Source organism: Flavimaribacter sediminis (assembly GCF_019492055.1).
GTDB classification, from domain to species: domain Bacteria; phylum Pseudomonadota; class Alphaproteobacteria; order Rhizobiales; family Rhizobiaceae; genus Flavimaribacter; species Flavimaribacter sediminis.
In genome coordinates this window covers 455,102-509,900 of sequence record NZ_JAICBX010000004.1, presented here as the reverse complement: position 1 = coordinate 509,900, position 54,799 = coordinate 455,102, and the positions used below count along the sequence as shown (strand labels likewise).

Annotated in this window: 63 protein-coding genes and 1 tRNA gene (2 of these 64 cut by a window edge); 32 read left to right on the top strand and 32 right to left on the bottom strand. The window is 59.4% G+C overall.

All coding sequences use genetic code 11. From position 1 onward, the window contains the following. Window positions 1-803, top strand: the 3' portion of a protein-coding gene (locus K1W69_RS21470) for an EF-hand domain-containing protein (RefSeq protein WP_220230484.1). Its footprint begins 256 nt before the window's first position; the window shows 803 of its 1,059 coding nt (coding positions 257-1,059); the start codon falls outside the window, past its left edge; it ends in the stop codon at window positions 801-803. Between the two features lie 52 nt (window positions 804-855). Here the strand turns inward: K1W69_RS21470 and K1W69_RS21465 are convergent, their stop codons facing one another. Further along, window positions 856-1,575: an SDR family NAD(P)-dependent oxidoreductase gene (locus tag K1W69_RS21465; protein WP_220230483.1), complete on the bottom strand. Its 720-nt coding sequence runs from the start codon at window positions 1,573-1,575 to the stop codon at window positions 856-858. A 103-nt stretch (window positions 1,576-1,678) separates the two neighbouring features. Between K1W69_RS21465 and K1W69_RS21460 the strand changes: the two genes are divergently transcribed. Continuing rightward, window positions 1,679-2,260: a Crp/Fnr family transcriptional regulator gene (locus K1W69_RS21460; protein ID WP_220230482.1), complete on the top strand. Its 582-nt coding sequence runs from the start codon at window positions 1,679-1,681 to the stop codon at window positions 2,258-2,260. 42 nt (window positions 2,261-2,302) lie between these two features. After that, a complete protein-coding gene (locus tag K1W69_RS21455; protein WP_220230481.1) occupies window positions 2,303-3,457 on the top strand; it encodes an amidohydrolase in 1,155 nt (384 codons plus the stop codon). 6 nt (window positions 3,458-3,463) lie between these two features. Here the strand turns inward: K1W69_RS21455 and K1W69_RS21450 are convergent, their stop codons facing one another. Then, window positions 3,464-4,135 (bottom strand): DNA-3-methyladenine glycosylase I, encoded by a 672-nt coding sequence (locus tag K1W69_RS21450; RefSeq protein WP_220230480.1) that lies wholly within the window; start codon window positions 4,133-4,135, stop codon window positions 3,464-3,466. A gap of 21 nt (window positions 4,136-4,156) precedes the next feature. Continuing rightward, a complete protein-coding gene (locus tag K1W69_RS21445) occupies window positions 4,157-4,549 on the bottom strand; it encodes a DUF427 domain-containing protein (RefSeq protein WP_258571251.1) in 393 nt (130 codons plus the stop codon). A gap of 383 nt (window positions 4,550-4,932) precedes the next feature. On the opposite strand from K1W69_RS21445, the gene deoD reads away from it, so the two are divergent. After that, the gene (gene deoD, locus K1W69_RS21440) at window positions 4,933-5,643 is read left to right on the top strand and encodes a purine-nucleoside phosphorylase (protein ID WP_220230479.1); all 711 of its coding nucleotides are present in this window, start codon (window positions 4,933-4,935) and stop codon (window positions 5,641-5,643) included. 3 nt (window positions 5,644-5,646) lie between these two features. Here the strand turns inward: deoD and K1W69_RS21435 are convergent, their stop codons facing one another. The 3 genes from K1W69_RS21435 to K1W69_RS21425 form a co-directional block, all read right to left on the bottom strand. Next, a complete protein-coding gene (locus tag K1W69_RS21435) occupies window positions 5,647-6,522 on the bottom strand; it encodes a polysaccharide pyruvyl transferase family protein (protein ID WP_220230478.1) in 876 nt (291 codons plus the stop codon). Window positions 6,523-6,596: 74 nt separating this feature from the next. Further along, a complete protein-coding gene (locus tag K1W69_RS21430) occupies window positions 6,597-7,403 on the bottom strand; it encodes a glycosyltransferase family 25 protein (RefSeq protein ID WP_220230477.1) in 807 nt (268 codons plus the stop codon). Window positions 7,404-7,587: 184 nt separating this feature from the next. Next, entirely contained in the window at window positions 7,588-8,883 is a 1,296-nt protein-coding gene (locus K1W69_RS21425) for a Mur ligase family protein (RefSeq protein ID WP_220230476.1), read from the bottom strand. 242 nt (window positions 8,884-9,125) lie between these two features. On the opposite strand from K1W69_RS21425, the gene K1W69_RS21420 reads away from it, so the two are divergent. The 6 genes from K1W69_RS21420 (at window position 9,126) to K1W69_RS21395 (ending at window position 13,265) form a co-directional block, all read left to right on the top strand. Then, window positions 9,126-9,590 carry a TspO/MBR family protein gene (locus K1W69_RS21420; RefSeq protein ID WP_258571249.1) on the top strand — a complete coding sequence of 155 codons (465 nt, stop codon included), beginning with the start codon at window positions 9,126-9,128 and terminating at the stop codon, window positions 9,588-9,590. A gap of 92 nt (window positions 9,591-9,682) precedes the next feature. Continuing rightward, window positions 9,683-9,928, top strand: a complete 246-nt coding sequence (locus tag K1W69_RS21415) for a hypothetical protein (protein ID WP_220230474.1) — start codon at window positions 9,683-9,685, stop codon at window positions 9,926-9,928. Window positions 9,929-9,940: 12 nt separating this feature from the next. Further along, entirely contained in the window at window positions 9,941-10,192 is a 252-nt protein-coding gene (locus K1W69_RS21410) for a hypothetical protein (protein ID WP_220230473.1), read from the top strand. A 69-nt stretch (window positions 10,193-10,261) separates the two neighbouring features. Continuing rightward, window positions 10,262-10,603 carry an ArsR/SmtB family transcription factor gene (locus K1W69_RS21405; protein WP_220230472.1) on the top strand — a complete coding sequence of 114 codons (342 nt, stop codon included), beginning with the start codon at window positions 10,262-10,264 and terminating at the stop codon, window positions 10,601-10,603. A 47-nt stretch (window positions 10,604-10,650) separates the two neighbouring features. Next, window positions 10,651-12,066, top strand: coding sequence for an FAD-dependent oxidoreductase (locus K1W69_RS21400; RefSeq protein ID WP_220230471.1), 1,416 nt, complete (start codon window positions 10,651-10,653; stop codon window positions 12,064-12,066). Continuing rightward, window positions 12,063-13,265, top strand: a complete 1,203-nt coding sequence (locus K1W69_RS21395; RefSeq protein ID WP_220230470.1) for an MFS transporter — start codon at window positions 12,063-12,065, stop codon at window positions 13,263-13,265. Before K1W69_RS21400 ends, K1W69_RS21395 begins: the two co-directional genes overlap by 4 nt. Window positions 13,266-13,269: 4 nt before the next feature. On the opposite strand, the gene K1W69_RS21390 is transcribed toward K1W69_RS21395, so the two are convergent. After that, window positions 13,270-13,554, bottom strand: a complete 285-nt coding sequence (locus K1W69_RS21390) for a hypothetical protein (protein WP_220230469.1) — start codon at window positions 13,552-13,554, stop codon at window positions 13,270-13,272. A 269-nt stretch (window positions 13,555-13,823) separates the two neighbouring features. On the opposite strand from K1W69_RS21390, the gene K1W69_RS21385 reads away from it, so the two are divergent. The 5 genes from K1W69_RS21385 (at window position 13,824) to K1W69_RS21365 (ending at window position 17,251) form a co-directional block, all read left to right on the top strand. After that, a complete protein-coding gene (locus K1W69_RS21385) occupies window positions 13,824-14,048 on the top strand; it encodes a hypothetical protein (RefSeq protein WP_220230468.1) in 225 nt (74 codons plus the stop codon). Window positions 14,049-14,252: 204 nt separating this feature from the next. Beyond that, on the top strand, window positions 14,253-15,242 hold the full coding sequence (locus K1W69_RS21380; protein WP_258571280.1) for a TerC/Alx family metal homeostasis membrane protein: 990 nt from the start codon (window positions 14,253-14,255) through the stop codon (window positions 15,240-15,242). 462 nt (window positions 15,243-15,704) lie between these two features. After that, window positions 15,705-16,328, top strand: a complete 624-nt coding sequence (locus K1W69_RS21375) for a permease (RefSeq protein WP_258571248.1) — start codon at window positions 15,705-15,707, stop codon at window positions 16,326-16,328. Then, window positions 16,329-16,898 (top strand): hypothetical protein, encoded by a 570-nt coding sequence (locus K1W69_RS21370; RefSeq protein WP_220230466.1) that lies wholly within the window; start codon window positions 16,329-16,331, stop codon window positions 16,896-16,898. Continuing rightward, entirely contained in the window at window positions 16,895-17,251 is a 357-nt protein-coding gene (locus tag K1W69_RS21365) for a hypothetical protein (protein ID WP_220230465.1), read from the top strand. The genes K1W69_RS21370 and K1W69_RS21365 overlap by 4 nt, the downstream gene beginning before the upstream one ends. Before the next feature lie 224 nt (window positions 17,252-17,475). Here K1W69_RS21365 and K1W69_RS21360 read toward each other — a convergent pair whose 3' ends face one another. The 5 genes from K1W69_RS21360 to K1W69_RS21340 are packed head-to-tail and all read right to left on the bottom strand — an operon-like array spanning window position 17,476 to window position 21,787. Next, window positions 17,476-18,102, bottom strand: a complete 627-nt coding sequence (locus K1W69_RS21360; RefSeq protein ID WP_220230464.1) for a DJ-1/PfpI family protein — start codon at window positions 18,100-18,102, stop codon at window positions 17,476-17,478. A gap of 48 nt (window positions 18,103-18,150) precedes the next feature. After that, window positions 18,151-19,329 carry a M24 family metallopeptidase gene (locus K1W69_RS21355; RefSeq protein ID WP_220230463.1) on the bottom strand — a complete coding sequence of 393 codons (1,179 nt, stop codon included), beginning with the start codon at window positions 19,327-19,329 and terminating at the stop codon, window positions 18,151-18,153. Window positions 19,330-19,332: 3 nt separating this feature from the next. Next, window positions 19,333-19,749 carry a cupin domain-containing protein gene (locus K1W69_RS21350; protein WP_220230462.1) on the bottom strand — a complete coding sequence of 139 codons (417 nt, stop codon included), beginning with the start codon at window positions 19,747-19,749 and terminating at the stop codon, window positions 19,333-19,335. Beyond that, window positions 19,746-20,591, bottom strand: a complete 846-nt coding sequence (locus K1W69_RS21345; protein WP_220230461.1) for a phosphoenolpyruvate hydrolase family protein — start codon at window positions 20,589-20,591, stop codon at window positions 19,746-19,748. Before K1W69_RS21345 ends, K1W69_RS21350 begins: the two co-directional genes overlap by 4 nt. Next, window positions 20,591-21,787, bottom strand: coding sequence for a Tm-1-like ATP-binding domain-containing protein (locus K1W69_RS21340; protein WP_220230460.1), 1,197 nt, complete (start codon window positions 21,785-21,787; stop codon window positions 20,591-20,593). Before K1W69_RS21340 ends, K1W69_RS21345 begins: the two co-directional genes overlap by 1 nt. 92 nt (window positions 21,788-21,879) lie before the next feature. On the opposite strand from K1W69_RS21340, the gene K1W69_RS21335 reads away from it, so the two are divergent. The 7 genes from K1W69_RS21335 to K1W69_RS21305 all read left to right on the top strand — a co-directional run bounded on the left by K1W69_RS21335 (window position 21,880) and on the right by K1W69_RS21305 (window position 28,411). Next, on the top strand, window positions 21,880-22,500 hold the full coding sequence (locus K1W69_RS21335) for a TetR/AcrR family transcriptional regulator (protein WP_220230459.1): 621 nt from the start codon (window positions 21,880-21,882) through the stop codon (window positions 22,498-22,500). A gap of 300 nt (window positions 22,501-22,800) precedes the next feature. Continuing rightward, on the top strand, window positions 22,801-24,111 hold the full coding sequence (locus tag K1W69_RS21330) for an ABC transporter substrate-binding protein (RefSeq protein ID WP_220230458.1): 1,311 nt from the start codon (window positions 22,801-22,803) through the stop codon (window positions 24,109-24,111). Window positions 24,112-24,180: 69 nt separating this feature from the next. After that, window positions 24,181-25,086: a carbohydrate ABC transporter permease gene (locus K1W69_RS21325; protein WP_220230604.1), complete on the top strand. Its 906-nt coding sequence runs from the start codon at window positions 24,181-24,183 to the stop codon at window positions 25,084-25,086. Window position 25,087: 1 nt separating this feature from the next. After that, the gene (locus K1W69_RS21320; RefSeq protein ID WP_220230457.1) at window positions 25,088-26,050 is read left to right on the top strand and encodes a carbohydrate ABC transporter permease; all 963 of its coding nucleotides are present in this window, start codon (window positions 25,088-25,090) and stop codon (window positions 26,048-26,050) included. Next, window positions 26,047-26,259, top strand: a complete 213-nt coding sequence (locus tag K1W69_RS21315) for a hypothetical protein (RefSeq protein ID WP_220230456.1) — start codon at window positions 26,047-26,049, stop codon at window positions 26,257-26,259. Before K1W69_RS21320 ends, K1W69_RS21315 begins: the two co-directional genes overlap by 4 nt. After that, window positions 26,259-27,350 carry an ABC transporter ATP-binding protein gene (locus K1W69_RS21310; RefSeq protein WP_220230455.1) on the top strand — a complete coding sequence of 364 codons (1,092 nt, stop codon included), beginning with the start codon at window positions 26,259-26,261 and terminating at the stop codon, window positions 27,348-27,350. The genes K1W69_RS21315 and K1W69_RS21310 overlap by 1 nt, the downstream gene beginning before the upstream one ends. After that, complete coding sequence (locus K1W69_RS21305; protein ID WP_220230454.1) at window positions 27,350-28,411, top strand: ABC transporter ATP-binding protein; 1,062 nt, start codon at window positions 27,350-27,352, stop codon at window positions 28,409-28,411. Before K1W69_RS21310 ends, K1W69_RS21305 begins: the two co-directional genes overlap by 1 nt. Here the strand turns inward: K1W69_RS21305 and K1W69_RS21300 are convergent, their stop codons facing one another. From K1W69_RS21300 to K1W69_RS21285, 4 genes are read right to left on the bottom strand one after another with little or no spacing between them, the layout of a single operon-like run. Further along, the gene (locus tag K1W69_RS21300; RefSeq protein WP_220230453.1) at window positions 28,412-29,389 is read right to left on the bottom strand and encodes an NAD(P)-dependent oxidoreductase; all 978 of its coding nucleotides are present in this window, start codon (window positions 29,387-29,389) and stop codon (window positions 28,412-28,414) included. It abuts the gene before it with no gap. Between the two features lies 1 nt (window position 29,390). Beyond that, on the bottom strand, window positions 29,391-30,083 hold the full coding sequence (locus tag K1W69_RS21295; RefSeq protein WP_220230452.1) for a FadR/GntR family transcriptional regulator: 693 nt from the start codon (window positions 30,081-30,083) through the stop codon (window positions 29,391-29,393). Between the two features lie 10 nt (window positions 30,084-30,093). Continuing rightward, entirely contained in the window at window positions 30,094-31,260 is a 1,167-nt protein-coding gene (locus K1W69_RS21290; protein WP_220230451.1) for a mandelate racemase/muconate lactonizing enzyme family protein, read from the bottom strand. 28 nt (window positions 31,261-31,288) lie between these two features. Further along, window positions 31,289-32,176 carry a sugar phosphate isomerase/epimerase family protein gene (locus K1W69_RS21285; RefSeq protein WP_220230450.1) on the bottom strand — a complete coding sequence of 296 codons (888 nt, stop codon included), beginning with the start codon at window positions 32,174-32,176 and terminating at the stop codon, window positions 31,289-31,291. Between the two features lie 232 nt (window positions 32,177-32,408). On the opposite strand from K1W69_RS21285, the gene K1W69_RS21280 reads away from it, so the two are divergent. Then, window positions 32,409-33,266 carry a sugar phosphate isomerase/epimerase family protein gene (locus tag K1W69_RS21280; protein WP_220230449.1) on the top strand — a complete coding sequence of 286 codons (858 nt, stop codon included), beginning with the start codon at window positions 32,409-32,411 and terminating at the stop codon, window positions 33,264-33,266. An 11-nt stretch (window positions 33,267-33,277) separates the two neighbouring features. Here the strand turns inward: K1W69_RS21280 and K1W69_RS21275 are convergent, their stop codons facing one another. From K1W69_RS21275 to K1W69_RS21225, 11 genes are all read right to left on the bottom strand, one after another. Continuing rightward, window positions 33,278-34,165 (bottom strand): amidohydrolase family protein, encoded by an 888-nt coding sequence (locus K1W69_RS21275; protein WP_220230448.1) that lies wholly within the window; start codon window positions 34,163-34,165, stop codon window positions 33,278-33,280. Beyond that, window positions 34,165-35,307 carry a vWA domain-containing protein gene (locus K1W69_RS21270; protein ID WP_370688285.1) on the bottom strand — a complete coding sequence of 381 codons (1,143 nt, stop codon included), beginning with the start codon at window positions 35,305-35,307 and terminating at the stop codon, window positions 34,165-34,167. Before K1W69_RS21270 ends, K1W69_RS21275 begins: the two co-directional genes overlap by 1 nt. Further along, a complete protein-coding gene (locus K1W69_RS21265) occupies window positions 35,304-36,182 on the bottom strand; it encodes an AAA family ATPase (RefSeq protein ID WP_220230447.1) in 879 nt (292 codons plus the stop codon). The genes K1W69_RS21270 and K1W69_RS21265 overlap by 4 nt, the downstream gene beginning before the upstream one ends. Further along, window positions 36,182-37,198 (bottom strand): xanthine dehydrogenase family protein molybdopterin-binding subunit, encoded by a 1,017-nt coding sequence (locus tag K1W69_RS21260; RefSeq protein WP_220230446.1) that lies wholly within the window; start codon window positions 37,196-37,198, stop codon window positions 36,182-36,184. Before K1W69_RS21260 ends, K1W69_RS21265 begins: the two co-directional genes overlap by 1 nt. Before the next feature lies 1 nt (window position 37,199). After that, window positions 37,200-38,567: a xanthine dehydrogenase family protein molybdopterin-binding subunit gene (locus K1W69_RS21255; protein WP_220230445.1), complete on the bottom strand. Its 1,368-nt coding sequence runs from the start codon at window positions 38,565-38,567 to the stop codon at window positions 37,200-37,202. A gap of 9 nt (window positions 38,568-38,576) precedes the next feature. Further along, window positions 38,577-39,059 carry a (2Fe-2S)-binding protein gene (locus K1W69_RS21250; protein WP_220230444.1) on the bottom strand — a complete coding sequence of 161 codons (483 nt, stop codon included), beginning with the start codon at window positions 39,057-39,059 and terminating at the stop codon, window positions 38,577-38,579. 50 nt (window positions 39,060-39,109) lie between these two features. Continuing rightward, window positions 39,110-39,910: an FAD binding domain-containing protein gene (locus K1W69_RS21245; protein WP_220230443.1), complete on the bottom strand. Its 801-nt coding sequence runs from the start codon at window positions 39,908-39,910 to the stop codon at window positions 39,110-39,112. 19 nt (window positions 39,911-39,929) lie between these two features. Continuing rightward, on the bottom strand, window positions 39,930-40,373 hold the full coding sequence (locus K1W69_RS21240; protein WP_220230442.1) for an SRPBCC family protein: 444 nt from the start codon (window positions 40,371-40,373) through the stop codon (window positions 39,930-39,932). 277 nt (window positions 40,374-40,650) lie between these two features. Then, window positions 40,651-41,478, bottom strand: coding sequence for an AraC family transcriptional regulator (locus K1W69_RS21235; protein ID WP_220230441.1), 828 nt, complete (start codon window positions 41,476-41,478; stop codon window positions 40,651-40,653). Between the two features lie 272 nt (window positions 41,479-41,750). After that, window positions 41,751-41,827, bottom strand: a tRNA-Pro gene (locus tag K1W69_RS21230). Window positions 41,828-41,989: 162 nt separating this feature from the next. Next, window positions 41,990-42,586 carry a hypothetical protein gene (locus tag K1W69_RS21225; RefSeq protein WP_220230440.1) on the bottom strand — a complete coding sequence of 199 codons (597 nt, stop codon included), beginning with the start codon at window positions 42,584-42,586 and terminating at the stop codon, window positions 41,990-41,992. Between the two features lie 227 nt (window positions 42,587-42,813). Between K1W69_RS21225 and K1W69_RS21220 the strand changes: the two genes are divergently transcribed. Next, window positions 42,814-43,302, top strand: coding sequence for a YciE/YciF ferroxidase family protein (locus K1W69_RS21220; RefSeq protein ID WP_220230439.1), 489 nt, complete (start codon window positions 42,814-42,816; stop codon window positions 43,300-43,302). Window positions 43,303-43,384: 82 nt separating this feature from the next. Here K1W69_RS21220 and K1W69_RS21215 read toward each other — a convergent pair whose 3' ends face one another. Then, on the bottom strand, window positions 43,385-44,047 hold the full coding sequence (locus tag K1W69_RS21215) for a TetR/AcrR family transcriptional regulator (protein ID WP_220230438.1): 663 nt from the start codon (window positions 44,045-44,047) through the stop codon (window positions 43,385-43,387). 105 nt (window positions 44,048-44,152) lie between these two features. Here K1W69_RS21215 and K1W69_RS21210 point away from each other — a divergent pair, with 105 nt between their 5' ends. Further along, complete coding sequence (locus tag K1W69_RS21210) at window positions 44,153-44,938, top strand: SDR family NAD(P)-dependent oxidoreductase (RefSeq protein WP_220230437.1); 786 nt, start codon at window positions 44,153-44,155, stop codon at window positions 44,936-44,938. A gap of 3 nt (window positions 44,939-44,941) precedes the next feature. Here the strand turns inward: K1W69_RS21210 and K1W69_RS21205 are convergent, their stop codons facing one another. Further along, a complete protein-coding gene (locus tag K1W69_RS21205; RefSeq protein WP_220230436.1) occupies window positions 44,942-46,402 on the bottom strand; it encodes a metal-dependent hydrolase family protein in 1,461 nt (486 codons plus the stop codon). 229 nt (window positions 46,403-46,631) lie between these two features. Between K1W69_RS21205 and K1W69_RS21200 the strand changes: the two genes are divergently transcribed. Continuing rightward, the gene (locus K1W69_RS21200; protein ID WP_220230435.1) at window positions 46,632-47,036 is read left to right on the top strand and encodes a hypothetical protein; all 405 of its coding nucleotides are present in this window, start codon (window positions 46,632-46,634) and stop codon (window positions 47,034-47,036) included. Window positions 47,037-47,107: 71 nt separating this feature from the next. Here the strand turns inward: K1W69_RS21200 and K1W69_RS21195 are convergent, their stop codons facing one another. After that, window positions 47,108-48,139: a hypothetical protein gene (locus tag K1W69_RS21195; RefSeq protein ID WP_220230434.1), complete on the bottom strand. Its 1,032-nt coding sequence runs from the start codon at window positions 48,137-48,139 to the stop codon at window positions 47,108-47,110. Between the two features lie 337 nt (window positions 48,140-48,476). Here K1W69_RS21195 and K1W69_RS21190 point away from each other — a divergent pair, with 337 nt between their 5' ends. Beyond that, window positions 48,477-49,049, top strand: a complete 573-nt coding sequence (locus tag K1W69_RS21190) for a phage tail tip lysozyme (protein ID WP_220230433.1) — start codon at window positions 48,477-48,479, stop codon at window positions 49,047-49,049. 71 nt (window positions 49,050-49,120) lie between these two features. Here the strand turns inward: K1W69_RS21190 and K1W69_RS21185 are convergent, their stop codons facing one another. Beyond that, entirely contained in the window at window positions 49,121-49,297 is a 177-nt protein-coding gene (locus K1W69_RS21185) for a hypothetical protein (protein ID WP_220230432.1), read from the bottom strand. Between the two features lie 155 nt (window positions 49,298-49,452). Beyond that, entirely contained in the window at window positions 49,453-49,842 is a 390-nt protein-coding gene (locus K1W69_RS21180; RefSeq protein ID WP_220230431.1) for a RidA family protein, read from the bottom strand. Window positions 49,843-50,030: 188 nt separating this feature from the next. Between K1W69_RS21180 and K1W69_RS21175 the strand changes: the two genes are divergently transcribed. The 5 genes from K1W69_RS21175 to K1W69_RS21155 all read left to right on the top strand — a co-directional run. Beyond that, a complete protein-coding gene (locus K1W69_RS21175; RefSeq protein WP_220230430.1) occupies window positions 50,031-51,023 on the top strand; it encodes an ABC transporter substrate-binding protein in 993 nt (330 codons plus the stop codon). 73 nt (window positions 51,024-51,096) lie between these two features. Beyond that, on the top strand, window positions 51,097-51,894 hold the full coding sequence (locus K1W69_RS21170; protein WP_220230429.1) for an ABC transporter ATP-binding protein: 798 nt from the start codon (window positions 51,097-51,099) through the stop codon (window positions 51,892-51,894). Further along, window positions 51,891-52,748 carry an ABC transporter permease gene (locus tag K1W69_RS21165; RefSeq protein ID WP_220230428.1) on the top strand — a complete coding sequence of 286 codons (858 nt, stop codon included), beginning with the start codon at window positions 51,891-51,893 and terminating at the stop codon, window positions 52,746-52,748. The genes K1W69_RS21170 and K1W69_RS21165 overlap by 4 nt, the downstream gene beginning before the upstream one ends. 1 nt (window position 52,749) lies before the next feature. Next, entirely contained in the window at window positions 52,750-54,021 is a 1,272-nt protein-coding gene (locus K1W69_RS21160) for a cytosine deaminase (RefSeq protein ID WP_220230427.1), read from the top strand. Beyond that, window positions 54,018-54,799, top strand: the 5' portion of a protein-coding gene (locus tag K1W69_RS21155) for an FAD-binding oxidoreductase (protein ID WP_220230426.1). The gene runs 619 nt beyond the window's last position; 782 of the gene's 1,401 nt are visible here — the first part of the coding sequence; the start codon lies at window positions 54,018-54,020; the stop codon falls past the right edge of the window. The genes K1W69_RS21160 and K1W69_RS21155 overlap by 4 nt, the downstream gene beginning before the upstream one ends.

The following is a 54,799-nucleotide window of genomic DNA, read 5'->3' as shown; positions in this document are numbered from 1 at the left end:
ATGGAACAGTCGATCTCGAGCAGTTCAAGGTCTACTGGAGCGAACAGGCCAGGCCGCGCATGGTCAGAGGCTTCCAGCGCTTCGACCGCGATGGCGACGGTCAGATCACCCGGGAAGAGTTCGACGGCGTTTCGAACGCCATGTTCACATTGCTTGACCGCGATGGCAGTGGCGAACTGACGCGTCCGGCGCCGGGAGAAGGTCCACGCGCGGACAACCGTCCGGAACGATCTGGACCGCGCGGCGAAGGCAAACCCGGGCGTGGCGGACCCGATGGCTCCGACAAGAAGATGGGTATGCGCGGAGATCGCGGCGGCAAGCACCACGGCGGTCGCCATGGATACGGCGGGCATGGCCGCATGGGCGGTCAGCTGGCCATGATGGAAATCATGGAGCGTTTCGACATCGACGGCGACGGCAAGATCACCCGCGCCGAATTCGACGAGGTGCGGACAGCAACCTTCGACGAGGCGGCCGGCCCCGGCGGCACGGTCGATCTGGAAGCGTTTGCCGGGGTCTGGTCGACAATGACCAATCGCATGATGGTCAAAGCGTTTCAGCAAATGGACGTCGACGGCAATCTCGAAGTGACGGCTGAGGAATTCAGCGCGCCAACGAAAGATATCGTCAAGCGTTTCGACCGCAATGGCGACGGCGTTCTGACCAAGGCCGACCGGAAGGCTGGCATGCATCGCAAGGGTCACGGGCCCGACAAGGGCGGCATCCACCACAAGGGTCATGGGCCTGAAAAGGCCGGCATGGAGCGCAAGGGCCCTCCAAAACCCGAGAACGAAGACATCTGATCATGTCCCGAAACGCCGCCGAAAGGCGGCGTTTCCATTTTCCGGCAGAGCGCTACATGCGCGACAGAATGAAGCCCGCCAGCGCGGGAGACAGCCAGTGGATGGCGGCCATCAATCGCGCCTTTCCGACATAGACGCGCGGTCGACCGCTCATGATGGCCTTATATATCTGTTCGGCGGCGACTTCCGGACTGATTTTTCCGGTCCCCCTGCCCGCCGTCATGTCTGTGTCGACCAGCGGCAGATACACTTCCTGAAACCTGATCTTTCCATCTTTCGACTGAAGACGCAGCGCCTTTGCGACCATCCCGAGGCCGGCTTTCGCGGCGCTGTAGACTGCAGCCGAGCCCTTTGGCTCGAGCGACAGCAAGGACTGTATGAACACAACCGCGTCGATTGAGGCCGCCCCGCACAGAATGCGGGTCAAAAGGATTGGCGCCGTCAAATTGAGAGCGACGTTGCGCGTGAGCGCATCGGCCGTGTTTCGCGCGTCGAAGAATTGCCAATCGTCCTGGGTCGCGGCGTTGTTGACAAGTATGGCTCTATCCGACAGGGCGGCGGCGATGGCCTCGCCCGCCGCCGCTGCCTGTTGCGGGTTTGAAAGGTCAGCCGAATGGCATTGCAACGGAGATCCGGACGGCGAAAGGCGCTCAAGATCGTCCAGGTTGCGGGCGACCGCGACGACCGGATGGCCTCGCTCAAGGCATAGCGCGGTCAAAGCCCGGCCTATTCCCCGACTTGCGCCGGTAATGATTATCGTTTCTTGTGTCACAGGATCATCTCTCCGTCTCCGGAAACGGCGCTGTCCGTTTCCTCAATTTTCTGAGTCCCTTGTGCCGGAGCGCATAATGTCCCGCATTAACCAGGATTAATCGATGACAGGTTTGGCGGCGGAAGCATTGATGAACCGCGTCGCGCGGGGGCCCCTGCCCGACTGGCGGGTCTTTGCAGAGGCGTTTTCGGTGTCGCGCGTCGCAGCCGGCGCGTCGGTGTTCAGGCCCGGCGACCAGGATCGTCGAATATTCATCGTCCGCAGCGGGCTCATCAAACTCGTCTACACGCTGCCCGACGGCGAAGAGTGGATCAAATCCTTCATTGCGGAGGAAAAATTCTTCGCCTGTTCCTCAACGCTGCAATCCGGCGCGGCGGCGGGATTTGGCGCCGAAGCCATGGAGCCGAGCGAACTGGAACATTGCGACTTCAGTGTACTGGAGCGGCTCGCCGGACAGCACATCGAATGGGCCAGGGTTCTGAACGCGCTGCTGCTCGATTTCGCTGCAAAGAAGGAGGAGCGCGAACGCGTTTTCCTAACGCTCAAGCCGGCGGACCGGTTCGTGTGGCTGAAATCGACGATGCCAAGCCTCGTCGAGCGGGTTCCGCAGAAGGATCTGGCGGCTTATCTTGGCGTGACGCCGGTCGGACTCAATCGCATCATCAAGCGGCTGGAGAAGGACTGACCGTTCTTGCCCTTTGCGCTGCTGAGGCGTTACTGTTGCCCGATGACCCTTCCGGACCAGACTTTCAGAGAAATCAGAGACATTCGCCGTGACCTGCATCGCCGACCGGAGCTTTCCGGCGAGGAATTCGCGACCGCTGAAACGATTGCAGGACATTTGCAGGCCTTTGCGCCGGACGCGATCCTGACCGGCCTTGGCGGCGCAGGCGTGGCCGCCATTTTCACCGGTCCCGGCGAAGGGACGACCGTGCTGATCCGATGCGAACTGGACGGCCTTCCAATCGAGGACCTTTCCGGTCTCGAACACCGATCAACCATCGCAGGCAAAGGCCACCAGTGCGGCCATGACGGTCACATGGCGATAACGCTCGCAACGGCCCATCTGCTGGCGCGGGAAAAGCCTCCGCGGGGACGCGTCGTCCTATTGTTCCAACCGGCAGAGGAAAATGGCAAGGGCGCGCGGGCCGTCATCGCAGACCCGCGCTTTGGAACCATCGCTCCGGACTTCGCGCTGTCGCTGCACAATTTTCCTGGCTACCCGCGCCATAGCATCCTGGCGAAATCGGGATTTGTAACCTGCGCCTCCCGCGGCATGCGCATCTCTCTCGAAGGCCGCACGGCGCACGCCTCTGCGCCGGAAACCGGCGTCTCTCCAGCCGTCGCCATGGCGGACCTGATCCAGCGACTGAACGCCATGTCTGCTTCAGCGCGGCTCGACGAAGATTTTGTTCTGGTGACGGTCGTGCATGCGCATCTGGGAGAAAAAGCGTTTGGCGTTTCGCCCGGTCACGCCGAAGTCTGGGCAACGCTCAGAACCCTGACCGATGAGCGGATGGCGCAGCTCGTGCGCCGCGCGGAAGAGAACGCGCGCGCGGTTTCGACAAAGCACGGGCTGCAACTGCATATCGACTACGACGATGTCTTCAGCGCCTCTGTGAATGACAGCGCCCTGACGCAGATGATCCGGCAATCGGCTGGCGAACTCGACCTAAGGCTTTTCGATCTGGAAGAGCCGATGCGTTTTTCGGAGGATTTCGGCGAGTTTGGAAAGATATGTCCGTCTGTGATGTTTTTCCTCGGCGCCGGCGCGGAACACCCGGCGCTTCATAATCCCGACTACGACTTTCCGGACGAGCTCATTCCGACCGGCGCGGCGATGTTTCACCGTACGGCTCTGCGCCTGCTTGGCGGCAATTAACGCTGCTCAATCGCCCACAGTACAGGCGAGCACGCGGCTGATATGGGTGAAAGGCCGGCCGGACTCCTCGCGCCACTGATTGAACGCCTGCTGCGCTTTCAGACGATCCCGCTTCGACGTCGCCGCCTTGTCGACCACGCCTTCCCTCACCAGCGCCGCCACCACGTCGCGCGACAGGATGAAACTGTCGCGTCCCATGAAGCGCAAGAGATACATGCCGGTGTTTCCGCTCAGCCGCGTTCCGCGCAGCTTCAGCACGTCCAGCAGCCCGACATAGTCTTCGTCCGGCCATTTTGCGAAGAACCTGGCGGCCGATCCGTGTTCCTTCGCCAGGTCGGCGAGGAACTGCGCATTGTCGCGGATTGCGGCAATCTTGGCGCCATTGCGGATGATGCGCTTGTCGGAGAGCAGCGTTTCGATGTCCTCGTCGGTCATGAAAGCGGCGCGGGCTACGTCGAAACCGTGGAACACCTCCTCGAAGGCCGGCCACTTGTTCTCGACGACTTTCCAGTTGAAGCCCGCCTGAAAGATGCATTTGCTCATCATGGAGAGCCAGCGGTCGTCCGGTATGGCGGCCAGTTCATCAGGCGTCTTCGGCGTCGTCAGGGTCGCCTCGAAAGCCTCCGGACCGCCCTTGCGATCCGCCGCCATTTTATACAATTCATCGAACGTTCTCATGCCCCCTCCCGTTCTTGCGAATTACTCCGCCTCGATTGTGATGCTGACGCGTTTCGGGTCAAAGGCGATACGGCCCGCCAGCATGCCGGCGAAATCGAACGGATCGGTATAGGACCAGCCCAGATTCTCGGCCAATACATGCCCGGCGCCGTCGACCACGGAGAAATAGGAGGCGTCGCCCTTCAGCGGACAATGGGTCGACTTCTCCGTTTGCACGAGGGGGGCCACGATGTCGGATTCCGGAATGTAATATTGCGGCGGATAGAGCCCCTTTCCCACTTCCAGAAGCCGAAGCGGCTCCCGGGTTTCGGCGATCAGCAAACCGTCCAGCACGATCCGCAGCGTCTGCGTGAGACCATCGAGTTGCATGTAGTGCCGTTCATTGTCGGGATTGTGCACTGTCTGTCGTGTCATGTTCCTGCCTCGCCTCCAGGTTGACACCCGATATGGCGCCTCGGCTTTGCAATTTCGATAGGCCTCGGCCAGCGGTCACCAGACTGGCACGCCTCAATTTCAATTAAGCCATTGTTTTTATTATATTAATAAATTCTGGCTTTGTTTCGGGAATTCGGCCTTTGTCCGATTTGGCTTTGTTTCGGGAATCGCCTGTTTTGAGCGAATACGCCTTCTCAACCGGCGGCAACACGAACATTCCAATCAGTGAAATCAGAATGTTCCGTATTTGTTCTAGCATCTCGCAGCGTTAAATTACAAGAGCGACAATGGCGGTAATCACAAATGCGGGGAGCTGTGATAATCAGGCCTTAAGTCAGATTCCACCGAACGAGAGCCAGCAAATGACCCCACACAACGAAGCAAACAGCGGCGATTACGCGGAAGCGGTGTTGCTTCCCGGCGACCCTTTGCGCGCCAAATGGATCGCCGAGACCTTTCTGGATGCGCCGCGGCTCGTCAATTCCGTCCGCAATTGTCTGGGTTTTACCGGCTCATGGAAGGGCAAGCCCGTGAGCGTGCAGGCGACAGGCATGGGGCAGCCGTCGACTGCGATCTACGTGCATGAACTGGTCACTGTCTATGACGTGAAAACGCTGGTGCGGGTCGGCACCAGCGGCGGGCTGACGACGAAGGTCAAGGTTCGCGACATCGTGCTGGGCGCCGCCGCCTCGACCGACAGCGCCATGAACATATCCGTCTTCGCGCCCTACACCTATGCGCCTTTCGCCGATTTCGGCCTTCTGCGCAGCGCCGTCGAAAAGGCGGAGAACCGCAGCCTCAAACACCATGTCGGCGGACTGGTGTCGGGCGACGTCTTCTATCACGACAATCCGGCGGAAACCTATCGCACGCTTGCAGAGCATAATGTTCTGGCCGTCGAGATGGAGGCGTCGACGCTTTACACGCTCGCCGCCCGGTTCGGCGCGCGGGCGCTTGCGATCTGCGCCGTTTCCGATTGCCTGATCACGCGCGAGGAGATCGACCCCGCGGCGCGGCAGAGCTCTCTGCATGAACTGGCGGAGCTTGCGCTCGACGTGGCGGTGGAAGCCTGATCCCTACCCCGGCGACCCGGCAAGACCGCGCGCTTCGGAAAGCGAGTTTGCAAGCGTGATACCGGGATAATAGTCCCGCCAGGTCTCATAATAGGACGAGATCTTGGCCGTCGCATTGTCGATGGCGATCACCCGCTTGCCGAGCGCTTCCGCGAACAGCGCGCCGTGCAGCCGGTCCGTGATTACGGTTTGCTTGTCCACGAGCGCGCGGAGCGCTGCATCCACCTTTTGCCGGGCTGTAAATTGTCTGATGCGCCAGCGCATTTGCGGTTCGGGGAAGGCGTTGACGAGCTTGCCCGCCCGGTTCCAGAGCCTGAGCGCGGTCAGATCCGGCCAGTCCCATGCGTCCAGACCGTCGTCCCCGGCGCGTTCAAGGGCCGCTTCCCCGTCCGAGCGCAAAATACAGGCGACGCCATTCCCGCTTTTTGTCGGCCCCGGCAGGCACAGGCTCGCCGGATCGGGACAGAGCCCGATGTCCGTGTTCATCAACTCGCCGAACAGACGCTGGCTCGCGGCGTCCCGGGCGAGCAATGTGAGGTCCGGATGGGACTGCAGCGTCTCAAGGATGTCTGCAGCGAGCGGATCGCCCTCGCGGTCGAGCCCGGTGTTGCTTTGCGGCAGCAGTACGACGCGACATCCGGGTACCGCGCGGATCGCGGCGAGCCTCATCCGGTTGTGTTTGGCGTAAAGTGCGCCGAGATTGCCCCCGCCCAGAAAGTATACCGAGCCGTCGCCAATCGCCCTGACACAGCGATTGGCGTCGAAACCGCGCAGCGTGGACGCATAGTCGGGCGGGCGACCGTAAATCCGGCTAAGGATTTCGCACGCGCCGAGCCATATCGCGCAGTCGCCGGGGTTCAGATAATCAGGATAGTCCACCAGCGCATACTTCCCCTCGCGACACCACGGTCGCCAAGAATCGACGAGTTGCGTCTCGGGAACCGTCAACGCCTTTAGTTCCCGTCTGTTTCCCGCTCGCCCGTAGCGAGCGAAGCCACCGGCCAGGTCGCTCGCCGGCGCTGCATGTGGCTGTTCCGGAAAACTGCCCACTTGGTGGCGCACTGATACCGTGTATTTCTTATGAAACGGCTTATGTCGCCGCCGGCCCAGAGACTCTCACGGTCCTGGTTGATTTCGCTCGACGTCTGCAGCGCTTCCGACGGCTGGCAAACGGACGGCTGCACGATCTTGACGCAGGCCTCGTGGTTCCACCACTGCTTCATATCCATGTCGACCGGCAGCGAGAAGCGGCTGACCCGTTGCGCCATATAGGCAGCCGCCGGTTTCGTGATCGCATAGCCGATGGTCGACATGGGCAGGATACGCGACACGCCATAGTAATATCCGTATCCGAGAAACTCCCTGTCGAAGAGGTGCTTCGTCTTGTCGGAATAGAGTTTCAATATGTCCCAGTCCGGCGTGCGGCTAGCGATCTCTTTCAGGACAGCGGCGGCGTCTTCTCCAAATGTCGCATCATCTTCGAAAACAAAAGCGGCAGGGTGGTCTCCCTGCGCAATCTCCTTCCAGACCGCGATATGGGAGAGGTAGCAGGCGATTTCGGCGCGCGTGAGCGGTTTCTTGATGATTGCGCGTTCAGGCTGGACCGGATGCTCGCTCATCCGGGTGCGATCCAGTTCTTCGCCGTCGATTGCCGAAAAGCGCCGGAACGGAAAATCGAGACGCAGCATCTCCTCCTCGATCGCGTTCCTGCGGGCGATCGAACGGTCGAGATTGATGACGTGAATGGGCCAATTCAACATTTTATCGGATGTTTCGCCACTTTACAGACACTGCGCAGGGCAAACCGATATGAGCCGGATTCCAAATTCGCCCGCCGCCATTAAGCTATTTAACAAGACAACTTCCATTTACTTCATTTCACAACAAAAACCATTTGAATGGAAAAATTCCCTCGCCTGCCGTCGTCCATGCGCATACCACCGCTCAAGCCGCGCCGCTCCGATCTTCGGCATCGGCTGGCGCGGAGTGCTCGAGGCCCCTGCCCAACACACGATCGCCACGCAACAGGTCGCAGTAATGGCAAATGGTTTCCCGTCCGCAGTATTCGATCCAACAACTGATCGGCTCTTCCCGATCATGCCAGAGCCTTTCCAGATGGTCGGCCCTTGTCGACTTGACATAAATGAGGTCGTTTGGCCGCCTTGTGTCTTCAATGAAGCGGTTGAGATTGAAGACATCATCAAACATATGCAGCCGGCCTTCGGATTCCGCGACGAGTTTGCGAACGTGCTTGGATTGCTTGCCGTAAAAACAGACGACGTCAGCCACTTCAAGCGCCTGTCGCGCGACCTTGCGATATTTGCTGCTGGCGTCGCCCCGGTAGCCGGACAGCGTTCCGACGACCACGATCTTGCGGGGAGACCGGCTGTCGCGCACCACCTCCATGCTGCTTTCGAAACTTGTCATGGCGTTCTTGAAGCAATCGAGGACGATATAGGAACCGTCCGAAAGGTGATGAATGCTGTCCCGGTAAAGATACGGCTCGAAACCTTCCAGCGTTTCGCAGATTTCGGCGAACGGCACACCCAGACTTCTGGTTGTCGCGATCGCGGCGCCAATGCTGACGAGCCAACGGCTGCCGGCGAATTGCGTTCTGATTTCGCGGGTTTCGCTTCCGTCCGTTACTGTCAGTCGCAGGGTGTCCGGCAGACCATCCGACCAGTCCAGTATCCGGATATCGGCCTCTTCCGAGTGACCAAACGTCACGATCCGGCAGCGGCAGCGATCCCGGATGGCAAGCACGCGAGGATCATCCGCATTCAGGACAGCCAGCCCGTCCTTCGGCAATCTCGCCGCGATCGACCCCTTTTCCACGGCGACGTCGTCGAGATCCTTGAAGGCCTTGATGTGATCGCCGGCGACGGTGGTGACGACCGAAACCGTCGCGCGCATGAATTTGTTCGATTTGGCGAGTTGCCCGGGATAGGAGCCGCTGGCCTCCTGCACCCAGTATTTGCAGCGCCATGGAAGGCGCGCCAGCTTCTGGGAAACCGGGCGTGGCGCATTGGCGTCAACGCCAAGGTGAACCTTGCCGCGTTTGGCCAGAATGGCGGCGATCATGTTTGTCGCGGACGTCTTGCCGACGGTGCCGGTGATGGACACGACCTCTTCAGGCGCGCCGAACCGGCGAATCATGGAGCCGCGCCAGACATAGAAGTCGAACCGCCGCTCGCGTACGAAACTCCTGACGCGTCCGTGTTTGTCGCCTCGAATATCCAATCGTAATGGCCCCCCATTTACGTTCACATATATACAAAAGAACAATCAGGTTGAAAGTAAGACGGAACTATTCGTAAATTGTGGATAGGACGAAAAACTGCAATTCAATACTAAAAATCACATGGTGTTATTCGCTGGCGAAACGGTGCGTGTTTGAGATCGGAACCGAAAGCTCAAGTTTGCGTTTGATTGATTATCCGGAAAGTGTTTTACCAGTATTTAAAAAAGGAATGAAACTACAAATGGCGCTCGTCGTATTCCTGATTCTCGTGGCGTTCGCTGCTTCCGGCGGCGTTTTTTTCCGTCCCGGCACGCACTACGAAGCGCTGAAGAAACCAACCTGGACCCCGCCCAACCGGGTTTTTCCAGTCGCGTGGACAATACTTTACATCATGATCGCGATCGCCGGCTGGCTGGTCTGGCGCGCGGAGGGCGCAGGCGCGGCGTTGTGGTTCTGGGTGATCCAGCTCGTGCTGAACGGCGTCTGGTCATGGTTCTTCTTCGGCCGCAAGGACATACGTCTGGCGCTTTACGACATCCTGCTGTTGCTCGCGATGATCGTGGCCTTCATCATTGCCGCGGCGCCGACATCCACATGGGCGGCCCTTCTCTTCCTGCCTTATCTCGCATGGGTCGGCTTCGCGACGGCGCTTAACTGGCGGATTTTTCAACTGAATGGACGCCGACCCGCCGGCTCACAAGGCTAGGCGCCACTGCTCTGCCTGTAACGCCCGGTTGTATGGGCGGCGTGATAGGAGTATTTCAACGGCGCGCTAATTTGAAACGCCGGAGAATCGCCATGACGCGCGGACGCTCGAAATCCGCTTCGACACTGTTGATGACAATGACGATGTTTGCTGGAACGACCGTGGGAAGCCTGGCAGCCGGCATGGCCTGCGAACCCTTCGAGGTTGTCAGCGACGGCGGCAAGCGGGCTGTCGAATTCATCGACGTCAACAATGACGGACCTGGGGTCGGCGACTACCGAATCGGCGCGCGGCAATTGCTGAACGCCGACGGCGACCCCGTTGGCGAAACCCATTGAACGCTGCTTCTCATGAACGGCGTTCCCGGCGGCGCGCCACAGACCTCCATCCAGTGGATCTTCCTGTTCGAAGACGGAGAAATTTACTCCAACACCATTGGTGGAGGAACAAAAACGGCGGGTGAAACGAGCCACCCGAGCCTGAGTGGCTTCCGCGGACCAGTGAGCGGCGGAACCGGTGTATTCAAGGGCGCGAGCGGTGTTCTCGTCGGTGTGATCGAAGGTCAGACGATCACGTTCACGTTCGACGTGCATTGTGACTAAGCAAAGCTATTTCCATTATTTTGGAAATAGCGCTTGACATATCGACAGCTCGGGAGCATTTCTATTTCCATGAATATCGAAATAGCATCACGCCAGCTCGAAGCGCTTGGCAATCCGTCTCGTCTTACGATCTACCGGACACTGGTTCGGGCAGGCCGTGCGGGGCTGGCTGTCGGCCAGCTTCAGGAGCGCATGGACATGCCGGGCTCGACGCTGTCGCATCATCTCAAGCGGCTGATCGACATGGGGCTTGTGCGGCAGGAGCGCGCCGGAACCAGCCTGATCTGTCACGCCGAATACAGCGCCATGGACGCGCTGCTCGGCTTTCTGGTCAATGAATGCTGCGCCGATGAAGGCAATTGCCTTCCGCCTGCCGTCAAGATGGTTCGGCGGACGGAAACGGTCACCTAAAATTTGAGTTTTATTTCGAAAATTCCGGAAATATGGAAGGACTAGACATGACCTCGACAAGCACTCTTCCCGTAGCGATCGTCGGCGCCGGCCCGGTGGGGCTTGCAGCCGCCGCGCATCTGGTTGCACACGATATCGAGCCGCTCATCTTCGAACGCGGCGCGCAGGCCGGCGCGACGATAGCCGAATGGGCGCATGTGCGCGTCTTCTCGCCCTGGAAATACAATGTCGACGCCGCCGCCCGCACGCTTCTGGAGCGCGACGGCTGGCAAATGCCCGACCCGGACTATCTGCCGACCGGCGGCGAAATCATCCGTGATTATCTGGCGCCGCTTGCCGCGCACGCCGCCATCGCGCCGCATTTGCGGCTGAAAGCGGAGGTGATCGCGATCAGTCGCGAGGGTCATTCCAAGCTCGATTCCGAGGGGCGCGACGAAGCCCCCTTCACTATCGTGTGGCGTGACGCGGACGGCGCCCAGCGGCGCGCGCAGGCGCGAGCCGTGATCGACGCGTCCGGAACCTGGGTCAAGCCAAACCCGATCGGCCGCGACGGACTGCCCGTTGAAGGCGAGATCGAGAACGGCGACCGCATCGTCTACGGCATACCCGACATTGCGGGCGACGCGCGTGGCGACCACGAAGGCCTGCATACGCTGGTGATTGGCTCTGGCCATTCGGCCATCAACGCGGCGCTCGATCTCATCGACCTGAAAGACAACGCGCCGGAAACCCGCGTCACCTGGGCGACCCGTTCCGGCGGCATCGGACGGCTGCTCGGCGGCGGCCTGAATGACGCCCTGCCCGGCCGGGGTCGACTGGGTTTGCGGGCGGTCGAGGCTATCCGCTCCGGCGCTGTGACGCTGCGCTCTCCCTTCAGCGTGCGCCGTATAGCATCCGAGGACGGCTCATTGCAGATCGACGGGATGGAAGACGGCGAAAGCGTAAGTTTCGGCGTCGACCGCATCATCGTGGCCACCGGCTTCCGTCCGGATCTGACGCCGCTTGCAGAACTGCGCGTGTCGCTGGATCCGGCGGTGGAAGCGCCTCCGCAGCTTGCGCCGCTGATCGACCCGAACCAGCACTCCTGCGGCACTGTGCGGCCGCATGGCGTGGTTGAACTGGCGCATCCGGAACAGGATTTCTACATCGCCGGGGCAAAAAGCTACGGCCGCGCGCCGACCTTCCTGATGACGACCGGCTATGAGCAGGTCCGGTCGATCGTCTGCGAACTGGCGGGCGAGCATGACGCCGCGCGCGAGGTACATCTGGAACTTCCCGAAACCGGCGTGTGCAGTTCCGACCCACTGCCCCTGGCCGATAGCGATGCGGCCGGCTGTTGCGGCGGGGCGCCGAAAGCCGACGAAACCGCTTGCTGCGTCGCAGACGAAGAGGCAAAAGCGGAAGGCCTGTCCGGTTGCGGATGCGGCTCCGGAAACACCGTAAAGGAAACCGCCCATTCATGATCCTGTCCGAACGCCAAGGGACGATATCCGCGCTCGGCATTGTCGAGATTTTCGCCTGGGGCAGCACCTATTATCTGATGGCGGTGCTGGCAGGGCCGATGAGCGCGGATTTCGGCTGGAGCCCCGGCGCAATTACGTCCGGCATATCGCTCGGACTGCTTGTTTCGGGCCTTGCGGCACGCCGCGTAGGCCGGATCATCCAGGCCCGTGGCGGCCGGCAAGTGCTGGTGGCCGGCATGGTGATGATTTCGGCGGGACTGACGGTTCTCGGTCTGGCCGATAGCTTTCCCGTCTATCTGTTCGCCTGGGCGCTGCTCGGCCTTGGCATGTCGGCAAGCCTCTATGACGCCGCCTTTTCGACGCTGGGGCGCCACTATGGAAGCGGCGCACGCTCGGCAATCACGATCCTGACCCTTTGGGGCGGCTTCGCGAGCACCGTCTGCTGGCCGATCTCCGCCTTTCTTGTAGAGAGCGTGGGCTGGCGCATGGCCTGTTTCGCCTATGCGCTTCTGCACCTCACCGTGACGCTGCCGCTGTGCTGGTTTGCCCTGCCCCGCGGCGTCAGCACGGCTACGGGCCACGATGAATCCGCCAGCGGCGGATCGCGCGGCGTCAACGGCCGTTTCGATCTGCGTTTCTGGTGCATTGCGCTCGCCGGGACGGTTCTGTCTGTGCTTGCTTCCATCTGGTCCATCCATCTCATCACCATCTTGACAGCGGAAGGCTACGCCCTGGCTGCGGCCGTCGGTCTCGGCACGCTGATCGGGCCGGCGCAGGTGGGCGCCCGGATCCTCGAAATGATGGGGCGCGGACGCCATCACGCGATCTGGACAATGATCGCGTCGACAGCGCTTACACTTGTCGGCTTCATTGGCCTTTATTTCCAGTTGCCCGCCGCCGCCGCTCTTGTCGCCTATGGCGCCGGCAACGGACTGTGGTCGATCGCGCGCGGCTCGCTGCCGCTCGCGCTGTTCGGCCCCCATGATTATCCGCGCATCATGGGACAGCTGGCGACGCCGATGTTGATCGCCGCCGCCGCGGCGCCCATGCTCGGAGCATTCCTGATCGAAGCCTACAGCGCGCGCGGCACACTTATGGTGCTCGCGCTTGGCGCGACAATTCCCTGCCTGGCTGCGCTCGTGCTCTCTCTGGACCTGCTGAAGGAGCGCAAGGATCTCAGAAAGGCGGGCGCTGTTTGACCAGTCACTCGTCCGGGGACGTCTCCGAATTGAAAACGACGATCCAGATATAGGCGGAGGACCACGCCACCCCCGCGAGTGTCAGGGCGTAGAGCGTCATCTTGATGTCGTGCGACAGGTAGAGGTAGTTGGAAACCGCCCAGACGAACGCGAACGACACTCCGGTGATCTCCGCAAGCAGCAAGAGCGTGGCTGCAACCACACCGAACATGCGGCTTGCGTCTACGATACGGTTTTCGGCGGAACGCAAGGGAGGCAGACGGAACAAACCCGAGAGACGGGAATGCATTGGATGAAACTCCGGACATGTGCGGCTTGATTGCCGCAGCAAGGCACGGAATCATCGCCGCGATTGCGGCCGATTGGTGGCCGAACAGGTCCGAGCGCAAAATTATATTTCGCACAGATCCCGGGTTCAGCAATCGTTATCGGCTGTAACCCAATTTGCATCCGACTTCCTATTTGCCAGGCGTTTTCCGCCACAGTTCCGCCATCGTGCGCTCCGGAAATCCTGCTGCTTCGGCGACGCGCCGATGCATTCATCAACAGGAGACTATCATGAACAGATACGTCGTGGCGTGCGCCCTCATTGGCATCGTTGCGGCAGCCGGGTGCAACAACGGCGCCGGTTTCGCATCAGTCGACGCTGACAGCAATGGAACCATATCCATGGACGAAGCAGCGTCCGGAATGAAAATGGACGAAGCCAGGTTCAAAGCGGCCGACACGAATGCTGACGGCTCGCTCGATTCCTCGGAATACGAGGTGGCGAGCGCCCGGTAACATTTCGCATGGGCAAGCCCTCCGTCTGCCGAGACGGAGGGTCGAATAAAATATTGACCGGGGCCTCCCTTGCGCACGCTCAATGCTCATCCCATCTGAACCTGCGTCGGAGCGCAACCGCCGTCTCCGGCCAGCTCCCACGGATCTGACGCAACAAGACCGCTCAAAGAGCTGCCTCAATGGAGGTGACTTGAAGTGGGTCTCATGCTTGTCGACGCGTTCGGCTACCCCTTGTGGATGTGGCTCTCGTTTCTCGTGCTCGTTCTTGTGCTGCTGGGGCTTGATCTCGGCGTCATCAACCGCGGGCGGCGGGACATCGGATTTCGCGAAAGCCTGTATCTGTCGGCGTTCTACATCTCGATCGGAATCGCATTTTCGCTCTGGATCGGTTATGCGCTCGGACGCGACGCCGCATTCGATTATCTGACGGGGTTCGTGGTCGAGAAAAGCCTCGCCATGGACAACATCTTCGTGATCGCGATGATCTTCGGATATTTCGCTATCCCGCGTCCCTATCAGCACAAGCTTCTGATCTACGGCATCGCCGGCGTAATAGTTTTGCGCGGCATCATGATCGGAGCCGGCGCAGCGGCTGTGATGCGGTTCGAGTGGCTGCTCGACGTGTTCGCCTTTTTCCTGGTTTTCACCGGATTTCGGCTGATGATTTCCGGCGACAAGCAATATGATCCGGGATCGAACATCCTGCTTCGCTGGGTTTATCGTCATTTTCGAGTGACCGAGGCACTGCATGACGGCAAACTCGTCGTGCGCCTGCCTGACGCCGGCGGAAAGCTGAAATATCACCTCACGCCCCTGTTCCTGGCGCTGGTCATGGTGGAAACGGCTGACGTCATATTCGCCGTCGATTCGATACCCGCGATCTTTGCGATCACCACGGATCCGTATGTCGTCTATACCTCGAACATCTTTGCAATCCTCGGCCTGCGCGCATTGTATTTCGCCCTCGCGCCGCTGCTTCAGAGATTCAGATATCTGTCTCAAGCGCTTGCGCTGATTCTCGTTTTCATCGGCGCCAAGGTGCTCACATCCAGCCTCCTGGGCCTTGAGTCGATTCCAGCCTGGATTTCACTGTGCGTCACGCTTTCGATTCTCGCCGGCGGCGTCGTCTATTCGGTGTGGCGGGATCATCGCGACAGAACCGCTGCAGGCAAGGCCGCGGAGAGACCGCAGTGAGCGTCTTGCACGGACGGACGCCCGCATATAACGGCTCACGGGACGCAATTCGCAACCGCGCCAGACCAAGCGTCTCTCCCAGCTTTTGCGGATGCTGCAGCGCTCGCCATCGCGTTGCTGGCTCTCGGACTGGGCGTTCGAGACGGTCTCTGGTTCGCCGCAGGTCTGCTGATCGCGCTGATCGTGACTGGAATTGCGCTCGGTGTCGCTTACGCTCTTGTGATGATCCGTTGTTGATCGCGCCTCCGATTCCAGACGCCTGCCCCCGACGCTACCTTCACCGGTTGGAGCGCTCGTTCCACCCTCAATGACATTTTCAGGATGCGTTGCAATCTCATCAAGTCGTATTTGCTTAACATATCAATCATATCCACCTGCATTGATTTGCATATTGCCGTCGACAGTCGCATAAGGGTCTCCGACATCACGTGAACACGCGTCATCCGGAGATTCCTTCACGGCATGAACAAGCAGGCTGAAGACACGTCCCTACCGCCCACGCCCGCCGAAAACAACGCAGACCCGCCGGAAGGCGGCGGCAAGAAAGCAAAACAGGGCGGCCTCTTCGACAAGATGACATTGTTCTTTGCCGCGCTTGGCGTCATCGCGGCCATTACGCTGGCGATGCAGCGCGGGTCGGATGCGGTCGTCGAGTCGCTGTCCGAATCCGTTTTCCTCGCCGTCGGACTGCTGCCGCAAATCGCGGTCGGCCTGTTTCTCGCATCCCTTGTCAGCGTGATGGTTCCGAAAGACACGGTCGGCAAATGGCTTGGCCAGAGTTCGGGCCTCAAGGGCCTGATCGGAGCGACGATCATCGGCGCGATCATGCCTGGCGGTCCCTTCGCCTCCTTTCCGCTGGCGCTCGCCTTCATTGCGGCCGGCGCGGATATCGGCTGCATGATCGCGTTTCTGCTGGCCTGGGCGACCATCGGGCTGAACCGGCTGCTCGTCTGGGAGGCGCCCTTCATGGGCTTTGATTTCTCGATGCTGCGCTTCTTCTGCAGCCTGCCCGCGCCAATCATCGCCGGCTTCGCCGCACGGTGGCTGGTGCGCCGCTTTCCCTCGATACGCCCGGATATCGGTTAGATGGGGTTCGGATTCTACATACTGGCGGCGATTTCGCTGGCGCTGCTCGCAGTGCTCGCGCAACGTTCGCCCGGGAAAATTCCCGAGGTCTTTCGCGCGACGGGACGGCAGATCAGGCCGCTGCTGATCCGGCTGCCGGTCGCCGTGATCGCCGCCGGACTTCTTGGCGCGCTGCTTCCAAGTTCGTTGATCGCGGAGCTTCTCGGTCGCGACACCGGGCTCATCGGAATGGCGACCGCGACTGCGATCGGCGCGCTTCTTCCCGGCGGACCCTTCGTGTCGTTTCCGCTGGCGCTGCTGGTGTGGCAGGGCGGCGCCGGCGAACCGCAGATGGTGGCGCTGCTCACTTCCTGGTCGATCCTCGGCCTTCACCGGGTCATGGTCTATGAGCTGCCGATCCTGGGCGGCCGGTTCGTCGCGACCCGGCTTCTTGCCAGCTGGTATCTGCCGCCGCTCGTTGGCCTGATCGCACTGCTGGTTATATTGTCGGGCGCGGTCGGCGATACGCGCGACCATATTCCGGACGGTCCGGCTGTGACGGAAGACGTTAAACCGGAGCCGTCTTCATGATCAGAATATTGCGACGGTTGTTTCTTGTGGTTGGAGCGATCGTTGCGATCCTGGCGGCGGGCTTCTTGAGTGTATTTTTCACCATACAGATTCTCTACATAAACCCAGTAGAGCGTCTTTCCGAGACCATCGACGTCGTCATGGATCGCGAAGAGGTTATCTCAGCGCTCGATGATTTCGCCGAAGGTCGCGACGATAAATCGTCCGGTTGGTTCGGCTACCGCTTCGGCTACGACAAAGACGGAGACGATATCTACATCGGCTACAGCAACGGCTTCGACGGATCGAATCTCGTCATCGATTTCGATGGCGAAACCGGTAAGGTGACCTCTAAGAGGTACTTTAGAGATTGACCTAAACGTCAGCCCACGCGGGTTCAGACGCCCAGCCGCTGTGGGTGTCGATGCGAAGCAATCACGTATCCTGTTCTTCGGATCGCCGTCCGGCGCAACGATGTCGCGCACGGAGCAAAATCCCCAAAATAGCGCGCAGTTTTCAGGCGCACGCGCCGCCTCGCTTTTTCAGGCTGCGTCGATGTTCTGCAGCCGGCGATCGCTTATTTGCACAGCATCGTCGTCTATTCGGCGGCAGCCATATCGCCTGAAGCTCCGATTGGGTGGTGAACGATTTCGGTGCCCAGTACGACGAGATATTCGCGTATGAAGGCTGCGAGCGCCGTCCAGCCCTCGGCGGTCACAAGATTGCCGTCACGCAGGGCCTCCTTGCCTCCGATCGGGACATAGGTGGCGTCGGTCAAGGCAATCTCCGGCTGCGTCGTGAACAAACCGGAAATCCGCTTGCCGGCAATGACCTCCGGTACGGCGACCAATACCTGCACGCCGTGACAGATTGCGGCGATCGGTTTGTCATCCCGGTGAAACTCGCGGACGATCTCCCGGACCCGCTCGTAGGTGCGGATATACTCGGGTCCGCGACCGCCGGCGATATACACGGAATCATAGCTCTCGGTTGTGGTGGCGTCGAAGTCCTGCGTCACCTCGATTGCATGACCCTTGTGCTCCGTCCACGTCATGATGCCCGGTGCGAAATCGTGGACGCTGGTGGTCACCCGATCGCCCTTCTTGGTCTCCGGACAAATGATATCGACTGTATGGCCCAAGGCCTCCAGCGCCTGCTGCACGACGAAGATTTCGTATTCTTCCGAATATTCGCCAATCAGCATGAGTATGCGTTTGCCATTCATGATATTCTCCTCTCTTGAACGTTTATGCGTGGAAAGCGGTCGCTTTGCTCACGCCGTATCGCCGCGGTTCCATCCACGGCCTTCGCTCCCGTAGAGCTCGAAACCGTTTTCGGTGACCGCCAGCGTATCCTCCAGTTTGATGAAGCCCCGGCTCGGATGCTGCATCGTCGTTTCGACAGAAAGGACCATGCCCGCTTTCAGCGGCTTGTCGGCGTCAACGCCTTCATAGGCAACCGGATGATTGGTCATGAGGAAAGGCGCCTCGTGTGTGATGACGCCCATTCCATGAGCAAAGAAATCCGTGCTGTTACGGTTCGGCTGCTTCGCCAGCGCCTGCTGTCCGGCTTCAATCAGGTCGCCGCCGAGAGCCCCGGCGCGCACCTTCGAGAACGCCGCCTGCTGAATGGTTTCGATTTCCTCCAGGAGATCTTCCAGTTCCGAGTCCGGCTCGCCCAGAACGCCCATACGACAGATGTCGCCGATGTAGCCATCGAGATTGCCGCCGGAATCGATGGAAAGAACCTCTCCTTTGGCCCACGACTGGCCGGATGCAGCGCGGTTGTGAGAGGCGCCAAGCGTCAACAGAACATATTCGAACTGCAACCCTCGACCGGTCTCCTCCTGCCGCAGTCTTTCGATAATCTCATGCTTGGTCGACCCTTCGCGAGACGCTGTAATGGTCGCCTGCATGGACTGGCCGATACGCTCCGAGGCGTCCTTCAACAGGGCGAGTTCGGCTGGCGTCTTCACAGCACGCAGTCGTTCAAGAACGCCGCAGGCGTCCACAAGAGGCGCGTTGGAATAGGCCGCGACCAGATTTTGGGCGGCGTCAATCGGCAAGAAACCAGGCTCAATACCGATCCGCGGCGATGCGGGCGCCGCCGATTTCAGATGCTGAATCGCATCGGCCATCGCGTCAGTCGACCCCCATGCGACCGGCTTGAAATGCGGGGTCCAGAACGGATTGTTGGCATGCTCCATCCCCTCCATCCTGTTCGCTATGTAAGCGGTCTTTTCCGGTGCGCCCCTGACATAAACGATGATGGGCAGGTAGCGGCTGTGTCCGATAGCGTCCATCGCCGAAAAGAAGATGAATCTGTACCCGCCCAACAGATACTGGACATTGTGCTTTGATGTGGCGAGCAGGACGTCGATGCCAGCCTCCTCCATCAAATCGTCCAAATGGTTGAAATCGTACGGCAGAGTGTCGGTAGAATTAATATCCATTGTTCAGACTTTCGCTGGAATAAGGTGGAAATCTGGCATTTCCTTCAACAGCTCTTCGGGACCCGCAGGCGAATACACTACGAAAATCTGCATCTCTTCCGAACCGGTGTTAAGCGTCGAATGGAATCGGCTTTCGGGAATGAACACCGAACATCCGGCAGAGACTGTTTCGGTATGCGGAGCGCCCGTCTCATCCTCGATCATTTGTTCGCCCTCTCCCTTGAGGATGAAGATGATTTCCTCGGAGCCGGGATGGTTGTGTCGTGAATGTCCCTGCCCCGGCGGCACTGTCACCACGGCCGCCGAGAACTGCTTTGCATCGTTCACTTTCGGTCCGAGCGTCACGGAGAGCTGTCCCCAGTCGAAACCGTAGGCGTCGACATCGCGCGGATATTTGAAAAGATCCTTCACGTCCGTCATTCTTTTCCTCCCTTAACATTGACCGCCTTGAAGGCTCGTATCTGGTCTGCGATCGCCCGTTCGGCCGGCAGCCTTTCAGCCGACGATGCGCCATAGAAGCCGTGGATCCTGTCAGCGTTCGAAAGCACATAGGCGGCGTCCTCCGGCATCGAGATCGGGCCGCCGTGGCAAAGCAGAATTACATCTTCACGAACACTGCGCGCAGCGGCGGCGATCTCGTCGATTTCGGCAACGCACTGGTCGAGGCTCCTGGCCGACGTGGCGCCGATGGCGCCGCCCGTTGTCACGCCCATATGCGCCACCACTATGTCCGCGCCGGCCTTCGTCATTACGACGGCCTCCTCAGCGTTGAAAACATACGGCGTCGTCAACATGTCCTGTTTGTGCGCCATCGCGATCATGTCGACCTCGAGACCAAATCCCATGCCAGTCTCCTCGAAGCTTTGCCGCATCGCGCCGTCGAAAAGGCCGACTGTCGGGAAATTCTGCACGCCGGAGAAACCCATATCCTTCAGTTCTTTGAGAAACTGCGGCATGAGAATGAATGGATCGGTGCCGTTGACGCCGGCAAGGACAGGCGTGTGCTTGACGACCGGCAGGACCTCCAATGCCATTTCCTTTACGATTTCATTGGCGTTGCCATAGGCGAGCAGACCGGCGGCAGAGCCCCGGCCAGCCATACGGTAGCGGCCTGAATTGTAGATAATGATCAGGTCGATGCCCCCGGCTTCCTCGGACTTGGCCGACAGACCGGTGCCTGCGCCGCCACCGATAATCGGCACGCCCTCCCCGATCATCGACCGGAAGCGTTCAAGTATGGTCCTTCGTGAGATCGCAGTCATCAGGTCTCCATCAGCGTCTGAAATATCTCGGCTGCCGCATCGGCAAATTCCGGGTCATTGATGTGGCAAGGCAGGAAAACCAGGCGGCTCTTATCATCGATGCTGTCGCGAATGGCTTCGAACAGGGCCGCATCAGCTTGTGGGTCCCAGAACTCGCCGCCTTCGATATCGAGTCCCGACAGGCCCTTTTCAGGTAACAGCAGCCGCACGGGACCATCGCATTTATTGAGTTTATCGGCGATCCAGCGCCCCATTTCCGCATTTTCCGACGGCGTTGTCCTCATCAGGGTGACGTTCGGATTGTGTCGGTAGAACTTCCTGTCCCGAAAGCGTTCCGGAACCGTTTCCGGAGCCCAGAAATTTACCATGTCGAGCGCGCCAACCGAACCGACCCAGGGTGCGCCGGTTCGCGCCACTACATTCAGTCGATCCGGCTCTGCGGCGAGGACACCGCCGAAGAGCAGGTCGGCTATCTCGGTCGTGGTTATGTCGACCAGACCGGAAATGAAACCCTGCTCAAGCAGTCGCTCCATGGAACGTCCGCCGGTTCCGGTCGCGTGGAATACAAGACAGTCGTATCGCGAACCCAGCCGATCCGTAATGGCGGTGACGCAAGGTGTGGTCACGCCGAACATCGTCAGACCGATTGCGAGCTTTTCGTCATCCACCACCGCTGGCGGAGAATTTACCGCTCCGACCAACGCATGGGCGGCATTCGAAAGAATCACCCGACTCAGGCGGTTCAGCCCGGCAATATCGGTGATAGAGGGAACCATAATGATGTCGGACGTGCCGATATATGGCGCCACGTCGCCCGAGGCGAGTGTCGAGACCATGAATTTCGGGACGCCGTAAGGCAGTTCCCGCATGCCTGAGCAAGCAATTGACGTTCCGCCGCCGCCGCCGACCGAGATGATTGCGGTAATCTCCCCGGCATGGCGCCGGCACCACTCCGCGAATGCTCTTCCCATCTCCGATACGGCGGTTCCGCGGTCGTCGGCTCCCAATACGGCGTCTTCACCATTTGGATGGCAGGATGCGACGTCATTCGCGGATATGTCAGTCAGGATGCTCGGGGATCTTATACCCAGATCGACAATTACGGCTTCTTGCCCAGCAGCAACGATGAGATCGCGCAGGTATGCAAGCTCTTCTCCCTTGGTGTCGGCTGTGCCGACAACATGAACTACGCGCAATGCGCACTCCTCCCGGAACCCGACGGCCATTCTGATTGCGGCCTGCTGAAAAACCCACTTGACCAAAAATGGGACTGCAGTACCATATTGGGATGGATGTCCCACGTCAACGCAACGAAACCGGCGACCCTCCGACTGCGCTCAAGGGCGCGTCGGCGAGGACCTGGGCTCTGATGGTGAACACCGCGAACGACATGATGCGACGCGGATTGTCTCCTTCTGTCAGCGAAGTGGCTGAAGCAGCCGGCGTATCGCGGTCGACGGCTTACCGGTATTTTCCGACACGGGCGGATATGCTTCGCGCGGTGGTCGCAGAAGCGCTTGGTCCCATTCTCGACTGGGACGACGGCGCAACGGGACGAGACCGCATCGACTCGCTTTTCTCGACGGCCTTCCCCAGGCTCTATGAGCATGAGGCGACCTTCCGGGCCGCTCTTCGCCAGTCGCTCGAAACCGATGGCGCGGACACCACGTTGGGCCGGGGGCATCGTCGACAGCTCCTGGCCAGCGCAATACGCGAGCTCGATCTTCCCGAGGCGCAGGTCAAACGCCTCAACCAGGCTCTGTCGCTGACTTTCGGCATCGAAGCCATGGTGGTCCTGAAGGACATATGGGGCCTTGACGACGAAGAGGCCCGCAACACGGCCCTCTGGGCGGCGCAGGCCATGATAACGGCTGCCCAAAGCGAAGCGGAAGAGGACGCCGATGTTTGATATAGAGCAATCTGGTCTGGCCAGTTTTGGCCATTCCAGCGACAATCCGGGGATGGCGCACGCACTGTCCGGAGGCATGGTTGGACTAGCAAGAATGTTTATTTTGGAGGAAAGACACATTGGCTATCCAACATCAAAACCGTTTGGGAGGATTTAAACACCTCCTTGACAATCAAGGCAATCTGGTAATACCAAATTTGTTATCGTAACGGTGACTTTTCCGAAGCGACAGGCGGTGAGGATGGATTGAAGGTTCCTGGAACCGAGACCGCCAGGCAATTACATTGGGAGGAAATCGAAATGAGACGATATACCAGCCGGCTGCTTGCCGGCGCTGCTGTACTGGCGCTTTGGGCGCCTTCTGCAAATGCCCAGGAACTGACAATCTTCTGGGCGGAATGGGATCCTGCAAACTATCTGCAGGAACTTGTCAACGAATACGAGGAAGAAACCGGAGTGATGGTCACCGTAGAGACCACGCCCTGGCAGGACTTCCAGACGAAGGCCTTCACGGAATTCAATGCTCGCGGCAACGCATACGACATGATCGTCGGTGACAGCCAGTGGCTCGGCGCAGCCTCCGAAGGCGGCCATTATGTCGACCTGACCGAGTTCTTCAAGGAGCACGACCTCGGCAACGTCATGGCTCCGGCCACCGTGAAATACTATGCAGAGTATCCGGGCAATTCCGGCAAGTTCTGGGCTATTCCGGCCGAGGGCGACGCAGTTGGCTGGTCCTATCGCAAGGACTGGTTCGAGGATCCGGAGGAAATGAAAGCCTTCGAGGAGAAATACGGATATCCGCTCGCTGTGCCCCAGACATGGGATCAGTTGATCGATATCGCCGAATTCTTCCACCGCCCGGACGAGGATCGCTACGGGATCGCCATATACACGGACAACTCCTACGACGGTCTGGTGATGGGCGTGGAAAACGCGCTGTTTTCCTACGGCGCCAATCTCGGCGACTACGAAACCTATGAGGTTGAGGGCATCCTGAACTCCGATGAGGCTGTCAAGGCGCTCGAAGCCTACCGCGAGCTTTATCAGTATACGCCTCCGGGCTGGTCGAAGACGTTCTTCGTGGAAAACAACCAGGCTATCACAGAAGGCCTGGCCGCGATGTCCATGAACTACTTCGCATTCTTCCCGGCGCTGGTTAATCCTGCGACCAATCCGAATGCCGAGAACACGGGCTTCTTCGCGAATCCCGCCGGTCCGGACGGCGACCAGTTCGCTGCTCTTGGCGGACAGGGCATCTCGATCGTGTCGTATTCCGACAATATCGACGAATCCTACAAGTTCCTGGAATGGTTTATCCAGGACGACGTTCAGAAACGCTGGGCTGAACTCGGCGGATACACCGCCCACGCGAAGACGCTGGAAAGCGACGAGTTCCGCAACGCCACTCCCTACAACGAGGCGTTCTACCAGACCATGTTCAAGGTCAAGGACTTCTGGGCTGTGCCGGAATACGCCGAGTTGCTGACGGCGGCCAACCAGCGTCTCTATCCCTATGTCGTGGGAGGAGAAGGGTCAGCCAAGGAAGTCCTGGATGCGCTGGCGGAAGACTGGAAAGAGACCTTCAAGAAGTACGGTCGAACCGACTAACCATCCGAAAATCCGACACGCCGGCGGGTGCGCGAGCGCTCCCGCCGACTGTTTCATCCAGAAAGCGACATCGTGACAGACGTAATCACAAGGCTGGAGCCGGATAGCCGCGCCGCTTCGCGGGGACTTTCAGATCTCACAATTCGAAATCTGTTCATCATTCCGACGATCGCCTTTCTCATAATCTTCAACGTATTCCCGCTTTTGTATTCTCTGTGGACATCGTTCACGGATTTTCGGGCATCCACGACGGCTCCGGCCAACTGGATCGGTCTCGCCAACTATCGCGAACTGCTGAACGATCCATTCATCTGGCGGAATTTCACCATTACGGCGAAGTACGTAATCATCTCGGTGACCGGACAGGTGGTCGTCGGCTTCGGTCTGGCGATGCTTCTCAACAGGGCCATCCCCTTCAAAGGCCTTGTCACCACGTTGCTGCTGCTGCCCATGATGCTTTCGATGGCTGTTGTGGGCCTTTTCTGGAAACTTCTTTACGACCCTTCGTTCGGAATCATCAATTATTTCCTGGGCCTCGGCAAATTCGAGTGGCTGGCCGACCCCCAGGTGGCGCTCTGGGCCGTCGCCATCGTCGACATCTGGATGTGGTCTCCCTTCGTGATGCTGCTGTCGCTCGCCGGGCTCTCCGCAGTGCCTAAACATCTCTACGAAGCCGCGGAGATAGACCGGGCGGGCCCGTTCTATACATTCTTCCGAATAACGCTCCCGCTGGTCGCACCAATCCTGATGATCGCGATCATTTTCAGGACGATGGAAGCCTTCAAGACGTTCGACCACGCCTACATCCTGTCGTCGCAGCCCACAACGGAGCTGATTGCGATCAGGCTCTACAAGATGGCGTTCCTGGAGTGGCAGACAGGCCTGAGTTCGGCATTCGCCTACATCGTGCTCATCATGGTGGTGGCGATCACCAACATCTATGTGAAATATCTCAACCGGGCAAAGGCGCGCTGACATGGCCGAGGTGAAAACCAAGAGCGAAGTCGTAATGAACCGCGTGGCGATCGTCGCCGTGTTCGTTGCGCTGATCATCATGCTGACGCCCATCTACTGGATTGCGTCAACCGCGTTCAAGCCGCGCAGTCTTGCCACGACCGTGCCGCCGACAGTCATGTTCGAGCCCACACTGACGCCCTTCGCAAAGCTATTCGTGCGTCGCTCGCAAATGCGCGAGCCTGTCGAGCAGGAAGTCTACGAAGCGGCTCCATGGTGGGAAAAGCTGATTTATGACGACGGCGAGAACGTGGTGCGCAACCGGAGATCAGGGGATATCACGCCGTCCGGCTATGCTGACCGATACAAGAACTCACTGATCATCTCGATCATATCGACCTTCCTTGCCGTATCCATGGGGACGCTGACCGCATACGGGTTTTCGCGGTTCAAGGTGAAGGGTGAACAGGACTGGCTGTTCTTCATCCTCAGTACGCGAATGCTTCCACCTGTCGTGGTCGCGATTCCGATGTTTCTCATGTACCGGACGGTGGGGCTGCACGACACCCATCTGGGGCTGATCATCCTCTACACCGCCTTCAACCTGTCATTCGCCGTCTGGATCATGAAGGGGTTCATCGACGAGATACCGAAAGAGTACGAGGAAGCAGCCCTGGTGGATGGTTACACGCGCCTCCAGGCATTCTGGAAGATCGTTCTGCCGGAAGCCCTGACCGGCATCGCGGCGACGGCGGTGTTCTGTTTCATCATCGCCTGGAACGAGTACGCATTCGCGCTGATGATGACAAACCGCAATGCGCAGACCGCCCCGCCCTACATTCCGTCGCAGGTCGGTTCCGGCCTGCCTGACTGGAGCGTCATTGCAGCCGGCGCCTTCCTGTTCCTGCTGCCGGTGGCGATATTCACCTTCCTGCTCAGAAATCACCTTCTGAGAGGCATGTCATTCGGAGCTATCCGGAAATGACCTTTCGAGAAATGAACGCAAAATGGTTCGAACCGGCTTCGCAGTGGATCATGATCTCCGGACTGATCTTCCTCTGCCAGCCGTGGGTCGAAGTCCTGCACCGGTACGGATTGTCCATCACGATACTCGGCCTCATCGGATTTCTCGTGACATCGCATATTCCACCGGAACCTGAAGTCGAGGACGACGAAGAGGAAGAACTCATCTGATGGCGCAGATCAAGCTTCAGAATGTCCAGAAGTTCTTCGGCGCCGTACAGGTGCTGAGAGACATCAACCTTGAAATCGCGGACGGCGAGTTCGTGGTCATGCTCGGCCAGTCAGGCTGCGGAAAGACAACCACTCTGCGCGCTATCGCAGGTCTGGAAACCGTCTCGTCGGGCACGATCACGATCGATGGACGCGAAGTCCAGGATCTCAAGGCGGCGGACCGGGACATAGCCTTCGTCTTTCAGTCGTTCTCGCTCTATCCGCACATGACGGTTTACGAGAACATCGCGTTTCCCTTGCGCGCAGTCAGGATTCCGCAGTCCGACCGCGACAAGGAAGTGAAGGAAGTTGCGAAAGTTCTGGGTATCGAGCGCCTTCTTTCGAAACGACCATCGGCCCTTTCGGGCGGGGACATGCAGCGCGTGGCGATCGGCCGGGCGCTCGTACGCCGACCGAAAGCGCTTCTGATGGACGAGCCCATCGGCGCGCTCGACGCCAAGCTGCGCGAGCAGATGCGCGCGGAAATAAAGCGGCTGCACATTGCCCGCAATTCAACCAGCGTCTACGTCACCCATGACCAGGTCGAGGCGATGTCGCTCGCAGACCGGATCGTCGTGATGCATGACGGCGTGCTGCAGCAGGTGGATTCTCCCGAGCAGGTGTATCTACACCCCGCCAACCTTTTCGTGGCGCAGTTTGTCGGCTCTCCTGTGATGAACATTACCGATGTGTCCGTTGAAGGCGCCGGAACGGACGCCCTGCTCCGCATCGGCAAGTCGGAAGGTTTTCGTGTTCCCTCCGCGGTGGTTTCTCATCTGAACGGAGCGCCCGCAAAACTCGGCATCCGACCGGAAGCCATCATCCTGTCGCACAATGGAGGAGAGGGTTTCGTTGAAACCGAGACGACCAATGTCGAGCCGCTCGGCAGCCATGACATCGTCGACATAAGAATTGGCGATGAAACGCTGCGCGCACGATGCGAGTCAGGTTTCGCCCGCGGCGAAGGCGAGCGGATGTGGGTTTCACTGGATCACCATCGGGCGCATTTCTTCGACGCCGGCAATGGTCAGTCGCTGAGAAAGGAAATCTGATGGCGCGGGTCGAACTCGAAAATGTTTCAAAGCGTTTCGGCGGCACCCGCGCGCTGAAGGAGTTGAGCCTGACCGTCGAGGACGGCGAGTTCTTTGTCCTGCTCGGCCGCACCGGCGCCGGCAAGACGACGACGCTCAGGGTCATCGCGGGGCTGGAGAAACCGGACTCCGGCCGGGTGATCATTGGCGACACCGATGTGGTGGGCAAGACCGCAGCGGAGCGTGACGTAGCGCTCGTCCTGCAGCAATATTCCCTCTATCCCCGACTGTCGGTGCGCGGAAACCTGGAATTCCCATTGCGGCCGAAAGTCCGCAAGATGAAGGATGACGAGATTGCGCGGCGCGTGGAGCGCGCGGCCAACACGTTGCAGATAACCCACCTGCTTGATCGCAAGGTCGAGCGGCTGTCCGGCGGCGAGATGCAGCGCGTCTCCATCGGACGCGCCATCGTTCGCGATCCACGGGTGTTTCTGATGGACGAACCGTTATCAGCCCTGGATGCGAAATTGCGCGAGTCGTTGCGGGTCGAGTTGAAGAAACTCCATCAGGACCTTGGAGCCACTTTCCTGTTCGTTACCCACGATCAGGTCGAGGCGATGTCGATGGGCGACAAGATCGGCGTGCTCAGAAGCGGCCGACTGGTTCAGGTCGGTTCTCCTTCCGACATCTACGAACGCCCACGCAACACATTCGTCGCGCGCTCCGTCGGATCTCCGCCAATGAATCTCATCGAAGGGCGCTTTTCGGACGGCAAGGCGGAAGTGAACGGATTCAGCCTGCCGGTCGCTTCCTCTGCAAGCGCCGGTCCGGCGGTAACCTTTGGCGTCAGACCGGAAAATCTCGTGCTGGAACCGGGCGCTCCGGCCGAAGCAAAGATATTCGACATCGAGGACCAGGGCGTCGTAAAGATCCTCACGCTCGATATGGGCGAGACGCGACTTCACGCAACCGTTCCCGCCGGGTTGCATATTCAGCGTGATGAAACGGTGCGCTTTGGCTGGAAGCCGGACCGCGTGCTGACTTTCGATAAGGAAACGGGCCAGAACCTGGCTGTCGCGTAGTCAGGCGAAGCGTGCGCGATATCTTGCAACGGCGTCCGGATTGACGAGTTGAACAGGCAACTCGCCTTCGGCGATTAGCCGTGCTTCAGTCACCACGCCCTCGCCCATGCGCAACATGCTCTCTTCCGTGATTCCGGCCATGTGCGGCGTCAGAATAACGTTGGGAAGATCGAAAAACGCATGCCCCCTGGGAAGCGGCTGCGTGTCGAAGACATCGATCGCCGCGCCGCCGAGTCGACCGCTCTCCAATGCGTTTTGAAGCGCCTCCTCGACAACTACCGGACCACGGGCGACGTTGATCAGTATTGCCCCCTGCCGCATCGACTGAAGTGCGCGGGCGCCGATCAGGCCTCTGGTTTCATCGGTCAGCGGGCAGCACAGGACCAGTATATCGGACGTTTCCAGAAGTTCGGAAAACGTCACAGCCTGCACCTCTTCCGGCATGCTGCCCGGTCGGCGCGTGTGACTGATGACCTTCATGGCGAAACCGTTATGCGCTATTCGGGCGATTTGCCTCCCGACATTGCCCATGCCGAGGACGCCCATTGTCTTTCCCGACAATTCACGTCCCGCGTCCGCATGCGCGCGCCCTGCCGACCACCCGTTGTCGCGAAGATCGCGATTGACTTCCGGATAGCGCCTGAGGAGCGCAAGCGCCGACCATATGGCGTGCTCGGCGACTGTGACGGCGTTGGCGCCAGGAACATTCGCAACCAGCACCCCCGCCCGGGTCGCGATATCGACAGGGATCATGTCGAGACCTGCCCCATGGCGCACGAGCGCGCGCAGCCCGCTTTCCCGTTCGATCACCTCCGGCGGGATTGGCGCCCTTACGACAATCAGCTCCGCGCACCTGCTTTCGGCGAGAATGGCTTCCGGCGTCGGCGCGCTCGCCACCGTGTAGTCGCCGAGCGCCGAAAGGGAATCGGTCACCTGTGGATGCAGAGGATGCGTGGAAAAGATCGAGAGCGCGGGCATGTCAGGAGCCGGGCGCTTGCGGTTCCAGCAACTCGGTCCAATAGCTCATCACGCCGCGCAGATGCGACACCATGAGCGCCGAAGTCAGCGCCGAGTCCCGTTTCACCAGAGCATCGTAGATCTGCTTGTGTTCTTCATGCGATTTTCGATTGCGATCAGGATCGCGAAAATACACCTTAAGCCTTTGACGGCCGAGTTCGTAGAATGACGTGCAGATACTCAGGAAAAGCGTGTTTTGCGTGGCGCGAACGATCTGCAGATGAAATTCCTGGTCGAGCGCATCGATGCCCTCCCCGGCCGCGATCCGTTGCTCGGAACGCTCCAGCACATCCTGCAAACGCTCGAAATCCTCCTCTGTGGCGCGAACCGCCGCCAGTTCCGCAGCCTTGATCTCGTGGATCTTGCGAACCTCAACAGCTTCATAAATCTGTCGGCTCTCGAGCGGAATACCGGCGCGCGCAAAAAACGCCATCGCCTCAAAGCCGGAATTGTCGGTGTTGACGTAGATGCCGGACTTGGCGCGGCGCTCGATCACCTGCATTGATTCCAGGATCGCCAAAGCTTCGCGGACCTGGCCGCGGCTGACAGAGAAATGTTCGGCCAGATGTCTCTCGGAAGGAGCCTTGCCGCCATTGGCGCGCGCACTGTCCAGAAGGTGGGCGGCTATCGCCGGAAGGATTTCCTGTCCCTGCATATTCACTCCATCAGCAGACCGTAAATCTGGAGACGACGTCCTCGTCGATCTCGAGGCCAAGGCCAGGCCTGTCGGGAACTGCAATCGTTCCGTCCTTGACCACCACCTTTTCCCGGGAGAGATCGTGAATCATCGGATTCGCACCCAGTGAGAACTCCACTATAAACCCTGATGGCGCGGCTGCGACAACGTGCAGTCCTGCAAAAAACGCAGGCGCGCCGGCCCAGAGATGCGGCGCCAGCCGCAAATTGAAGGCGGAAGCCAGCGTCGCGATGCGCATCGCTTCGGTAATTCCTCCGCAAAACGCCGGATCCGGCTGGAGAATATCGACCCCCCGCGAGACGATCAGATCCCTGAAATCGAAACGCGTGCACTCCGATTCTCCAAGCGCCACCGGAATGTGGGTGGCGGCGCGGAATTCCGAGACGCCGAAACGGTCGTCCCCCGTGATCGGTTCCTCGAACCAGGCGAGATCACAGTCGGCGACCATACTGGCGAACCGTTTGGCCTCTGCGACGGTATAGGTTCCGTGGGCGTCCACCATCAGGTCTATTGCAGGTCCGATCGCCTCGCGGGCGGCCTGAACACGCTCTGCCGAGACATATGGCGCCCCGTCCATCGAGCCCACCCGCATCTTGACCGCGCCAAACCCGCCGGAATCGATGTAGCTTTTTAGCTGATCGCCTATGCCGTCCGCGTCCGCCCAGCCTCCTGAAGCATAGGCTGGCAGTCTTTCCGCGGACCGGCCGCCAAGCAGGGACCAGACCGGCGCACCAAGCGCCTTGCCGCGAATATCCCACAGGGCGATATCGATGGCGCTGATGGCCGCCACCGTCAGCCCGCGACGTGACAACTCGGGCATCACATGCCCCCTGGCGGCAGCGCTTTCGCACCGGCTGCCGCAGTAGAGGCTCTCCCAGATCGGCGTAATGTCGGAGGCATCGCGGCCGATGAGAACCGGGGCATATTCCTCGTTGATGAGGTGAACCAGCGCAGCGTACTGTCCAGCGCTGCCTGCGGCGTTCTTTCCTTCGCCCCAGCCGACGACGCCATCTTCGGTTTCAATTCTGATGATGGCGGCGTCGAATGTCTGCAGACGGCCGAAGTCACTGACATGCTGGCGAGATTTCTCGATCGGTATCCGCACCCACCGAGCATTGACCGATTTTATCCGCATCGCATCTCCTTCAGCCGTCCGTATTCGCTCACTTCATCAGCGGGAGCAGAGTTTCAGCGGTGATCCGCATCTGATCCGCGTAGAATTTCTCGGTGAGAAGCGAAGAGCCGTGGTCCTGAATGAACTTCAGTTGCTCCGGCGAAATATCGACCGGATCGGTTTCGACCATGTCGGGGTACATCGTCGCGGGCGTCCGGTCGACCGGGGCGACGAACTCGTTGGTAAGAGCGCCGTCATAGCCGATTTCCTTTAACGTTCCCACGATCTTCGGCCAGTCGAGATGGCCCAGACCTGCTGCGAAGCGATTGTTGTCGGCAACATGGAAATCGAACAGCCTGTCTCCGGCCAGCCGTATCGCGTCGTAGATGTCGCTCTCTTCTATATTGAGATGGAAGGCGTCGAGGCAGACGCCGCATTCCGGACTGACTGCATCGGCCAGCGCCAAGGCCTGTGCGCAGCGGTTGAAGACGTAGGTCTCGAAACGGTTCAACGGTTCGATCGCTATCTTGACGCCTTTTTTCTGCGAATGATCGAAACATTCCTTTGTCGCATCGACCAGCCAGTCCCACTCCTCCTCCGGAGTGCCGTCGGGCACGACCTTGCCGACAGTCGCCGGCACAAGCGTTATGATCTCGCCATCCAGCTCCGAGACCATGGTGATGACGGACTTCACGTAATCTACAGATTTCGCACGCTGCCCCTCGTCTTTTGCCGCCAGGTTGCGTTCACCCAGCATCAGGGTCACCGCTCCCCAGCAGCGCATGCCGGTTTCCTTGAGCAGGGCGCGCGTTTCCTTGACATCATACTGTTCGGGCTCACCGGATATCTCGATGGATTCGTAGCCGTACTGCTTGATGCGGCGCACGGTCGTCTCCAACGGTTCCGCGCGCATCCAGTTGTGTGTCGACAGATGCATTAATCTCCTCCCGCACCGTGTGCTGTTTAAAATCATTCTACGAAACAAATTCTGGTTAGACCAGATTGCTGCAGTTCAGACAAGTGGTCAAGTGACATAAGATCGCAGCGCACCTTCAAGTCTACACGTTTCAGCTGTTTACCAGTGCATTCGGCAAGTTATCCGTTTTTCCCGGCTGGCGGAGCTCAACTCAATCTGGTATTACCAAAAATGGAACGGGAGGGTCAGGTTCTTGAAAATCGGAATGTGTATGTTTCTCTGGACGACGCGTGTCGGGCCGGAGCATGAAGCCCTGCTGGAAGATATTCGAGAAACAGGGTTCGACGGCGTCGAGATACCCGTTTTCGAAGGCAATACGGCAGACTACGAGAATCTTGGAAAAATGCTCGACGGCTTGGGTTTGGAGCGGACGGCGGTCAGCGCTATCGGCGATCCGCAGTATGACCTGATCTCGCCTTCGAAGGCGGTGCAAACCGCGGCCGTCGATCATATGCGCTGGGTTCTGGATTGCACGTCCGCCCTCGGCGCCAACACGGTGTCCGGACCGCTGCATTCCGTTCTGGGGCAGTTTTCCGGCGCAGGCCCCACGTCGGACGAAATTTCACGAGCCGTCGAAACTCAGAAGCTGGTGGCGGAGCACGCCGCGAAGGTCGGGGTGACGGTCGGGCTGGAGGCGCTCAACCGTTTCGAGTGTTACCTGGTCAACACGATGGATGATCTGTGCTCGTTCTTGCACATGGTCGATCATCCCAACATCAAGGCCATGTACGATACTTTCCACGCCAATATAGAAGAGAAGGACCCAACCGGCGCCCTGACGCGCAACGCCTCAGACGTGGTTCACATCCATATCTCCGAAAACGACCGGGGTGTCCCCGGGAAAGGCAACATCCCCTGGCCAGAGACCTTTTCCGCAATCAATGCGATCGGCTATGATTCCTGGCTGACGATCGAAGCGTTCGGTCGGGGGCTTGCAGACCTTGCCGCGGCGACAAAGGTTTGGCGCGACCTCGCCGACAGCCCGGAGCAGGTCTACCGGGAAGGATACAGACACATCGTTGAGGGGATGAGCCTGGCAAGACAGTCCTGAAAGATCATGAACTATGCCGGACGATAGACCCGCGCCGCGGTGTCATGAAGGATCGCCGCCTTCGCATTTTCGTCCAGCTCGTCAGCGGCGGCCCGGTAAGAATCCACCATGGTCTTGTGATCGGTCCAGAGCTTCTCGATCGGGAAATTGGAACCGAACATAAGCCGGTCGCCGCCAAATATATCGACCGCCCGGGAAACGATGAAATCGATCAGCTCGGGATCGTTGCGATGGATGAAGGTGCCGAGACCTGAGAGTTTCGCAAAGACATTCGGATGCGCCGCTAGTTGTCGCAGGCCTTCCTCCCACGCCGCCACTGTAGCCGGATCCATATCCGTCAGCATACCGACATGGGTGAGGATGAACCGGGTATCAGGATTTTCCTCGACGAGCGTCGCGCCGTCGGCCATCTGCGCCGGGAACAGCTGAAGGTCGAAGGAAAGCCCGTAGTCCTTGAGAAACGCCACGTTTTTCCTGACATTTGGGTCCAATACCTGCTTGGCCGATGCAGCGAAACGATAGTCCGGGTTTTCATGCCAGTGAAGCTGCATGCGGACGCCTCGCAACAGGGAATATTTCGCAAGCCGGTCCAGTTGGGGGCGCACGTCGTCGACCGTCATGTCGGCGAAACCTACGATCGCGTGCGGCCAACCGGTACGGTCTGCGGTTTCCTGCACCCAGGCCGTTTCCTTCTCGAAGTCGTCCTTCGCCCAGTTGGTCTGTACGTAGACGGCTTTCTCAATCCCGGAGGCCTCCTGGTCGGCGAGAAATTCCTCGATTCCATAGTCGCGCCGGATCGGATCGTATGGACCGAATATGCGTGGAACCATGGGGCCAATCAGCCATGGCAGATCCTGCTGGCGCCAGATGTGAAAATGAGAATCGATGATCGGCTGCATCAGGAAGCCCTCCGCCAGATGGATATTGCGGCAGGCGCGGATCGCGCCAGCGACAGGAGAAAATCGGCTACGCACGCCACGGACGAGCCGTCTATGAGATCGTCAAGCATCGGAAGGATCGCCTTCATCGCAGCTGTTTCGGGACGAAAGCGCGGATCGCCGGCCAAGGGCGTCACGAACGTCAGTCGCCAGGCCCTGCCACGCAGGCGGCTTATCGCGAGCTCCATCGGCGCATGATCGCCGCGCTCCAGACCATCGGACAGGATGACGACACAAGACCCATTGGCGAGAGCGGCGAAACGCGGCGTAGACAGAAAAGCAAGCAGAGACGGACCGATGCGCGTTCCGCCGCCCCAGTCGTCGACCAGCGATGAAGCCCGGGCGACCGCCATTGACCTGTCGCGAACACGCAACGCCGATGTCAGACGAGTGAGCCGTGTGCCGAAGGTAAAAACCTCGACACGCGCCGCTCCCTGAACGGCTGCATGCGCCATTTCAAGAAAACCGGGTGTGTATTGCTTCATCGACCCAGAAACATCGATGAGCAACAAAAGCCTGCGCGGCGCCTGGCGGCGCTTGCGCCAAACGGGCGACGGGATATCACCACCATTGCGAACAATGGACCGCAGCGACCGGCGCAGATCAAGCGCGCCCGGAGTTTTGGAAATCTCTGTACGGAACGAGCGCCGTTTCGGCAGGGCGTGACCGATCTGTCTCTGAAACGCAGGCAAACTGTCTGCCCGGACCGAAAACTCACGTCGGGTCAGCCGTTCCTCGATCGAGGCATGCTCACCGCCCGCTTCGCCTTGCTCAGGGGCCAATTGTTCCAGGCTGGAACCGTTTTCCTTGACGCCGGTTTCCTCGTCCTCGCCTTCTCCCGCATGGAGAACCTGCTCCTCGCCATGCAGCCACATGCGAAAGAGCGCATCGAATTCGTCGCGCCGATCCGGCGGCGGCGCCAGCGTGGCCAGCGCAGCCTCTCGGATATGATCGACCGACCTCGGACCCAAGAGGGCGATCGCCTGCATGAAGGTCGTCGCCTGCTCCGACGACGCCATGAATTCGTGACGCCGAAGAAGCCGTGCGAAACCGAGAAACGGCGCGGCTGCCTGCGGCAGATCCGAGGCGGCGGGCGGAGTCACGAAAGCGTCCCTTCAAGAATAGCTTCGAGTTCGGGTTCGATCGTGGCGAGGTCTTCTTCGTCCTTGATCAGGAGGCCCACGGCGCGGCGCAATGCGATCGGCCATGGGCTGCCGCCCTTTTCGAGGATCGTCGCGGCGTTGGCCCAGTCAACCGCCTCGGCGATGCCCGGCGGCTTGGCCAGCGGCCGCGCGCGTATATCGCGCACCGCAGCGGCGACGGCTGCCGCCGTGGTCCTTGCCACGTGACCACTGCGAAGCATGATGATTTGCGCCTCGCGCCCGGCGTCCGGATAGTCGATCCAGTGATAAACGCAGCGCCGCCGCAGCGCTTCCGCCAACTCCCGGGTGCGGTTCGAGGTCAAAAGCACCAGGGGTCGGGACACCGCCCGGATCGTCCCGCGTTCGGGAATGGAGATCTGAAAGTCCGCCAGGAATTCGAGCAACAGAGCCTCAAATTCGTGGTCGGACCGATCGATCTCGTCGACGAGCAGCACGCAGCTCTCGGGTGATCTCAGAACCTGCAGCAAAGGTCGCGCGATGAGGAAGCGATCGTCGTAGAGATCGACCTCGGCGTCGCCGGCCTGGCGAAGTGCGAGCAACTGGCGCTGGTAATTCCACTCGTACAGCGCCTGGCTCGCGTCGATGCCTTCGTAGCACTGTAGCCGGATCAGGTCCCGTCCGAGAGCCCCGGCCATGGCCTTGGCCGCCTCGGTTTTTCCAACGCCGGGAGGACCCTCTATCAGAAGCGGTTTGCCGAGCTGGATTGCGAGAAAAATGGCCGTCGCGAGGCTTTCGTCGGCAACGTAGCGCAGCTCTGACAGATGCCTGGCGACCTCGTCCGGAGTTTCCATGATGTCGGAACCCGCAATGACCATCAGCCGGCCGGCGCCGCTTGCGACCGGGCCTTCAGTGCCCGCAACACCCTCTCCGGCGTGATCGGCATGGTGTCGACGCGAACGCCGACCGCATCGAAAATGGCGTTCGCGACCGCCGGTATCTGCGGATTGGCGCACATCTCTCCAACGCCCTTGGCGCCGTACGGACCGTCTGTCGCCGGACGCTCGATCACGATCGTCTCGGTATCCGCGAGATTCCCCGGCCCCGGCATGAGATACTGGTTGAAATCGGTTCCGCCATGGTCGCGATCCGGATAATAGGGCTCGGTCGTTTCATAAAGCGCGTGGCTGATGCCCATCCACGACCCGCCGACGAGCTGCTGCTCGACCATCTTAGGGTTCAGCGCACGACCGACATCATAGACATTCTTGACCGAAAGCACCGTGACATCACCGGTCTCGTCGTCGACCTCGACATCCGCGACGACACAGGCATGGGCGTAGCATGTCGCCGGTTTCATGGCGCCGGTCTCGGTTTCCGGAAAAGACCGCGGGACAAGGAACATGCCGCGTCCCGATATCGATCTGCCGTGTTTGAAGTGCGCTGCGAGCGCGGTATCGAAAACAGATATCGACTTCTGTGGCGCGCCCTTCACGTGAATATTGCCTGTCCCGTCCGTGTCGAGATCGCCGGCGTCGACTTCGAGCTCTTCCGCCGCGACTTCCAGCATGACATCACGGGCTTCCCGGGCCGCCTGCACGATGGCGTTTCCAATGCGGTGGGTGCCGCGCGATGCGAATGTTCCCATGCAATGCGGACCGGTATCGGTATCGGCCGTATCAATGGTGACGGCCTCGGTCGGCACGCCAATCGTTTCGGCGCAAATCTGCGACATGACCTGCCTCAGTCCCTGACCCAGATCGACGCTCGACAGGGTCACCATGAAACTGCCTGTCGGCGTGGAATGGACCAGCGCCTGGCTCGGATCGCCGCCCAGATTCATGCCGGTCGGATAGTTGATGGCCGCAACGCCGCGACCCCGTTTCAAAGCCATGTCACGCCTCCCTGCTGCGCGAGGACATCTCGTAAAAGCGATCGGCGACCGGCCAGTCGGCGACGCGCGAAGCCTCCTGCATGCATTCGATCAGCGCCGCCCCCTCGGTCGGCTGTCGATGCGCCTTCATGTCGCCGTCGCGATAGGCGTTGATGAAGCGGAATTCCAGGGGATCCATACCGATAAGCCGGGCAAGCTTGTCCATCTGAACTTCCAGGGCGAAATCGGCGATCGTCACGCCGAATCCGCGCATCGCGCTCGACGGCGTCCGGTTGGTGTAGACGCAGTATGTATCGATCCAGACATTTTCGACTGTGTAGGGACCGGGGTAGTGCGCGGCCCCTTTCTGGGCGCCGTAGGGCGAATGGCGAGAATAGGCGCCGGCGTCGGTGTAACCGGTGACCTTGCGGGCGACCAGGCGACCGTCATTCATCACCCCGTCCCTGATCACGATCCTTTCGGCGGCGCGTGGCGAGGAAATCTGCATCTCCTCCTCCCGGCTGTAGATGAAAGAGACCGGTCTGCCGGTCACTTTCGCGGCGAGAATGGCGATTGGCTCGACGATGACATCGACCTTCCCGCCGAAGCCTCCGCCTACGGTGCCGCCGACCATGTGCAGTTTGTGGCCGGGCATCTGCAGTATGATCGAGGCGTTGTCCAGCGTGAAGAACATGGCTTGGGTATCGGTGTAGCAGGTAAACCGGTCGTTTCCATCCGGCGTGACGATACACCCGGTTGTCTCAAGGGGCGCCTGCTCGATCGGCGAGGAATTGTATGTCTGCTCGAGAATGTGGTCGGCCATCGCGAAGCCTGCTTCCACATCGCCGAAACGGACCTTGCGATGGTCGCCACTGTCATAGAGATAAAAGTTGCCTGGATGGTGCTCGTTGACCAGCGGCGCATCCGGCTTGAGCGCTTCTTCCATGTCGAAGACGGCCGGCAGAACCTCGTACTCAACCTTGACCTTCGCCGCCCCTTCCCGGGCGGCGCGCTCGCTTGTGGCGAGCACAGCAACGACCGCTTCTCCCTTCCAGCTTACCTTCTTTTCGGCGAGAACCGTTTCGTCCTCCGGACCGACCTGGATGAGGATCAGGATCGTGTAAAGATTATGCGGGACATCCTTGGCGGTGAGCACGCGGACGACGCCTGGATGTTTTTCCGCTTCGGAGACATCGATGGAACGGATATTGGCGTGATGATGCGGACTGCGCACCATCTTGAGATGCAGAAGACCGGGAAAAGTACGGTCTGCGAAATAGGCCGTCTTGCCTGTGACATGGCCCGGCGTGTCCGAACGCGTCCGCGAGTGGCCGATCTCATGCAGATCGTCGTTGCGTTCGTCCGAGAAATAGACTTTCCGAATTTCCATCGTCGATCCTCAACCGGCCTTTTGGGAATTTGATCGCGCGGCTGTCAGCACCGCCTGGATAATCGGCTCGTAGCCGGTGCAACGGCAGATGTTCCCGGAGATCGCCTCGATGACGTCTTCGCGGGTCGGATTCGGCGTATGGTCGAGCAGGGTTTTCGCAGCCATGATCATGCCAGGGGTGCAAAAGCCGCACTGGGCGGCGAAACCGTCGACGATGGCGCGTTGCAACGGATGCAGGACGCCTTCACTGGCAAGACCGGCGGCGGTTTCGATGGAAGCGCCCTCGCATGTTTCCGCCAGCGTGAGGCAGCTCAGTCTCAGTTCGCCATCGACAATCACGGAACAGGCGCCGCATGCGCCTTGCTGGCAGCCGCCTTTCGGCGACGTGTCGCCCATCGTGTCGCGCAAGGCATGCAGCAACGTGACGCCGCTTTCAACGAACTCGGCCCTCTCCTGGCCGTTGAGCGTGAACTGAACGGGAACTCTGGCCATTTCTCCTCCTCGTGTTCCGGCAAGCATTCCGCCGAACACCTCCTTTTTTCTCAGCCGAGCAAAAGTCGACTGAAATGCACCGGCAACACCTCGCTGCGATACCAGGCGCTGGCGACCGGATCGGTAATCGGGTTCGTTCCCTCTCCGATGACCGCGACTGCATCGCGGATATCGTCCTTCTCCAACTTGCAACCGATCAGCGCCTGTTCGGCGGCTTGGGCGCGTATCGGACGGTCCGCCATGCAGCCGAGCGCGATCCGGGCGGACTTGACCTTGCCTGCGTCATCCAGCGCCAGCGCGGCTGCGATCGTTACGACGGAAACACCTCTGGGCTTCACCCGCGAAACCTTCAGAAATCGCAGAACACCAGCGGACGGAACATCAAGGCTCACCGCCGTGACGATGCCGCGCTTACGCCTGTCATCCCGGCCGGCAAGGAAGTCTTCGATCGGCGATTCACCGTCAGCGCCGTGGACCGTTGCGTCCAGCGCCAGCAGCCCGACGGTGAAATCGCCATAGGGCGCCGGCGCAAACAGATTGCCGCCGACCGTCGCCATGTTGCGAACGGCCGGGCCTCCAACGGCTTTCGCAACGGGATGGAGACCGGCAAGACCGGCGTTGGCCAGAACGGCCGCCATTGTAACCGAAGCGCCGATGGTCGCCCTGCCTTCGACGATATCAATGGTCCGTAGCCCCGGAGCCGTCGAGCGCACATATCCCGTGATGGAAACGTCGCCCTCGTTGACCGCCCGCACCACCAGCGTACCGCCGCCGAGATAGCGTATTCCGTCTGGCTTCATTGCGTCGGACGCGTCCCGAACCAATGAGTATGTCTGAACAGCGAGCGACATGTCGCACCCTTCCGAGAGATCAGGATTTGCCGGTGAAATGGTCCTGCAACGCGTTGAACCCGCCCTGGAAGACGTTGGCGCCCATTCCGGCCGCCACCTTGTCCGCCTCCTCCTCGGGCGCGTCGAAAGTAGCCGTCCATTCGGCGAAGGTCCGATCGCCGTCGGTGACCCTGCGCAATTGCAACGTGGCGCTGTGGTTGGTGATCGGCTGGGGCGTTTCGAGGATCGAATAGCTCACCAGATAGTCGTCGTCCGAGAAGGCGGTCAGTTGTTCACGCAGCTTCGGACCGCTCGCCAGCGTGAAGTTGCGCACGCAGCCGATTTCCGTAGCGGATTTTCCATCTTCGATGTGGCTCTCCACCATGCGCGGATGCCATTCGGGCAATCCGTTGAAATCCCGGATGCGCGCCCAAACCTTTTCGACCGGCGCATCGATGATGCTGGAGACAGTGATTGTTGCCATGGATTCTTGCCCTCATGAATTCACATTGGCAAAACCATAGCGCGCCAAAATTGCCGCGCTTATCAAAGCGTCTTCGCGCCTTATCAATCAGTCGGAAAATCGAACCGCTCTAAACTAGTGGTCCGATTCCGACATTTGCATCCTAATGCTGCTCGTCCTGCAGCAAATGTCGGAATCTTCAGGACCACTAGCCAGATTATATTTCTAGTGGAGCTTCAAATTTGACATTTGAAAACGAGTTCGCGTCTTGCGGGACTCAAATGTCAAATTTGCTCCACTAGTGCTGGCTGCGCGCCGCCTCACGGTACTGGATGGGTGGAACACCTACATGATCCCGGAAAAACCGGGAAAAATTGCCCTGCGTCGTGAAACCGAGGTTGCAGGCGACCGAGATGAGCGGATCCGGCGAGCTCTGCAGCTGGCGCCGCGCCTCTTCCATGCGCAACATATTCCAATAGACATTCGGCGTCAGCCGGGTCTGTTCCTTGAAGAGGGCAAAAAAGTGCGCCCGCGACATGCCGACCTTTCGCGCGACGTCATCAAAGCAAATGCGCTCGCAAATGTTCGCTTTCATCAGTTCGACCGCCTTGCTTACGCGAAAATCACGCGCAGACACAGGACCGCCCGCCCATCGCGCCCGGTTACGCGCGCACCGGGCGGCGGCGACCACCTTGTCGATCAGCTTCGTGATTTGGCTTTCAACGCCCTCGTCTTCGGAAGCATCGATGCGCAGACGCCGTTCGAGATGAACTGCGTCATTGTAGAGCCAGTCGCCCAGATCGATCGCGGAATTGGTGAAAAGCGGCGCCCCGTCCGCCAAACCGTACTGGCGCTCCGCCCATTCCGGGTTGATGTAGAAGGCAAGGAAAACTCCCGGACATTCGGCGGCGGAAAAGGCATGGCTGTGCGGAACAAGGGAATTGACGCCGGCGGCGACGCCGGGTCCAAGCAACACGGTCTCGCCGCCAATGGCCATCCTGCCGGCTGCGCCTTCGAGCCAGATGATGATGTGGGCTTCCGGATGCGCGTGTGTCACCAGATCGCTGGCGACGTTAAGCACAGAGACATGGCCGAACCGGCCCCGAAAGAGCTTGATCGAAGTCATCGCGATTTCCTCCCGAAACGCCTCTCAGTGCGCTTCGGGATGAAATCTAGGTCCGTGCCGAAGGCGGCGTCAAGGTCATGCTGCGACAGGTCGGCCAGAAAAGCCGGGTTCCGTAGGGCGGCGACGTTTCAAATCGACGTTCAAGGACTTGGGATATATCGGTCTGGAGCTAAGAACATAGCAGACGATCGACACACCGTTCGGCACGAGGTTGTCACCCATGTCTTAGGTACGATCTGTTACTATGTCTTTGGGCTGTACACTTGGTTTTTTGGTCGGAGCGGCGGGATTCGAACCCACGACCCCTTGACCCCCAGTCAAGTGCGCTACCGGGCTGCGCTACGCTCCGAGCCGCGCAAACCCTTATATAGTCCGGGCATCTGGCGCAACCCAAAAACGACAGTTCCGAGTAAAACACAAATCTCATGCGCCCACCTCCAAGCTCGATGGCCGAATTACTACTGACGCAGTGGCTATTAATCCGTCAGTCATGGCCGCATTACAAAGGGGCCTAGTAAAAAGCCCATATCGGGTGACCGCGCCCTCCCCAGTATCGATACCATTTTCCGGCTGATTCGATTACTTCCAGTTTTTCCTCATCCGGCATGTTCGCAATTTGCGCCCGTTTCCGCCGGCCGAACATTTTGGCCAAAAACCCTGATGATAATTGGCGCCGTTCGCCGGAATTGCGAAACTGTTCTGCAGCTTCCAGCAACTGGTTCCCATAGTCGTTCGCATCTTCGGGCCGCATGACATCTGTCCAGGCCTTTTTCAAAAGGTCGCTTCCGATGATGTCCTCACAGTCTTCGAGAAATGAACCGCGAAAGGAACAGCGATCAATACCATCATATGCTCCGGCGTTCGAGTAATTTGGTATACCGTCCGAAAGGTCAAGGAGCGCGAAAACCCTGTTACCCTTATGTTCCTCAAGGAACTCTGCATCCGGGAGATCGCTGTCGGCCGATTTGTTTTGCAGCGCCCAGGCGTCGGCCTCCGGATCTCTCCCGACGACCGGAGCGCCTATCGTCTCTCCGGGTTCGATCGAAATTTCGAGCAACCTCGCCTGCATCTGATCCGAAATTTCCGGGTTGCGGTAGAGATCGTTCATGATGCTCTCCCATTCATCCCTGAACTCCGGTTTCGCAGCGCCCAAAGGCACGCAATCGAGCCCCATATATAAGATCCTTTAGCTGTTTGCGAATTCAAGCTTTTCACAAAACACCTTCTGGTTGCAATACTTCCTGCGGTCTCTCCTCCCTCTTTCGTGGAACCAAAATCACGTTCTCGCATTCTTAAGGCCAGGACTGCACCCCCAAACGGGAAAGGAAACACGGCATGGCTCTCAAGAACCTGGAAGACCTGTTCGAACACACGCTTCAGGATGTGTATTTCGCGGAGAACTTCATTCACAAGAAGTTGCCTACAATGATCGAGAAGAGCAGCAACGCTTCGCTTGGAAAGCTGTTCAAGGACCACCGCGCGGAAACCGAGGGACAGATCGAACGGCTGAAAACGGTGTTCGAACTCATCGGCAAGAAGCCCTCTTCCGAGGAATGCCCGGCGATCGAAGGCATCGTCAAGGAAGCCGAGGAACTGATCAAGGAAATCGAGGACCCGGAAACGCTTGACGCCGCGCTGATCGCCGCCGCACAGGCGGTCGAACATTACGAGATCACGCGCTACGGCACGCTGCTGACCTGGGCGAAGCTTCTCGGGTATGAAGACGCGATCAGTCCGCTGCGCGACAATATCGAGGAAGAAAAGAGCGCTGACGCCAAGCTTACCCGGCTCGCCGAAGACAAGCTCAACAAAAAGGCCGCCTGACCCGGCCATATCAACAGCGCCGTCCGGCGATACGCCGGGCTGCGCTACCGGAACCGGATCCCATCCCATCTTCCGGTTCCGGTCACCCAGCCGGCTGCAGATCCAGACATGCGGCGATCATTCTCAGAGCATTGCGCATGAAGGTCTCATCGTCGATGGGCTGAAGCGCAGCAGGGCGTTGGGCGGGATCAATGCACGACCTGAGCATGGCGGATATCTGGTCGATTGCGAATGCAGCCGCCTCTTCGGCGTCGGCGACGCCGATCTCCTCTCGACGGGCAAGAACGAGTTTCAGCAGCGCACGGCGGGAATTGCCCTGTATTTCGGCGTAGTGCGCGGCCAGTTCGGGATAGTCCGCGACAACCGCGGATACAGCGGCCTTGGCCGCTGGATCCTCCCTCGCAGCGTTCAGGGTTATCTCCATGTAGCCGCGGAACAGGTCAAGCACGGTGGCCCCTCGCCATATCTCGGGATCCGAGGCTTTGGCGTTGAGCGCCTCGTAGGCGTCGGTCATTCGATCAAAAAGCGCCAGGAACAACGCTTTCTTGTCCTTGAAATGATGATAGACGGCGCCCACTGAAAATCCGGCCTTTGCGGCGATATCGGCGATCGATGTCGCTTCGGTGCCTTTCTCGAAAATCAGGGCCTCCGCCGCGTCCAGCAGCGCCGACTGCGTGCGTTCGCTGCGCGACTGCTGCCCTGCGCGGCGCCAGTGAAGTTCCGATATCCAGCGGTTTTCGGTCATGATCACACCAAAACAGAATTCATGTTCGGTTTTATTGACAGCGAAAGCGCGCCATGTCAAAACCGAATGGAAATTCGCTTTCTACTCGATTCAAGGATTCCAGCAATGAAAAATACGGCCCTGATCACCGGCGCATCCAGCGGCATTGGCGAGGAAATGGCCCGGCTGCATGCGAGCCGCGGCGGAGACCTTGTTCTTGTCGCCCGTCGCACGGACAAACTGAACGTTTTGAAGGAAGAGCTCGAATCCAGACATGGCGCGCAAGTGCTCGTTCTGGCCGAGGATCTCAATGACGAGGACGCGCCACAGCGCATATTTGACAAGGTGACGGCCGAAAACATCGACCTTTCCTTCCTGATCAACAATGCGGGGTTTGGCCATCGCGGCAAGTTCCATGAACTCGACTGGGAAGACAATCGCTCCATGATACAGGTCAATGTCGTGGCCCTTGCGGCGCTGACCCGGCTTTTCCTGCCCGGATTCGTCGCGCGGAATTCCGGACGCATTCTGAATGTCGCCTCCACCGCGGCCCTGACGCCAGGCCCCTTGCAGGCGACCTATTTCGCAACGAAGGCCTTCGTCATGTATCTTGGCAACGCCATCGCCGAGGAAATCAGCGACACGTCCGTAACCGTGACGACGCTGTTGCCTGGCGCGACCGCGAGCGAGTTCGCGAAAACGGCCGGGATGGACAAGACATCCCTTTTTAATCAAACGACGCCGGCGGCCGACGTCGCCTTAACCGGTTACGAGGCGATGCTGCGCGGCGAACTCAACGTCTTTGCCGGCGTGACGCGAAAGCGCCAGATCATGATGTGGATCGCGCCGCTGCTGCCGAAGCGCTACGTTCTCAAGAGCGTCCGGGAAATGCAGGAAGCACAGACGGCGTGAACGTCAAGCAGGCATTGCGTCCTTGTAAATCCTGCCGTCCTTCATGATCATCAGGAAGTTTGTTTCGGGATCGGCGATCAGATTGATGTTATCGAGCGGGTTTCCGTCGACGATCAGAAGATCCGCCAGCGCTCCGGCCTCGATCACGCCCAGTTTGCCAGGATAGGGATTTCTGGGGCCTGAGAGACCCAGCAGTTCGGCGTTCCGGCTAGTGCCCATCTTCAGAACGTCGACGTTAGAAAACCACCGGGAAATCTTCGCCAGTTGCTTGCCCTGGGTGGAGGTTTTTGCGGGATCAAAAAGGATATCTGTGCCCCAGGCCATATTCGCTTTGTGTTTCTGTCCGAGTTCGAAAGCCCGCATCGTCCCTTCCGCGATCATCTTCTGCTGCTCCCTTTGCTCGGGCAACTGCTTTGGATTGGCGTCCTCATCGGCAAGAAACGGCTGCAAGCTCCACCAGGTGTCCGTGTCGGCCATACGCCGCACAGTGTCCTCGTCGGCGAGTTGACCATGCTCTATGCTCCTGACGCCATTGTCGATCGCCCGATTGATACCCTTTGATGTATAGACATGGCTGCACACATAGGTGCCCCAATCAGCGGCTGCGTCAACAGCGGCCCGGATCTCCTCCGGCCGCAACTGGGTTGAATCGATCGGGTCGAACAGCGACGAGACGCCGCCGCCCACCATGATCTTGATCTGGCTCGCGCCGAGCGCAAGCTGCTCACGTGTCCTGCGCAACACTTCCGCATCTCCGTCGGCGATCGCGGAAATGCCGGCCGCCTCCGCAGCGCTCAGGCCAGACTGCGCGCTACGGGGTATCTCGTTGCGAAACCGGAAATCGCCATGACCGGAGGTCTGCGAAATCATCGCACCCGAGGGAAAAATGCGCGGCCCCATAACAATCTGCTCGTCGATCGCGCGTTTCAGGGCAAAGGACGGGCCGCCGACGTCCCGGATGGTGGTAAAGCCGCGCATCAAAGTGCGTCCGGCCTCTTCACCAGCGACGTAATGGACATAGGTGATATCGGCGGTCAGCGCGACAACCTGCGGAATGGCCGCCATGATCGAATGCCAATGGGCATCGATCAGTCCCGGCATCATCACGCGCCCGGCTCCGCTGATGACGCGCGCGTCGCCTACCGCCTCTCCCGCCGGCACCAGCGCCTCAATTCTATTGCCCGAGACAAGTACGTTCACGCCTTCCAACAAAGCGTCCGAATGTCCGTCAAAAACCCGCATATCGGTAAACAGGAGCGGACGTCTATCTGGTTGCGCCGCAGCCAGCGGCGGAGTGAACGGCGCTGCGGCCAACGAGGCGACGACGCCCTTCAGCGCCGAGCGCCGGGAAATCCCCTTGAGCAGCCGGTCATTGATCCGCAGGAATTCCGGCGAATGACAAACGCAGCCGAAACCGTGTTCGTACCTGCTGTATTTGCCGCCAAGCCGCGCCTGTATAGTCATCGTTCCGTTCTTTTTAAGCCAAGCCGGGTCAAATCGACTTATACTTGTCTGTACAGGTACTTGTATCGGGATTTGTTTCCAAAGTCTTATGCAGATATCACAATGGCGTTCTCACAATATTTAAGACGCATACCATAGGTGATCATTCCAGGCATCGAATCGCCCCAGAATTGCGGAACCCTTCAGTCGTACGGAAGTTTCAAGTGCGAATAACCGAAAGGGTGATCCAATGAGAAATATCGCAACAATTACTTTCGCGTCACTGCTGCTCGGACTGGCGGCGTGCTCTGATTCCGGCGAGACGGAGACAAGTTCGACCGACCAGCCTGTAACAAGCGAAACGACTTCGGCCATGGAAACGACCGAACCGGTGCCCGACGCGTCCGACAACACAGTAACGGGATCGATTTCCTCTGACGCCGCAATGGCCTCGAACGTTCCCGACGTCGCAGTGGACGCGTGCCTCAATGCTGTTCAGATGGAGGCGTCCGCCACCGAAACCGACGTTATCGGGGCCGAGTATTCGGAAGCGAATTCCATCGTGACGGTTGGCGTGGGCGCTGAAAAGACGCCGTGGCGTTGCCTTGTATCGAATGAAGGTCAGGTTGCGGAAGTAACCCAGGAGACAAACTGATATCGATCGCAAGACCGTTAAACCCGCGCCCGTCGGAGCCTCCGGCGGGCGCGTTGCATTTGATGGGATAATCAGACCGTTGCGAGCGCCTGTGCGATCACGGGCCGGAAACGGCTCGCCACTTTCGCAAAGCCGGCGCTCGTTCCATGTATTTCGTCGTTCCAATCGGACACGTCCGGCATGGCGCCGCGACAATCCACCAGCCAGACCTGTGTCTGGCTCGAATCTCCGGCAAATTCCTCAAGCATTTCGTAAAGCCGGTCGATGAGGTAGGCGCAGACGCCCCTGCGCAATGCGGGATGCATGATTCCGCGGGCGTCCAGCGGCGCGCCAAGCCACTCATTGTTGTCGGCATAGGCCGGATTTCGCGGATCGCTGCTTCCCCAGGGATAGGGGAAAACATAGTCGTAACCGTGAATGAAGATCGGCAATCTGCTGAAACCGGGCTCCTTGCGGACGTTCTCGATCACTGTCGAATAGGCCCCTCTCAGAAAATCCAGTTTGTCGCGCAGCAGCGAGTGGTTGATATGGCCTTCCACGTCGTCCGGATCGCCGTTGAAGGGCGTCAGGATGTTCAGAAGCACTGCCTCGCCCGTAACCGTATCCTCTCCGATAATGTCGTTGCCCGCAGCCGAGAAGATAAACCCCTTCACCGCCGGCATCTGCTGGCGCAGCGCAAGCATGTATTCCGTCCTGCCGGGTTGCTGCGGCCCGAAGACCATGTTCTGCGCCGTATCTCCGGCGGCGCCGACAGACCATATGAGATAGTCGTCGTAGAGCTGGTCGATGATCTCCTTGATCAGGAGCGGGAACTGGCCCCAGCTGTCGCATTCCGAGACCAGAACCGGCAGCGACGACCCGAGGGCTTTTCGGGTGCGAAAATGCGCCTGCCGCCGGTAACGCGCAAGGCCATTGCCCATCTGCATGGCGTTTTCGAGTTCAACGTCTTCCGCGGTCATCTCGACCATCTCGGGGTCGGGCTCCACAACGATGCTGAAGGCGCCCTCTCCGCGCCTGACTGTTGAATAGCGAAGAAGCTCTTCGTCACTGACATCGGGATTGCGCGCTATCCGCAGGTAATCGTCATAGCTGATCTTGGGCATCGTCCACTCCGCCATTGTCGCCGGCTTGCCTGCGATACGCCCGCACACAGACCAGCCGTGTTATTCGTTCCGATACGAGCGTATTGGAGAAGTATAGTCCTATTTTTTCGGAATTATGTGTTGTTTCACACGTAATCCTTGAAAGATCAGAGAGCTCAATTCGGATAAAAAGCCAAAATACCCGGCGTCAATATTGTAATAAATTGAAACATGACTTGAGAATTTCGACACTTTTTCGCCCCAAACCCTGCCTACCCGCGAGCTATCAGTAACGGCCGGGTGTGATCCCGCGCTCTTGTCAAACCACCGATTGCGGCCAGCAGGTTAGTATCCCACAATGAAGAAACATGGTTTTATCGGCGTCAGGGCCGCCGGTCTTGTCGTCGCGGCGCTTTGCGCGATCTCCACCGCCACACCTATGGCGTCGGCCGTCGCGAACGATGGCGCGGCGTCAGTCTTTCCGGTCGCATTCAAGCCGAACCGGGTCCATTTCAACACGCTGAAAGGCTACAACAAATCTCAGGTTTCGGTCGCCAACAAGATCGCGCGCGGCTTCGCCAAGGCGGGGTACGGCAGGCAGCATCAGATCGCCGCCGTATCTGTCGCCATTCGCGAATCCACGCTGAACCCGAAGGCGGTCAACAGGGGTTGCGGTTGCTACGGTCTGTTTCAGCTCAATAAAAGAGGCGGCCTTGGCCGCGGCCAAAGTGTCGGCACGCTGACCTCGGCTGACAGCAACATTGCGCTTATCATCGGTGAAGCCAACCGATTTCCGCAGTTTCGCAAGGCCAAAACAGTCGATCAGGCGGTCAACGCCTTCGTGCGCTATGTCACCCGCCCAGCCAACAAATCCAGCGTCGTCGGCAGGACCGTCAGGACCGCAAGGATGGTGGAGAAACACGCCCAATAGATACGGAAAAGGCGCCGGACTTTTCGTTATCCGGCGCCACTGGGAGGGAGCTATTCATCATTTTCCGTTCTTCAGCTGATGTGCAGACCACGCATCATCAGCGGGTTGGGCCGCCTTTCACCGCGTCGTTTGTTGTAGGCGTCCTTGCAGGATGCGAAGCTGCGTTTGAACCATCTGGCACGATGATCACGTGCGATCAGGGGGGCTTCGACGTGGTCGGCGCTGCGATTGCTCTTTAAGATATTCATCTGTCATCTCCCGTTTGATTGCTGAACAACCTCAATATGGGGGACCGCAGATGAACATCGCCTGTCCGGAACATTAATTGCGAGACAGAAACAACTCAATTCAAGATTGAATTTTTGATAATCTCGCAAGTTGAGAATTCGCGCCAACAGGCAAGCTATTCCGCGGCGGCCATCACCTCAATTTCAACCTTGAATTCCTCTCGCGTGAAGCCACTGACGATGATCAGCGTTGAAGCCGGCGGAGGTTCGACCCCAGCTACATAGGCGTCCCGCGCCTGCATGTAGCCCTGCATCCATGCGCGGTCAGTGACATAGGCGGTGATATGGAAAATGCAGCTTCGATCCATTCCGGCCTCGGCCAGAATGGCGTCGATATTTGCAAAGCATATCTCAGCCTGCGATCGCACATCGTCCGGAACGACGCCGTCGTCGCGCAGTCCAAGTTGCCCGGACGTTCGCACAATGCGGCTTCCCGGCGGTGCCTCCACGCCGTGGGAATAGTGCGCGAAAGGAGGAGCAATCTGTTTCGGCGTCAATGCTCTCATGGTCTTCAATCCCTGTTTCTGCCTCTTAATGCGTCAACAATGAACAATCATTGCGCATTGCGATCTGATTTTGCACAATAATTAATCCCAAGCATCTATTGAATATATTTTAATCAGAAATTCGTTGACAATCCATATGCTCATGCCAAGTCTGGCGTCAGATCGATACAACAACATGGAGAGTTTTCATGAAAACCGTATTCCTGGCGGCCGGCATCGCGGCGCTCACCGCTTCCACTTCGGCTTTCGCGCTTGAGAAGGTCGCATTCGGAACGAACTGGCTGGCCCAGGCCGAGCACGGCGGCTTCTACCAGTCTGTCGCTGACGGCACCTATGAGGCATGCGGACTGGAAGTCGAGATCGTTCCGGGCGGACCGCAGGTCAACAACCGTGCATTGATGCTCGCCGGCAAGCTGCAGTTTCATATGGGCGGCGACATGCTGCAGGCTTTCTCTGCGGTTGAGCAGAACATTCCGGTGGTCGCCGTCGCCGCAATCTTCCAGAAGCATCCGCAGGTTATCCTCGCGCATCCCGGCGAGGCCGAGACATGGGAAGATCTGAAAAACCTGACGCTGCTGATCGGCGACAACGGGTTCCAGAGCTACTATCAGTGGATGATCGCGGCCTATGGCTTCACCGCAGAACAGCGGGAGCCCTATACGTTCAACCCGGCGCCTTTCATCGCCGATCCGAAAAAGGGCATGCAGGGCTATCTTTCGTCGGAACCCTACGTCGTCGAGAAGGAAGCCGGGTTCACGCCGGCCGTGTTCCTGATCGCCGACGCCGGCTATTCGACCTACGCCACGACGATCGAAACCATGGCCGACACGATCAAGAACAAGCCGGAAGTGGTGAAGTGCTTCGTCGACGGCTCGATCAAGGGCTGGTACACCTACCTCTATGGCGATCGCTCCGGTGCTGACGAACTGATCAAGGCCGACAATCCGGAAATGACCGATGACAAGATCGACTACGCCGTCGAAAAGATGAAAGAATACGGCATCGTCGACAGCGGCGACGCTCTGGAAATGGGCATTGGCGTCATCACGCCCGAGAAGGTCAAGGACTTCTATGACAAGATGGTCGAAGTCGGCGTCGTTGGCGGAAACATCGACTGGGAAGCGACCTTCGACGCCGAGTTCGTCGGCGACGGCGTCGGCATGGACCTCAAGAAAGACTGACACTAGATTACTCGCATAAACTCTGGCCTCAGCGGGCGGACCAGATCCGCCCACTGTCCACTGGACAGAAATTATGGAAATTCAGGTTTCAGCGACCGATTATTCCGCGTCGCGCGACAAGCTCCTCACACTTCATAAAGTCGACAAGGTTTTCGGGCGCGACGTGGTCGCGCTTCAGAACATGTCGCTTGATATATGCGAGGGCGATTTCATCAGCCTGCTCGGCCCCTCGGGCTGTGGCAAGTCGACGGCGCTCAGACTGATTGCGGGTCTGATGCAACCGACGAACGGCTTCATCCGGTGGGAAGACGGACGCCAGGGCGAATCCCTGAGCGTGGTGTTCCAGGAACCGACGCTGATGCCGTGGGCGACCGTCGAAAAGAATGTCTGGCTGCCTATGCGGCTCAAGGGTGTTTCCTTCGCGAAGGTCAGGGACGACATTCGCGAAGCCCTAGAGCTCGTTGGTCTGGCGGGCTTCGAACACGCCTATCCGCGGGAACTCTCCGGCGGCATGAAGATGCGCGTGTCTATTGCGCGCGCCATGGTGACCAAGCCAAAGCTCGTGCTCATGGACGAACCGTTCGCCGCCCTCGACGAGATCACGCGTTTCAAGCTCAACAACGACCTGCTGCAGATGAAGGCGAAGATCGACTGTACGGTCGTCTTCGTTACGCATTCAGTTTTCGAGAGCGTGTTCCTGTCCGACCGCATCGTCATCATGGCGGCGCGTCCCGGCCGGGTTATGCAGGAACTGAAGGTGGACAAGCCTTATCCGCGGGAAGAAGAATTCAGGACTTCGAACGACTACGCCGCCTATTGCCGCGCGGCGTCTCAGGCGTTGAAAGAAGCCCAGGAAGGACCCCGGCAATGAGCGACCTCGTCCAAGATCCCGCAGCTTCCTTCGTCGACGAGGAAGAACGCGCAAGGGCGCGCAAGGAATTACGCAATCGCATCGGCAAATGGATACTCCCGGTCGTCGTGTTCGCAGTCGGAATTCTCGCTTGGGACTGGATCATCAGGATCAACGAGATCCCGCACTACATTCTCCCGGGGCCAGGTCTCGTCTTCCAGACCCTCATTCAGGACAGGGCGATATTGCTCGACGCACTGATGGTGACCCTGCAGATCACATTGCTCGCCCTGCTGGTCGCCGTCATCGGCGGCGCCGGCCTCGCGATCCTGTTCAATCAGTCGCGCCTCGTGGAGATGTCGTTCTATCCATACGCCGTCGTTCTGCAGGTGACGCCGATCGTGGCGATCGCGCCTCTGATCTTCATCTATGTCGAAAACAAACTCGTCGGCCTGCTGATCTGCGCCTGGATCGTCGCGTTCTTTCCGGTTCTGTCGAATACGACACTGGGCCTCAGGAGCGCCGATCACAATTTGCGCGACCTTTTCAGCATCTACGGCGCCAGCCGCTGGCAGCGGCTGCTTTATCTGCAGCTTCCTTCCGCCCTGCCCTATTTTCTCGGCGGCCTGCGGATCGCAGGCGGTCTGGCGCTGATCGGCTCGGTAGTCGCCGAGTTCGTCGCCGGAACCGGCGGCATCGGCTCAGGGCTCGCCTTCCGTATTTTGGAGGCCGGCTACCGGCTGAACATTCCGCGCATGTTCGCAGGCTTGATCCTGATCGCAGGAACCGGCGTCCTGATCTACGCGGTGCTTAGCCTGGTAAGCCATCTCCTGCTGCGGAAATGGCATGAAAGCGCAATAAAGCGGGAAAGTTGAGATGGATTTCAGGACACTGCCCGCTGGCGGCGCCTTTACACTGACGAACTGCGTCACGCCATCCGGGCTCAGCGGCGCCGATGGCGACTTTCTCCCGGTTGACCTCGCAATTGCCGACGGAAAGGTCGGCGCCGAGGCGACCGGTCCGGAAATCGACATGGGCGGGTCGATCGTCCTTCCGGCTTTCACCGACATGCATACGCATCTCGACAAGGGGCATATCTGGCGCCGCGCGAGTAATCCCGACGGGACGTTCATGGGGGCGCTGACGACTGTGGGCGCCGACAGAGAAGCGAACTGGTCGGCGGAGGACGTCCGCGCGCGCATGGATTTCGCGCTGCGCTGCGCCTATGCTCACGGAACACGCGCAGTCCGCACCCATATCGACAGCCTCGCGCCCCAGGACGCGATCTCCTGGCCTGTTTTCCGCGAGGTCAGGGAAGACTGGAAAGACCGCATCGAGCTTCAGGCAAGCTGCCTGCTCACCATCGAGGCGGTCGAACCGGACAGCCCGTTCGTTAAGACGGCTGATCGGGTCGTGGACAGCGGCGGCGTGCTTGGCACGGTCACATTCCCTGTTCCCGATCTCAAGCAACGTCTGGAATTCTTCTTCCGAACCGCCGCCGACCGCAATCTGGTCGTGGATTTTCATGTCGACGAGACGGGTGATCCGGCCGTGCGGACGCTGCGCTCTATTGCGGAGACGGCGATCGAGATGAAATTCGACGCCCCGATCGTCGTCGGGCACTGCTGCTCGCTGGCTGTTCAGGAGGAAGACTACGCCGACCGGACCATGGACCTTATGGCCGAGGCCGGCATCGCCGTGGTGTCGCTTCCCATGTGCAACATGTACTTGCAGTCGCGCGAGCGTGGCCGGACGCCGCGCTGGCGCGGCGTTACGCTGGTGCACGAAATGAAATCCCGCGGAATTCCGGTTTCCTTCGCCTCCGACAACACGCGTGATCCGTTCTACGCCTATGGCGATCTGGACATGATGGAGGTGCTGCGCGAGGCTACGCGCATCGCCCAGCTCGACCATTCCGATCCGGACTGGATCCGCTCTTTCAACACCACGCCGTCCGATGTATGCGGATTCTCGAGCCAAGCGCTCGAACCCGGAGACCCGGCCGATCTTGTGATCTGCAACGCAAGGGACTGGACAGAGCTCTTCGCCCGCCCCCAGTCCGACCGCATCGTCGTGCGCAACGGAAAACCGATCGACAGAACATTGCCCGATTACCGGGAACTCGACCACCTCATGGAGGATGCATGACGCCGAACGTAGCCGCAGCCAAGGAGAAGCTCGCCCATCTGGAAATCGACGACAACCCGGTGACCATCAAGAACAAAAGCCGGGATTTTTTCTGGTACTCCCCCGTTCTGAAAACGCGGCTCGACCATGTCGTCGGCGATTTCGTTGTCTCGCCACGCAACGAGGCCGAGGTCATCGAGGTTCTCAAGGTCTGTTACGAACATGACTGCCCCGTAACGACGCGCGGCGCCGGAACCGGCAATTACGGACAGGCGATGCCCTTTTCCGGCGGCTGCGTCATGCATATGAAGAACATGACCGAGGTCAAGGAAGTACTGCCGGGCCGTGTGATCGTTGAGCCGGGTTGCCTGCTCAAGGACCTGGACGCCGCCTGCATCGCCGCTTCCGGCCAGGAAATCCGCATGTTTTCCTCGACCTGGGCGACCGCCACAATCGGCGGATTCATTGCCGGCGGTTCAGGCGGCGTCGGTTCCGTGCGCTGGGGATCGCTGCGCGACCTCGGCAACATTATCCGGTTGCGCGTGGTGACGATGGAGGAAGAGCCGCTGGTTCACGAATTCACCGGCGAGGAACTCGCCCGCGTCTCCCATGCCTATGGCACCAACGGCATCATTACCGAACTCGAAATGCCACTTGCGCCCGCCTATGAATGGGTCGATGTCGGGGTCGCCTTCGACGATTTCATGGACGCAGCGAAATACGCCGACGACCTCGCCAACGAGGACGGCATACTCTTGAAACTGGCGACGCCCATCGAAGCGCCTGTCCCTTACGATTA

Coding starts and splice junctions, on each gene's coding strand:
- K1W69_RS21265 (WP_220230447.1), bottom strand. CDS start 36,182: ATGGTCATTGCGGGTTCCGACATCATGGAAACTCCGGACGAGGTCGCC.
- K1W69_RS21360 (WP_220230464.1), bottom strand. CDS start 18,102: ATGAATGGCAAACGCATACTCATGCTGATTGGCGAATATTCGGAAGAA.
- K1W69_RS21215 (WP_220230438.1), bottom strand. CDS start 44,047: ATGACCGAAAACCGCTGGATATCGGAACTTCACTGGCGCCGCGCAGGG.
- K1W69_RS21455 (WP_220230481.1), top strand. CDS start 2,303: ATGACCCTTCCGGACCAGACTTTCAGAGAAATCAGAGACATTCGCCGT.
- K1W69_RS21190 (WP_220230433.1), top strand. CDS start 48,477: ATGAAGAAACATGGTTTTATCGGCGTCAGGGCCGCCGGTCTTGTCGTC.
- K1W69_RS21335 (WP_220230459.1), top strand. CDS start 21,880: ATGGATGTCCCACGTCAACGCAACGAAACCGGCGACCCTCCGACTGCG.
- K1W69_RS21380 (WP_258571280.1), top strand. CDS start 14,253: ATGCTTGTCGACGCGTTCGGCTACCCCTTGTGGATGTGGCTCTCGTTT.
- K1W69_RS21165 (WP_220230428.1), top strand. CDS start 51,891: ATGAGCGACCTCGTCCAAGATCCCGCAGCTTCCTTCGTCGACGAGGAA.
- K1W69_RS21180 (WP_220230431.1), bottom strand. CDS start 49,842: ATGAGAGCATTGACGCCGAAACAGATTGCTCCTCCTTTCGCGCACTAT.
- K1W69_RS21195 (WP_220230434.1), bottom strand. CDS start 48,139: ATGCCCAAGATCAGCTATGACGATTACCTGCGGATAGCGCGCAATCCC.
- K1W69_RS21330 (WP_220230458.1), top strand. CDS start 22,801: ATGAGACGATATACCAGCCGGCTGCTTGCCGGCGCTGCTGTACTGGCG.
- K1W69_RS21370 (WP_220230466.1), top strand. CDS start 16,329: ATGGGGTTCGGATTCTACATACTGGCGGCGATTTCGCTGGCGCTGCTC.
- K1W69_RS21430 (WP_220230477.1), bottom strand. CDS start 7,403: ATGTTGAATTGGCCCATTCACGTCATCAATCTCGACCGTTCGATCGCC.
- K1W69_RS21305 (WP_220230454.1), top strand. CDS start 27,350: ATGGCGCGGGTCGAACTCGAAAATGTTTCAAAGCGTTTCGGCGGCACC.
- K1W69_RS21445 (WP_258571251.1), bottom strand. CDS start 4,549: ATGACACGACAGACAGTGCACAATCCCGACAATGAACGGCACTACATG.
- K1W69_RS21200 (WP_220230435.1), top strand. CDS start 46,632: ATGAGAAATATCGCAACAATTACTTTCGCGTCACTGCTGCTCGGACTG.
- K1W69_RS21350 (WP_220230462.1), bottom strand. CDS start 19,749: ATGACGGACGTGAAGGATCTTTTCAAATATCCGCGCGATGTCGACGCC.
- K1W69_RS21365 (WP_220230465.1), top strand. CDS start 16,895: ATGATCAGAATATTGCGACGGTTGTTTCTTGTGGTTGGAGCGATCGTT.
- K1W69_RS21385 (WP_220230468.1), top strand. CDS start 13,824: ATGAACAGATACGTCGTGGCGTGCGCCCTCATTGGCATCGTTGCGGCA.
- K1W69_RS21290 (WP_220230451.1), bottom strand. CDS start 31,260: ATGCGGATAAAATCGGTCAATGCTCGGTGGGTGCGGATACCGATCGAG.
- K1W69_RS21170 (WP_220230429.1), top strand. CDS start 51,097: ATGGAAATTCAGGTTTCAGCGACCGATTATTCCGCGTCGCGCGACAAG.
- K1W69_RS21225 (WP_220230440.1), bottom strand. CDS start 42,586: ATGAACGATCTCTACCGCAACCCGGAAATTTCGGATCAGATGCAGGCG.
- K1W69_RS21260 (WP_220230446.1), bottom strand. CDS start 37,198: ATGGCTTTGAAACGGGGTCGCGGCGTTGCGGCCATCAACTATCCGACC.
- K1W69_RS21295 (WP_220230452.1), bottom strand. CDS start 30,083: ATGCAGGGACAGGAAATCCTTCCGGCGATAGCCGCCCACCTTCTGGAC.
- K1W69_RS21420 (WP_258571249.1), top strand. CDS start 9,126: ATGGCGCTCGTCGTATTCCTGATTCTCGTGGCGTTCGCTGCTTCCGGC.
- K1W69_RS21310 (WP_220230455.1), top strand. CDS start 26,259: ATGGCGCAGATCAAGCTTCAGAATGTCCAGAAGTTCTTCGGCGCCGTA.
- K1W69_RS21410 (WP_220230473.1), top strand. CDS start 9,941: ATGAACGGCGTTCCCGGCGGCGCGCCACAGACCTCCATCCAGTGGATC.
- K1W69_RS21175 (WP_220230430.1), top strand. CDS start 50,031: ATGAAAACCGTATTCCTGGCGGCCGGCATCGCGGCGCTCACCGCTTCC.
- K1W69_RS21250 (WP_220230444.1), bottom strand. CDS start 39,059: ATGGCCAGAGTTCCCGTTCAGTTCACGCTCAACGGCCAGGAGAGGGCC.
- K1W69_RS21400 (WP_220230471.1), top strand. CDS start 10,651: ATGACCTCGACAAGCACTCTTCCCGTAGCGATCGTCGGCGCCGGCCCG.
- K1W69_RS21240 (WP_220230442.1), bottom strand. CDS start 40,373: ATGGCAACAATCACTGTCTCCAGCATCATCGATGCGCCGGTCGAAAAG.
- K1W69_RS21395 (WP_220230470.1), top strand. CDS start 12,063: ATGATCCTGTCCGAACGCCAAGGGACGATATCCGCGCTCGGCATTGTC.
- K1W69_RS21315 (WP_220230456.1), top strand. CDS start 26,047: ATGACCTTTCGAGAAATGAACGCAAAATGGTTCGAACCGGCTTCGCAG.
- K1W69_RS21210 (WP_220230437.1), top strand. CDS start 44,153: ATGAAAAATACGGCCCTGATCACCGGCGCATCCAGCGGCATTGGCGAG.
- K1W69_RS21390 (WP_220230469.1), bottom strand. CDS start 13,554: ATGCATTCCCGTCTCTCGGGTTTGTTCCGTCTGCCTCCCTTGCGTTCC.
- K1W69_RS21320 (WP_220230457.1), top strand. CDS start 25,088: ATGGCCGAGGTGAAAACCAAGAGCGAAGTCGTAATGAACCGCGTGGCG.
- K1W69_RS21450 (WP_220230480.1), bottom strand. CDS start 4,135: ATGAGAACGTTCGATGAATTGTATAAAATGGCGGCGGATCGCAAGGGC.
- K1W69_RS21405 (WP_220230472.1), top strand. CDS start 10,262: ATGAATATCGAAATAGCATCACGCCAGCTCGAAGCGCTTGGCAATCCG.
- K1W69_RS21255 (WP_220230445.1), bottom strand. CDS start 38,567: ATGGAAATTCGGAAAGTCTATTTCTCGGACGAACGCAACGACGATCTG.
- K1W69_RS21300 (WP_220230453.1), bottom strand. CDS start 29,389: ATGCCCGCGCTCTCGATCTTTTCCACGCATCCTCTGCATCCACAGGTG.
- K1W69_RS21220 (WP_220230439.1), top strand. CDS start 42,814: ATGGCTCTCAAGAACCTGGAAGACCTGTTCGAACACACGCTTCAGGAT.
- K1W69_RS21235 (WP_220230441.1), bottom strand. CDS start 41,478: ATGACTTCGATCAAGCTCTTTCGGGGCCGGTTCGGCCATGTCTCTGTG.
- K1W69_RS21275 (WP_220230448.1), bottom strand. CDS start 34,165: ATGCAGCCGATCATCGATTCTCATTTTCACATCTGGCGCCAGCAGGAT.
- K1W69_RS21375 (WP_258571248.1), top strand. CDS start 15,705: ATGAACAAGCAGGCTGAAGACACGTCCCTACCGCCCACGCCCGCCGAA.
- K1W69_RS21205 (WP_220230436.1), bottom strand. CDS start 46,402: ATGACTATACAGGCGCGGCTTGGCGGCAAATACAGCAGGTACGAACAC.
- K1W69_RS21345 (WP_220230461.1), bottom strand. CDS start 20,591: ATGACTGCGATCTCACGAAGGACCATACTTGAACGCTTCCGGTCGATG.
- K1W69_RS21160 (WP_220230427.1), top strand. CDS start 52,750: ATGGATTTCAGGACACTGCCCGCTGGCGGCGCCTTTACACTGACGAAC.
- K1W69_RS21185 (WP_220230432.1), bottom strand. CDS start 49,297: ATGAATATCTTAAAGAGCAATCGCAGCGCCGACCACGTCGAAGCCCCC.
- K1W69_RS21285 (WP_220230450.1), bottom strand. CDS start 32,176: ATGCATCTGTCGACACACAACTGGATGCGCGCGGAACCGTTGGAGACG.
- K1W69_RS21415 (WP_220230474.1), top strand. CDS start 9,683: ATGACGCGCGGACGCTCGAAATCCGCTTCGACACTGTTGATGACAATG.
- K1W69_RS21245 (WP_220230443.1), bottom strand. CDS start 39,910: ATGTCGCTCGCTGTTCAGACATACTCATTGGTTCGGGACGCGTCCGAC.
- K1W69_RS21355 (WP_220230463.1), bottom strand. CDS start 19,329: ATGGATATTAATTCTACCGACACTCTGCCGTACGATTTCAACCATTTG.
- K1W69_RS21460 (WP_220230482.1), top strand. CDS start 1,679: ATGACAGGTTTGGCGGCGGAAGCATTGATGAACCGCGTCGCGCGGGGG.
- deoD (WP_220230479.1), top strand. CDS start 4,933: ATGACCCCACACAACGAAGCAAACAGCGGCGATTACGCGGAAGCGGTG.